The 46,973-nt window shown below is 55.6% G+C and carries 43 protein-coding genes and 6 tRNA genes; 31 read left to right on the top strand and 18 right to left on the bottom strand.

Features of this window, described 5'->3' with window-relative positions; translation table 11 throughout:
• The coding region (locus FJW00_RS00405) for a helix-hairpin-helix domain-containing protein (RefSeq protein ID WP_258317000.1) at nucleotides 1-582 on the top strand (582 nt) is incomplete at its 5' end.
• 1 nt (nucleotide 583) lies between these two features.
• On the top strand, nucleotides 584-802 hold the full coding sequence (locus FJW00_RS00400) for a DUF3820 family protein (RefSeq protein WP_009088854.1): 219 nt from the start codon (nucleotides 584-586) through the stop codon (nucleotides 800-802).
• A 28-nt stretch (nucleotides 803-830) separates the two neighbouring features.
• Here the strand turns inward: FJW00_RS00400 and FJW00_RS00395 are convergent, their stop codons facing one another.
• Entirely contained in the window at nucleotides 831-1,841 is a 1,011-nt protein-coding gene (locus tag FJW00_RS00395; RefSeq protein ID WP_009088858.1) for a bile acid:sodium symporter family protein, read from the bottom strand.
• 95 nt (nucleotides 1,842-1,936) lie between these two features.
• Between FJW00_RS00395 and FJW00_RS00390 the strand changes: the two genes are divergently transcribed.
• Nucleotides 1,937-2,857, top strand: a complete 921-nt coding sequence (locus FJW00_RS00390; RefSeq protein ID WP_058957427.1) for a LysR family transcriptional regulator — start codon at nucleotides 1,937-1,939, stop codon at nucleotides 2,855-2,857.
• On the opposite strand, the gene FJW00_RS00385 is transcribed toward FJW00_RS00390, so the two are convergent.
• The 5 genes from FJW00_RS00385 to FJW00_RS00365 form a co-directional block, all read right to left on the bottom strand.
• Nucleotides 2,854-3,207: a FlxA-like family protein gene (locus FJW00_RS00385; RefSeq protein WP_140922719.1), complete on the bottom strand. Its 354-nt coding sequence runs from the start codon at nucleotides 3,205-3,207 to the stop codon at nucleotides 2,854-2,856. The genes FJW00_RS00390 and FJW00_RS00385 overlap by 4 nt on opposite strands.
• A gap of 262 nt (nucleotides 3,208-3,469) precedes the next feature.
• Nucleotides 3,470-3,545, bottom strand: a tRNA-Lys gene (locus FJW00_RS00380).
• 4 nt (nucleotides 3,546-3,549) lie between these two features.
• A tRNA-Val gene (locus FJW00_RS00375) sits at nucleotides 3,550-3,625 on the bottom strand.
• 34 nt (nucleotides 3,626-3,659) lie between these two features.
• Nucleotides 3,660-3,735 (bottom strand) — tRNA-Val (locus tag FJW00_RS00370).
• 40 nt (nucleotides 3,736-3,775) lie between these two features.
• A tRNA-Val gene (locus FJW00_RS00365) sits at nucleotides 3,776-3,851 on the bottom strand.
• 271 nt (nucleotides 3,852-4,122) lie between these two features.
• Here FJW00_RS00365 and gltX point away from each other — a divergent pair.
• Nucleotides 4,123-5,538, top strand: a complete 1,416-nt coding sequence (gene gltX, locus FJW00_RS00360; protein ID WP_140922717.1) for a glutamate--tRNA ligase — start codon at nucleotides 4,123-4,125, stop codon at nucleotides 5,536-5,538.
• Between the two features lie 35 nt (nucleotides 5,539-5,573).
• On the opposite strand, the gene FJW00_RS00355 is transcribed toward gltX, so the two are convergent.
• The gene (locus FJW00_RS00355; protein ID WP_009088863.1) at nucleotides 5,574-5,927 is read right to left on the bottom strand and encodes a YfeC-like transcriptional regulator; all 354 of its coding nucleotides are present in this window, start codon (nucleotides 5,925-5,927) and stop codon (nucleotides 5,574-5,576) included.
• Between the two features lie 111 nt (nucleotides 5,928-6,038).
• A complete protein-coding gene (locus tag FJW00_RS00350) occupies nucleotides 6,039-6,827 on the bottom strand; it encodes a formate/nitrite transporter family protein (RefSeq protein ID WP_009088865.1) in 789 nt (262 codons plus the stop codon).
• 360 nt (nucleotides 6,828-7,187) lie between these two features.
• Here FJW00_RS00350 and FJW00_RS00345 point away from each other — a divergent pair.
• Nucleotides 7,188-7,263 (top strand) — tRNA-Ala (locus tag FJW00_RS00345).
• 44 nt (nucleotides 7,264-7,307) lie between these two features.
• Nucleotides 7,308-7,383 (top strand) — tRNA-Ala (locus tag FJW00_RS00340).
• A 281-nt stretch (nucleotides 7,384-7,664) separates the two neighbouring features.
• Here FJW00_RS00340 and FJW00_RS00335 read toward each other — a convergent pair.
• Nucleotides 7,665-8,855 carry a NupC/NupG family nucleoside CNT transporter gene (locus FJW00_RS00335; protein ID WP_009088868.1) on the bottom strand — a complete coding sequence of 397 codons (1,191 nt, stop codon included), beginning with the start codon at nucleotides 8,853-8,855 and terminating at the stop codon, nucleotides 7,665-7,667.
• 369 nt (nucleotides 8,856-9,224) lie between these two features.
• Between FJW00_RS00335 and FJW00_RS00330 the strand changes: the two genes are divergently transcribed.
• Complete coding sequence (locus FJW00_RS00330) at nucleotides 9,225-10,466, top strand: Nramp family divalent metal transporter (RefSeq protein WP_009088870.1); 1,242 nt, start codon at nucleotides 9,225-9,227, stop codon at nucleotides 10,464-10,466.
• A gap of 44 nt (nucleotides 10,467-10,510) precedes the next feature.
• On the opposite strand, the gene FJW00_RS00325 is transcribed toward FJW00_RS00330, so the two are convergent.
• Both FJW00_RS00325 and mgrA read right to left on the bottom strand, forming a co-directional pair.
• On the bottom strand, nucleotides 10,511-10,915 hold the full coding sequence (locus FJW00_RS00325) for a DUF2502 domain-containing protein (RefSeq protein ID WP_009088875.1): 405 nt from the start codon (nucleotides 10,913-10,915) through the stop codon (nucleotides 10,511-10,513).
• Nucleotides 10,916-11,085: 170 nt separating this feature from the next.
• Nucleotides 11,086-12,075: an L-glyceraldehyde 3-phosphate reductase gene (gene mgrA / locus FJW00_RS00320; RefSeq protein ID WP_140922715.1), complete on the bottom strand. Its 990-nt coding sequence runs from the start codon at nucleotides 12,073-12,075 to the stop codon at nucleotides 11,086-11,088.
• Between the two features lie 219 nt (nucleotides 12,076-12,294).
• Between mgrA and ipdC the strand changes: the two genes are divergently transcribed.
• Together ipdC and glk are read left to right on the top strand one after the other, a co-directional pair.
• Nucleotides 12,295-13,947, top strand: coding sequence for an indolepyruvate decarboxylase (ipdC, locus tag FJW00_RS00315; protein ID WP_140922713.1), 1,653 nt, complete (start codon nucleotides 12,295-12,297; stop codon nucleotides 13,945-13,947).
• A 160-nt stretch (nucleotides 13,948-14,107) separates the two neighbouring features.
• Nucleotides 14,108-15,073 (top strand): glucokinase, encoded by a 966-nt coding sequence (gene glk, locus FJW00_RS00310; protein ID WP_009088878.1) that lies wholly within the window; start codon nucleotides 14,108-14,110, stop codon nucleotides 15,071-15,073.
• 121 nt (nucleotides 15,074-15,194) lie between these two features.
• Here glk and FJW00_RS00305 read toward each other — a convergent pair whose 3' ends face one another.
• A complete protein-coding gene (locus tag FJW00_RS00305; protein ID WP_009088880.1) occupies nucleotides 15,195-15,923 on the bottom strand; it encodes a LytR/AlgR family response regulator transcription factor in 729 nt (242 codons plus the stop codon).
• A complete protein-coding gene (locus tag FJW00_RS00300; protein ID WP_140922723.1) occupies nucleotides 15,920-17,590 on the bottom strand; it encodes a sensor histidine kinase in 1,671 nt (556 codons plus the stop codon). Before FJW00_RS00300 ends, FJW00_RS00305 begins: the two co-directional genes overlap by 4 nt.
• Before the next feature lie 278 nt (nucleotides 17,591-17,868).
• Here FJW00_RS00300 and FJW00_RS00295 point away from each other — a divergent pair, with 278 nt between their 5' ends.
• Both FJW00_RS00295 and alaC read left to right on the top strand, forming a co-directional pair.
• The gene (locus FJW00_RS00295) at nucleotides 17,869-18,393 is read left to right on the top strand and encodes a GNAT family N-acetyltransferase (protein ID WP_140922711.1); all 525 of its coding nucleotides are present in this window, start codon (nucleotides 17,869-17,871) and stop codon (nucleotides 18,391-18,393) included.
• 117 nt (nucleotides 18,394-18,510) lie between these two features.
• Complete coding sequence (alaC, locus tag FJW00_RS00290; RefSeq protein WP_140922709.1) at nucleotides 18,511-19,746, top strand: alanine transaminase; 1,236 nt, start codon at nucleotides 18,511-18,513, stop codon at nucleotides 19,744-19,746.
• A gap of 51 nt (nucleotides 19,747-19,797) precedes the next feature.
• Here alaC and ypdK read toward each other — a convergent pair whose 3' ends face one another.
• From ypdK to FJW00_RS00275, 3 genes are all read right to left on the bottom strand, one after another.
• Nucleotides 19,798-19,872, bottom strand: coding sequence for a membrane protein YpdK (gene ypdK, locus FJW00_RS00285; protein ID WP_099257831.1), 75 nt, complete (start codon nucleotides 19,870-19,872; stop codon nucleotides 19,798-19,800).
• A gap of 201 nt (nucleotides 19,873-20,073) precedes the next feature.
• Entirely contained in the window at nucleotides 20,074-21,102 is a 1,029-nt protein-coding gene (locus FJW00_RS00280; protein WP_140922708.1) for an HlyD family secretion protein, read from the bottom strand.
• Nucleotides 21,103-21,104: 2 nt separating this feature from the next.
• Nucleotides 21,105-22,703 carry an MFS transporter gene (locus FJW00_RS00275; RefSeq protein ID WP_140922707.1) on the bottom strand — a complete coding sequence of 533 codons (1,599 nt, stop codon included), beginning with the start codon at nucleotides 22,701-22,703 and terminating at the stop codon, nucleotides 21,105-21,107.
• A gap of 149 nt (nucleotides 22,704-22,852) precedes the next feature.
• On the opposite strand from FJW00_RS00275, the gene FJW00_RS00270 reads away from it, so the two are divergent.
• From FJW00_RS00270 to FJW00_RS00250, 5 genes are all read left to right on the top strand, one after another.
• Nucleotides 22,853-23,638, top strand: a complete 786-nt coding sequence (locus FJW00_RS00270; RefSeq protein ID WP_009088889.1) for an IclR family transcriptional regulator — start codon at nucleotides 22,853-22,855, stop codon at nucleotides 23,636-23,638.
• A gap of 7 nt (nucleotides 23,639-23,645) precedes the next feature.
• Nucleotides 23,646-24,098: a universal stress protein gene (locus FJW00_RS00265; protein ID WP_140922706.1), complete on the top strand. Its 453-nt coding sequence runs from the start codon at nucleotides 23,646-23,648 to the stop codon at nucleotides 24,096-24,098.
• A gap of 9 nt (nucleotides 24,099-24,107) precedes the next feature.
• Nucleotides 24,108-24,914: a hypothetical protein gene (locus FJW00_RS00260; protein ID WP_009088891.1), complete on the top strand. Its 807-nt coding sequence runs from the start codon at nucleotides 24,108-24,110 to the stop codon at nucleotides 24,912-24,914.
• 266 nt (nucleotides 24,915-25,180) lie between these two features.
• Nucleotides 25,181-25,462 carry a putative periplasmic lipoprotein gene (locus tag FJW00_RS00255; protein WP_009088892.1) on the top strand — a complete coding sequence of 94 codons (282 nt, stop codon included), beginning with the start codon at nucleotides 25,181-25,183 and terminating at the stop codon, nucleotides 25,460-25,462.
• A gap of 510 nt (nucleotides 25,463-25,972) precedes the next feature.
• On the top strand, nucleotides 25,973-26,848 hold the full coding sequence (locus tag FJW00_RS00250; protein WP_009088893.1) for an SMP-30/gluconolactonase/LRE family protein: 876 nt from the start codon (nucleotides 25,973-25,975) through the stop codon (nucleotides 26,846-26,848).
• Between the two features lie 35 nt (nucleotides 26,849-26,883).
• Here the strand turns inward: FJW00_RS00250 and FJW00_RS00245 are convergent, their stop codons facing one another.
• The gene (locus tag FJW00_RS00245) at nucleotides 26,884-28,110 is read right to left on the bottom strand and encodes an L-lactate MFS transporter (RefSeq protein WP_140922721.1); all 1,227 of its coding nucleotides are present in this window, start codon (nucleotides 28,108-28,110) and stop codon (nucleotides 26,884-26,886) included.
• 285 nt (nucleotides 28,111-28,395) lie between these two features.
• Between FJW00_RS00245 and FJW00_RS00240 the strand changes: the two genes are divergently transcribed.
• On the top strand, nucleotides 28,396-28,629 hold the full coding sequence (locus FJW00_RS00240; protein ID WP_058958160.1) for a hypothetical protein: 234 nt from the start codon (nucleotides 28,396-28,398) through the stop codon (nucleotides 28,627-28,629).
• Nucleotides 28,630-28,665: 36 nt separating this feature from the next.
• On the opposite strand, the gene FJW00_RS00235 is transcribed toward FJW00_RS00240, so the two are convergent.
• Nucleotides 28,666-29,565, bottom strand: a complete 900-nt coding sequence (locus FJW00_RS00235) for a DMT family transporter (RefSeq protein WP_140922705.1) — start codon at nucleotides 29,563-29,565, stop codon at nucleotides 28,666-28,668.
• Between the two features lie 178 nt (nucleotides 29,566-29,743).
• Between FJW00_RS00235 and FJW00_RS00230 the strand changes: the two genes are divergently transcribed.
• The 14 genes from FJW00_RS00230 to FJW00_RS00160 form a co-directional block, all read left to right on the top strand.
• Nucleotides 29,744-30,613 (top strand): helix-turn-helix domain-containing protein, encoded by an 870-nt coding sequence (locus tag FJW00_RS00230; protein ID WP_140922704.1) that lies wholly within the window; start codon nucleotides 29,744-29,746, stop codon nucleotides 30,611-30,613.
• A 604-nt stretch (nucleotides 30,614-31,217) separates the two neighbouring features.
• The gene (gene tssB, locus FJW00_RS00225; protein ID WP_140922703.1) at nucleotides 31,218-31,715 is read left to right on the top strand and encodes a type VI secretion system contractile sheath small subunit; all 498 of its coding nucleotides are present in this window, start codon (nucleotides 31,218-31,220) and stop codon (nucleotides 31,713-31,715) included.
• A gap of 33 nt (nucleotides 31,716-31,748) precedes the next feature.
• Nucleotides 31,749-33,296 (top strand): type VI secretion system contractile sheath large subunit, encoded by a 1,548-nt coding sequence (tssC, locus tag FJW00_RS00220; RefSeq protein ID WP_140922702.1) that lies wholly within the window; start codon nucleotides 31,749-31,751, stop codon nucleotides 33,294-33,296.
• Between the two features lie 17 nt (nucleotides 33,297-33,313).
• Nucleotides 33,314-34,654, top strand: a complete 1,341-nt coding sequence (gene tssK / locus FJW00_RS00215) for a type VI secretion system baseplate subunit TssK (protein WP_140922701.1) — start codon at nucleotides 33,314-33,316, stop codon at nucleotides 34,652-34,654.
• Entirely contained in the window at nucleotides 34,651-35,340 is a 690-nt protein-coding gene (tssL, locus tag FJW00_RS00210; RefSeq protein ID WP_140922700.1) for a type VI secretion system protein TssL, short form, read from the top strand. Before tssK ends, tssL begins: the two co-directional genes overlap by 4 nt.
• Nucleotides 35,337-37,049 (top strand): OmpA family protein, encoded by a 1,713-nt coding sequence (locus FJW00_RS00205; RefSeq protein WP_140922699.1) that lies wholly within the window; start codon nucleotides 35,337-35,339, stop codon nucleotides 37,047-37,049. The genes tssL and FJW00_RS00205 overlap by 4 nt, the downstream gene beginning before the upstream one ends.
• A gap of 4 nt (nucleotides 37,050-37,053) precedes the next feature.
• The gene (gene hcp / locus FJW00_RS00200) at nucleotides 37,054-37,545 is read left to right on the top strand and encodes a type VI secretion system effector Hcp (protein ID WP_046102419.1); all 492 of its coding nucleotides are present in this window, start codon (nucleotides 37,054-37,056) and stop codon (nucleotides 37,543-37,545) included.
• A 162-nt stretch (nucleotides 37,546-37,707) separates the two neighbouring features.
• Nucleotides 37,708-40,362, top strand: coding sequence for a type VI secretion system ATPase TssH (gene tssH, locus FJW00_RS00195; protein ID WP_140922698.1), 2,655 nt, complete (start codon nucleotides 37,708-37,710; stop codon nucleotides 40,360-40,362).
• A complete protein-coding gene (locus tag FJW00_RS00190; RefSeq protein ID WP_140922697.1) occupies nucleotides 40,359-42,854 on the top strand; it encodes a type VI secretion system Vgr family protein in 2,496 nt (831 codons plus the stop codon). Before tssH ends, FJW00_RS00190 begins: the two co-directional genes overlap by 4 nt.
• Nucleotides 42,855-43,682, top strand: a complete 828-nt coding sequence (locus FJW00_RS00185) for a T6SS immunity protein Tli3 family protein (RefSeq protein ID WP_140922696.1) — start codon at nucleotides 42,855-42,857, stop codon at nucleotides 43,680-43,682.
• Nucleotides 43,682-45,604: an alpha/beta hydrolase gene (locus FJW00_RS00180; protein WP_181405327.1), complete on the top strand. Its 1,923-nt coding sequence runs from the start codon at nucleotides 43,682-43,684 to the stop codon at nucleotides 45,602-45,604. The genes FJW00_RS00185 and FJW00_RS00180 overlap by 1 nt, the downstream gene beginning before the upstream one ends.
• 14 nt (nucleotides 45,605-45,618) lie before the next feature.
• Complete coding sequence (locus FJW00_RS00175; RefSeq protein WP_140922694.1) at nucleotides 45,619-45,882, top strand: PAAR domain-containing protein; 264 nt, start codon at nucleotides 45,619-45,621, stop codon at nucleotides 45,880-45,882.
• A 310-nt stretch (nucleotides 45,883-46,192) separates the two neighbouring features.
• A complete protein-coding gene (locus FJW00_RS00165; protein WP_140922692.1) occupies nucleotides 46,193-46,399 on the top strand; it encodes a hypothetical protein in 207 nt (68 codons plus the stop codon).
• Between the two features lie 2 nt (nucleotides 46,400-46,401).
• The coding region (locus FJW00_RS00160; protein ID WP_444939627.1) for a T6SS immunity protein Tli3 family protein at nucleotides 46,402-46,973 on the top strand (572 nt) is incomplete at its 3' end.

Raw genomic sequence — 46,973 nt, 5'->3', positions numbered from 1 at the left:
GGTAAGCTGACCGGGCTGGATCGCATGGGGCCAAAATCGGCGCAGAACGTGGTGGATGCGCTGGAAAAAGCGAAGTCGACGACGCTGGCGCGTTTCCTCTATGCGCTGGGGATCCGTGAAGTGGGCGAAGCCACCGCCGCCAATCTGGCAAACCACTTTGGTGAGCTGCAGAAGGTGATGGATGCCGATCTGGAGGCACTGATTGCCGTGCCGGATGTGGGTAAGGTCGTCGCCGCGCACGTTCGCAACTTTATGGAAGAGGAGAGCAACCGCGAGGTCATCCGCCAGCTGACGGACGATATTGGTGTTCACTGGCCGGCTGTTGTGGTGGTGAAAGCCGAAGAGATTGACAGTCCGTTTGCCGGGAAAACCGTGGTGCTGACCGGTTCGCTGTCGCAGATGAACCGCGACGATGCCAAAGCACAGCTGATCGCGCTGGGAGCTAAAGTCAGCGGCAGCGTGTCGAAGAAAACGGATCTGCTGATTGCCGGTGAAGCGGCGGGTTCCAAGCTGGCGAAAGCGCAGGAGCTGGGCATCGAGGTGATCGATGAAGCTGAAATGATCCGTCTGCTGGGTGCCTGAGATGGATAAGCATCAGCTGGTGGCGATAGCGAACACGGCGATGCCGTTTGGGAAATATAAAGGGCGGATGCTGATCGATCTGCCTGAACCCTACCTGCTGTGGTTTGCCCGCAGTGGCGACTTTCCCTCCGGCCAACTGGGTGACCTGATGCAGCTCACGCTGACGATAAAAATCGAAGGTCTGGAGGGGCTGGTGAAGCCGCTTCAGACCCGGAAATAACGTGGCCCGCACAGGCGGGCCATGCAGACTATTTCTGCGACTCCATCACGGAGGTTTTCACCTCTGAAGCCTGCTTTTTCTCACCGCTCTTCTTGTAGCGTCCGGCGATGAACGAACAGACCATCAGCTGAACCTGATGGAAGATCATCAGAGGCAGCACGATAATCCCCACGGTACTGGCCGGGAACAGGATATTTGCCATCGGTACCCCATTCGCCAGACTCTTCTTCGATCCACAAAACAGCACCACAATCTCATCGGCGCGTTTAAAGCGGAACAGGCGCGAAGCCAGCAGGTTGATAATCAGCACGGTGGCCAGCAGCAGAATGGAGCCTGCCACAATCCAGAGCAGGGTAATCACGCCCACGCGATGCCAGATGCCGTTCACCACCGCCTCACTGAAGGCACTGTAGACCACCAGCAGAATCGAGGTCTGGTCAGTTTTGCCAATCAGGCTGCGGTGCTTTTCAACCCAGCCGCCGATCCAGCGGCGTGAAAGATGGCCCAGTATGAACGGCACCATTAGTTGCAGCATAATCTTACCGATCTGCTCCAGACCGTCAGTCGGCGCGCTGCTGTGGATATCCATCACCACATTCACCAGCAACGGGGAGATGAAGACCCCCAGCAGGCTGGATGCCGAGGCGCTGCACACGGCGGCGGCGACGTTACCGCCGGCCATCGAGGTAAATGCGATGGCGGACTGCACGGTGGCAGGCAGGATACAGAGATAGATAAAGCCGGTATAAATTTCCGGACCGACATCAACCGGATGCCACCAGACCAGCAGCATGCCCAGCGCCGGAAAGAGCACAAAGGTGCTGAACATGATCCAGAGATGCAGCTGCCAGTGGCTGCTTCCCGCAATGATCTTCTCCCGCGACAGCTTGGCACCGTGCATAAAGAACAGCAGTGCGATAGCCGCGGTGGCAAGGTAGCTGAAGATATCGACGTAGATCCCTCTGGCAGGCAGGAAGGTGGCCAGCAGCACAGTGATGATGAGCTTAACCATCATCGGATCAAGTTTTAAAAATCCCATTGTTAAAATCCGGTAAATTTTTCAATAGGCCGATTGTGCGGGAATCATTTTTAGAAATAAAATTGATTTATTGCATTAATCTATGAGCGTAATCGATGAATTATACCCTGCGGCAATTGCGGACTTTCATTGCGGTGGCACATTACGGTGGTTTCAGTCAGGCGGGGCAGGCGATAGGCCTGAGCCAGTCGGCGGTGAGTCACAGCATTAAAGAGCTGGAGGCGGAAACCGGCGTGCGGCTGCTGGATCGCACCACGCGCGAGGTGATGCTGACCGAGGCAGGAAAACAGCTGGCATCCCGCATGGAACGTCTGCTGGAGGAGATTAATACCACGCTGCTGGATATCCGCAGTTTTGGCGAACAGCGCAGCGGCACCGTGCGGGTGGCAGCCAGCCAGACGATTTCCGCGCATCTGATGCCTCAGTGTCTGGCGGCCAGCCAGCAGCACTTCCCCGACATTAAAGTGATACTGCACGACCGTGCACAGCAGTGGGTGCTGCAAAGTGTGCGAAACGCCGAAGTCGATTTTGGCATCGTAATCGGGCCGCTGCGCGACAGCGATTTTGACACGATTGCCATTCTGGATGAGCCTTTCTTACTGTTGTGCCGGGATGATGATCCGCTGGCGCGGGTGGACAGGGCGGAATGGTCGATGCTGGATGGGCGCACGCTGGTGTTGCAGGATTATGCATCCGGCAGCCGGGTACTGATTGATGCAGCCATGCAGCAGCAGAATATTCAGGCAGAGGTAGTGCAGGAGATTGGTCATCCTGCCACGCTGTTTCCGATGGTGCAGGTAGGGATTGGTATCAGCATTCTGCCCGCACTGGCATTACCTCTGCCGGCGGATCGCGCGCTCACCGTGCGGCGGCTTTATCCCGAGATCAATCGAAGTCTGACCCTCATTAAACGCAAAAACCGCTCACTGACGCCCGCCGCCGAAGCCATCTGGCAGGAGGTGCGCCAGCAGGCGGCGCTGCTGGCGCAACAGCGGGCCATTACACCCGCGTTTTAGATATAGACATCGACATTATTTTTGTCAGTCGGGCGGTTAATCCCGTTCGCCTTGCTTTCACCGACCGGGTTAACACTGTCGCTTTTCTGCTGCGCCTTTTCGGCCTGCTCAGCCTGCTTCTTTTGCAGCTGTGCAATCTGCGCTTCCAGCATGGTGATCTGCGACTGGTACATCTGCGCTATTTTAGATTTCTGGTCTTCGTCAAGATCGTGGTTGTCGGCCAGCTCTTTGACTTTTTTCATCACGCTCTGAATCTGTTTATTCAGTGCGGCGATCTGGGAGGCGATACTGCCGCCGCCGCTGTCACCGCCACCTGACATAACTTTTAAAACTCCGGCTATCGAGGACATCATTTTCTCCCTGTAGTTCGTCTATAAGGTTATCGGCGCAGGCAGGAATAACTGAAGTGTCAAAAAGAGCAGGGGAGTAAAAAAGCAGATTCTTCTTCTGAAAGCCCCTTTCTGAGGGGAGTCGTCATTCAGGCTGAGCCTGGCGCAGTAAAATAAACGTGGCACTCAGGCAGCCAGAATAAGTGAAGGGGGGGGACTGAAACGCATAAGCGGCTAAAGCACAGAAACGAAAAAAGCGCCTTAAAGGCGCTTTTCTCTGAATTGGTGGGTCGTGCAGGATTCGAACCTGCGACCAATTGATTAAAAGTCAACTGCTCTACCAACTGAGCTAACGACCCGAAGTGGTGGGTGATGACGGGTTCGAACCGCCGACCCCCTCCTTGTAAGGGAGATGCTCTACCAACTGAGCTAATCACCCACTTCGTACTTCAGTAGTGCTAACAGGCAAGATATGGTGGGTGATGACGGGTTCGAACCGCCGACCCCCTCCTTGTAAGGGAGATGCTCTACCAACTGAGCTAATCACCCATATCTTCATACCTGTTCACTGCGGGCACCCTGTTAAGAGTGGTGGGTGATGACGGGTTCGAACCGCCGACCCCCTCCTTGTAAGGGAGATGCTCTACCAACTGAGCTAATCACCCCCGCTGTGTGGAGTCGCATTATAGGGATAGTTGATTTTGAGTCAACGCTTTTTAAAACATAAATGTTCGTTCGGTTTATTTTTAAACATCCTGTCGCGCTTTTAGCCAATATGCTGGTTTTACTGGCAGAAAAGCGCCTTTTCACGGCCGGCAACCGGCCGGCATCCATTGAGGATTCATGGGCAGATGCTAGAATGTGGCCACTGTTTTTCGCGTCTAACCTGTTTTTTGTCATCCAGACAACGAACCCGCGCATCTAAGGCAATACTCAATGAAAATCAAAACACGCTTCGCGCCCAGCCCGACCGGCTACTTACATGTCGGTGGCGCTCGTACCGCACTTTACTCCTGGCTTTTTGCCCGTCACAACCAGGGCGAGTTTGTGCTGCGCATCGAAGACACCGATCTGGAGCGCTCCACGCCGGAAGCCATTGAAGCCATCATGGATGGGATGAACTGGCTGAGCCTCGACTGGAATGAAGGCCCTTACTACCAGACTAAACGTTTTGATCGCTACAACGCGGTCATTGATGAAATGCTGGAAGCGGGCACCGCCTATAAATGCTACTGCTCTAAAGAGCGTCTGGAAGCGCTGCGTGAAGCGCAGATGGCCAATAATGAAAAGCCGCGTTATGACGGCCGCTGCCGTGACAGCCATGAACATCATGCCGATGATGAGCCCTGCGTCGTGCGCTTCCGCAATCCGCAGGAAGGCTCGGTCATCTTTGACGACCAGATCCGTGGCCCGATTGAGTTCAGCAACCAGGAGCTGGATGACCTGATCATCCGTCGTACCGACGGGTCGCCAACCTACAACTTCTGCGTCGTCGTGGATGACTGGGATATGGGTATCACCCACGTTATTCGCGGTGAAGACCACATCAACAACACGCCACGCCAGATCAATATCCTTAAAGCGATTGGTGCACAGGTTCCGGTCTATGCGCACGTTTCGATGATCCTGGGCGATGACGGTAAAAAACTCTCTAAACGTCACGGTGCGGTAGGGGTTATGCAGTATCGTGATGATGGCTACCTGCCGGAAGCGCTGCTGAACTACCTGGTGCGTCTTGGCTGGTCACACGGCGATCAGGAAATTTTCAGCGTAGCTGAAATGACCGAGCTGTTTACCCTGGATGCGGTCAGCAAGTCTGCCAGTGCGTTCAACACTGAGAAACTGCAGTGGCTGAATCATCACTATATTAACGCGCTGCCGCCTGAATATGTGGCGACCCATCTGCAGTGGCATATTGAACAGCAGAACATTGATACCCGCACCGGCCCGGAACTGGCGAAGCTGGTTGGCCTGCTGGGCGAACGCTGCAAGACGCTGAAAGAGATGGCGGAATCGTGCCGCTACTTCTATGAAGACTTTGCCGAATTTGATGCGGATGCCGCGAAGAAACATCTTCGTCCGGTGGCGCGTCAGCCGCTGGAAGTGGTGCGCAATAAGCTGGCCGCAATCGCTGAGTGGAACGCTGAAAACGTGCATCAGGCTATTCAGAGTACGGCAGATGAGCTGGAAGTCGGGATGGGCAAAGTCGGTATGCCGCTGCGTGTTGCGGTGACCGGTGCTGGTCAGTCTCCGGGTCTGGATGTCACCGTGGAGGCGATTGGCCGCAGCCGCAGCGTGGCGCGCATTGAGCAGGCTCTGGCCTTTATCAGTGAGCGGGAAGCGCAGGCTTAATTCACACAGCCGGAAGCTTCACGCTTCCGGTTTCTTTACTCCTGGCTGATGCCCAGTCGCTGCAGAACACCTTTTATCCCTTCACGTAAGATTAACGCAGTGAACTGATCCTGCTCTTCCTGACTCATTTGCTGGACGGAACTTATTAATAACGCAGGTAACGAATTGGCTGCGGCACCGTAGGTTGCCACCGGTTCGTGGAGATTGCGGGTAGACTGAATAAAACTTTTCACACGCTCATCAATATGGATGAGACGCGCTTTGCCGCCTTGCACACCGGGCTTCGGTGTCGTCGTCCAGTTCTCACGCTTAATCCATTTATTCACCGTTTGCCGACTGTAACCCGTTTCTGCAGCCAGCTCTTCGGGAGTAAGCCATTCCTTTTTCACGATGCTATCCCTGTTAAATACATTAGCGGTACATATTACAGCAAAACCTAACGCGTGAAAGTAACTGAAGCAGAAATTGCCTTTTGTCGCTCGACAAAAGGCAAAAGAGGATTATTGCGGGTTGCTGGCAGGTTCAGCAGCAGGACGGAAGGCAAGGAAGTAGGCCAGGCCGACGAAGACGGCGCCCCCTACGGCATTGCCTGCGAAGACGGCAACGAAGTTGGGGAAGTATTCCGCCCAGCTCAGCTGACCGGCAAAAATGGCGGCCGGAATAATGAACATGTTCGCGACGACGTGCTGGAAGCCGATGGCCACAAACGCCATGATCGGGAACCACATGCCAAAGATTTTGCCCACCACATCTTTACTGGCAAACGCCAGCCAGACCGCCAGGCAGACCAGCCAGTTGCAGCCGATGCCGGAAATAAAGGCGTGCAGGAAATCGGCGTGAACTTTTGCCGAGGCGATGGCTACGGTCTTCTTCAGATAATCGCCTTCGGTCATGCCCAGGATGTGGCCAAAGAACCAGGCGACAGCCACGCTGCCGAGGAAGTTAGCCAGGGTTACCCAGAACCAGTTGCGCGCCACGCTCATAAAGCTGATGCGACGGGCGAACCAGGCGACAGGCAGGGTCATCATATTACCGGTCAGCAGCTCACCACCGGCCAGTACCGTCAGAATCAACCCGACCGGGAAAACGGCTGCGCCGAGCAGGCCGCCAAAGGAGCCCCAGTCTGCAGGCAGGGAGTTAATGACATGAAGATCCAGCAGGAAGCCGGTCGCGATAAACGCGCCCGCCAAAAAGCCGAGAATCAGAAGGATGCTGACAGGCACACGGCTTTTAGCCACGCCTGCCTGGATCGCCAGTTGTGCGATTTCTTTAGGTGTATGCAGCGACATAGTATCTCAGTAGTTTTTTTATGAATAATGGGACGATAAACGCCTGGTGGACGCGCGGCGCGCGGGAGAGGGTCCCGGCATCCGCTAAATTAGCGGGCTAAGTTTTGCATGCGTAAAAGATGAAGACAAGAAAATTCCTATAACATATTTAACCATGAATTAACCTGACCTCAGGGTAAATAACAGCCGTTGTCCCCGTATGAGGTCAGCGTCACGGTTTTCCGCTGCGCCATGCTGCTGAAACTTCGCAGGTTGCCGCCTTTTTCAGCGATCAAACCGAGAATGTGATTTTGCCGTTGACACCCCGAGGGCGGTTTCATATTATGCCGTCCGTCGCTTAACACGACAGTTTTTCGGTTCGGGGCTATAGCTCAGCTGGGAGAGCGCCTGCATGGCATGCAGGAGGTCAGCGGTTCGATCCCGCTTAGCTCCACCAAACTTCTTCCCAAAAGTTTGGTACTGAAAAATGATTCCAGATGTGGGGGTATAGCTCAGCTGGGAGAGCGCTTGCATGGCATGCAAGAGGTCAGCGGTTCGATCCCGCTTATCTCCACCATTTTCTGACACATCGCTGTCAACATCCTTTCTGTAGTACGTATTCTTCGCCTTTTCTGCGAGTCTCACTTTCTGTTGCTGTTTCTCCCGCTTTGCCCTCGTTAACGCTTTCCGCCATCAGGGTTGTTCTGCGCCATGCTGCTGCCTCTGCACGGCGGTTAAACGAAGAGAACAGGCCTGAGCAGGCAGGCGGAAGGGGAGCGAAGGGGATAAGTTAAAGCGATGCAGGGAAGAGAAGGGTAAAGCAGAAGAGAAGGGCGAGACCGGCTCGCCCTCTGAAACTTAAAACGCCAGCACCAGCCCGGCGATAGCGGCGGAGAGCACGCTGACCAGCGTAGAGCCGTACAGCAGCTTCAGGCCAAAGCGGGAGACCACGTTGCCCTGTTCTTCGTTCAGCCCTTTAATCGCACCGGCCACGATGCCGATGGATGAGAAGTTAGCAAACGACACCAGGAACACCGACAGGATACCTTCTGAGTTTGGCGACAGCTGACCCGCAATTTTCTGCAGATCCATCATGGCAACAAACTCATTGGAAACCAGCTTGGTCGCCATGATACTGCCAACCTGCAACGCTTCACCGGACGGCACGCCCATCATCCACGCAAACGGATAGAAGACAAAGCCAAGCACGCCCTGGAAGGTGACGCCGAAGATGAGGTCAAACAGCGCATTCAGGCCTGAAATCAGCGCGATAAAACCAATCAGCATGGCCGCAACGATAATCGCGACGCGGAAACCCGCCAGAATATATTCACCCAGCATCTCAAAGAAGCTCTGACCCTTGTGCAGATCCTGCAACTGGAGGTCTTCTTCGTTCTCAACGCGATAAGGGTTAATCAGCGACAGCACAATGAAGGTGCTGAACATGTTGAGCACCAGCGCCGCAACCACATACTTTGGCTGCAGCATGGTCATGTAGGCACCGACGATAGACATCGAGACGGTCGACATCGCGGTTGCTGCCATGGTGTACATGCGGCGGTTAGACATCTTGCCGAGGATATCTTTATAGGCGATGAAGTTTTCTGACTGTCCCAGAATCAGAGAACTCACGGCGTTGAAAGATTCCAGTTTTCCCATGCCGTTCACTTTCGACAGCACGGTGCCGATACCGCGAATCACCCACGGCAGGATACGGAAATGCTGCAGAATGCCGATCAGCGCAGAGATAAAGACGATAGGGCAGAGGACGTTCAGGAAGAAGAAGGCCAGACCTTTGTCGTTCATGTTGCCAAAGACAAAGTTGGTTCCCTGGGCAGCATACTTCAGCAGATGGTCAAAGAAGCCAGCGAAACCTTTAACGAAGCCCAGTCCCGCTTCTGAGTTCAGGAAGAACCAGGCGAGGACTATTTCAATCACAAGGAGCTGTATGATGTAGCGGATGCGAATGCTTTTACGATCGTGACTGACCAGCAGGGAGAGTATCCCGACCACCACCAGTGCTAAAATAAACTGCAAAATATGGGACATAGTTGCTCCAAATTTGAGGAGGATTGTATTTTGCTGCGTATTCTATGTAACGCGTTACTTAAAAACGAGATCTGAACCACAATATAAGTATTCGCTATCGCTATATTTTCCAGAAAAGTTTCCCTGATCACGTCCTGTTTACAAATCATTTACCTCTTATAACCACATAATTATTGTCTATATTTTACACAGAGCGTAAAGTGACATGCTTGCTCACATTTTTAGCAGTCACTTCCTTTGCTGTAATGTATAGCAATGGCTATACTTTATAGCAGTATCTATTACACCGATAACAATAAACGAATTTCACTTGCTCATGCCAACCCCTAAGCTGCCGGGGCAGGCACATGTTCAGACAGGGTACCGGATATGTTTGAAAGTCGTACCGCCGAGCGCGCCGCTCGCGGAGTCAGAAAAGTCAAACTCGCACTGCTGGGGCCCGCCTTTATCGCCGCTATCGGCTATATCGATCCGGGCAACTTTGCGACCAATATTCAGGCGGGTGCCGCTTACGGCTATAAGCTGCTGTGGGTCGTGGTGTGGGCAAACGTCATGGCCATGCTGATCCAGCTGATGTCCGCCAAGCTGGGGATCGCCACGGGTAAAAACCTCGCTGAACATATCCGCGATCGTTTTCCCCGGCCCGCCGTCTGGTTCTACTGGGTACAGGCGGAGATTATCGCGATGGCGACCGACCTCGCGGAGTTTATCGGGGCCGCGCTGGGATTCAAACTGCTGCTCGGCATCTCGCTGATGCAGGGCGCGGTGCTGACCGGTGTCGCCACGTTCCTGATCCTGATGCTGCAGAGCCGGGGGCAAAAGCCGCTGGAGCTGGTGATAGGAGGACTGCTGCTGTTTGTGGCGGCGGCCTATATCGTCGAACTCTTCTTCTCTCAGCCTGACGTCAAAGAGCTGGTGACCGGGATGGCACTGCCCGCGCTGCCGACATCTGATGCCGTCTTCCTGGCGGCCGGTGTGCTGGGCGCCACCATCATGCCGCACGTCATCTATCTGCACTCTGCCCTGACACAGGGTAAAAGTGAGGACAGTAAAAGTCAGCGTTACTCCTCGACCAAGCTGGACGTAGCGATTGCCATGACGATTGCCGGATTCGTCAATCTGGCGATGATGGCGACTGCGGCAGCCGCTTTTCACTTCAGCGGTCACAGTAAAATTGCGGAACTCGATCAGGCCTACCTGACGCTGCAACCGCTGCTGGGTCAGGCAGCGGCGACGGTCTTCGGTCTGAGTCTGGTCGCCGCGGGATTATCCTCGACCGTGGTGGGCACCCTGGCGGGCCAGGTGGTGATGCAGGGCTTTATCCGCTTCCATATTCCGCTCTGGTTACGCCGCACCATCACCATGCTGCCCTCGTTTATTGTCATCGCGGCAGGCTGGGACCCAACCCGGGTTCTGGTGATGAGTCAGGTGCTGCTGAGTTTCGGAATTGCACTGGCGCTGATCCCGCTGCTGGCTTTTACCGGCAATCGTGAGCTGATGGGGGAGGATATGGTTAACTCCCGCCTGATGCAGAACACCGGCCGCCTGATTGTGCTGCTGGTGATTACGCTGAACCTCTATTTGCTGGTGGGAGAGGCGCTGGGGCTGTAACGCGCCTGACTGACAAAAACGCCCGGTTATGCCGGGCGTTTTGTTTAGTGACGATCGTGGCCGTGCGGGCCCGGTCCGTGAGGCCCGAACCCATGCGGCCCCGGACCACGACGGTCATGATGATCCCAGTCACGATCGCGGCGATGCTGATGTTCCCAGCGACGCTCACGGTCGCGCTCATGCCAGCGACGTTCACGCTCCCACTGCTGATGACGACGCCACTCTTCGTGGCGCCACCAGCGGCGTTCATTATAAGAATAACGATCGTTCCACCAGCGCGGTTCACGCCAGCGACCGCCATCCCAGTAGTAGCCACGGCGATCGCGGTCACCCAGGTTCAGGGTTACGCCGGGGGCCAGTGTAATAGAGGCTCCAGAGGCCTGGGCGGTCTGGTGTGCCAGTGGCGACAACAGGGCCAGCAGGGCAGCAAATATCAGGGCTCTTTTCATTTTTTTCTCCTCATCAACAGTCTGATGCTGTTGCGGCGCAGTCTGTGCCTGCGGATTGCTGTTGTTACCCTACCATTGTGTCGGAAGATTGTGAGGAAATTGGGGAGAGAAAGGGGATTGAGACAATTCTGGCCCTGAAACTGCCCGGTGAGCACCGGGCAGGGCAGGGATCACATCAGGGCCGCGTCAATGGCTGCCAGCTCATCGTCGCTGAATTCACGGCGGGCCAGCATCGCCACGGCATCATCAATCTGCGCCGTTTTACTGGCACCAATCAGTACCGAGGTGACGCGCTCATCGCGCAGCACCCACGCCAGCGCCATCTGCGCCAGCTTCTGCCCGCGCTGCTGCGCCAGGGTATTCAGCCTGCGCACCCGCGCCATTTTCTCCTCCGTCAGCTGGTTCTCATCCAGGAAGCGGCTGTCGCTGGCCACACGTGAATCGGCCGGGATGCCCTGCAGATAGCGATCGGTGAGGACGCCACCCGCCAGCGGAGAAAAGGCGATACAGCCGACGCCCGCCTCGCCGAGCGTCTGAATAAGTCCCTGCTCCGGTGTGCGTTCAAACATCGAATAGCGCGGCTGGTGGATCAGACAGGGCGTGCCGAGATCGCGCAGGATCGCTATCGCGTCAGCCGCGATCCCGGCCGGATAGTTCGAGAGGGCGGCGTAAAGCGCTTTGCCCTGACGCACCACATGATCCAGCGCGCGCATCGTCTCCTCCAGCGGGGTGTCCGGATCGGGGCGGTGATGATAGAAAATATCTACATACTCCAGTCCCATTCGTTTCAGGCTCTGGTCCAGACTGGCGACCAGATACTTACGCGATCCCCAGTCGCCATAAGGCCCCTGCCACATGGTGTAACCCGCTTTGGTGGAGATAATCAGCTCATCGCGATGAGCCCGAAAATCTTCCCGCAGAAGCCGGCCGAAGTTCTCCTCTGCCGAGCCGGGCGGCGGACCATAGTTATTCGCTAAGTCGAAGTGCGTAATGCCACGGTCAAAGGCATGGCGCAGCAGTTCACGGCTGTTATCGACGCGGGTGCTGTCGCCAAAGTTATGCCACAGCCCCAGCGAAATGGCGGGCAGCTTAATGCCGCTGCGGCCGCTGCGCCGGTATTCCATCTGCTGATAACGGTCGGGATGGGGGAAAGAGGACATTCAGCGCTCCTGAGTGAAAACGGGAAGATGTGCCAAAAGTCTATCAGTGTATACGGTTACACTTAGTGGCAATGCGCACCAGTTCGCAATTTTACAGAATATTCCGCCAGCGTAACGCCCGCTTTCCGCACATTGCGGCGGCTGAAAGCCACCCCTTTTCTCGCTAATTTCAACGGCTGTCAGATACTTAAGCCGACTCTTCCCTGAAAGGAATGCGCGATGTCTACATTTACCGTTGGCGATTACCTGCTAAGCCGTCTGCAGGAGATTGGTATAGAGCATCTGTTTGGTGTGCCGGGCGACTATAACCTCCAGTTTCTTGATCGGGTCATTGCCCATCCCACCCTCAGCTGGGTGGGGTGCGCCAATGAACTTAACGCAGCCTATGCGGCGGATGGTTATGCGCGCTGCAACGGCGCAGGGGCACTACTGACCACCTTTGGTGTCGGCGAGCTGAGCGCAATCAACGGCGTCGCAGGCAGCTATGCTGAATATCTGCCGGTCATCCACATCGTGGGTGCGCCAGCGACAGGCGCACAGTCGCAGGGTGACTGCGTTCACCATTCGCTGGGCGATGGCGATTTTCAGCATTTTATTCGCATGGCCGGAGAGATCAGCGCCGCAACCGCCCGGCTTACCGCGGACAACGCCACGGCTGAGATTGACCGGGTGATAACCCATGCGCTGCAGGCTCGTCGTCCGGGTTATCTTTCGCTGGCGGTTGACGTCGCGGCGACGGAAGTCCCGCCACCCGCCCGGCCGCTGATTATCCGGCAAACCTCTTCGCCCGACGTCCGCCGTGCTTTCCGCGCTGCGGCGGAGCGGATGCTGGCTTCGGCGCAGCGCGTGTCACTGCTGGCGGATTTCCTTGCGCTGCGCTGGCAGCAGCAGGCAGCACTGGCCGCGCTGCGTGAACAGCGTGCGATACCCTGCGCCACGCTGCTGATGGGTAAAGGCGTACTGGATGAACAGCAGCCGGGTTACGTCGGCACCTATGCCGGTGAGGCGAGCGCCGGACAGGTGCGTGAACAGATTGAGCAGGTGGACGTGGCGATCTGCGTCGGCGTCCGTTTTACCGATACGATCACCGCGGGCTTCACGCAGCAGTTCGTCCCGGAGAAATGTATTGACCTGCAGCCGCACAGCGCCCGCGCAGGCTCGGAACAGTTTGCGCCGCTGTCGATGGCCGATGCGTTAAGCGAGCTCCAGTCGCTGTTCGCGCAATATGGGCAGCAGTGGCAGAGTGGTGACACGCCCACCGTCGCGCAGCCCGAAGCGCCAGCGGCGATCATCAGTCAGCAGGCGTTCTGGCAGGCCATGCAGTCATTCCTGCAACCCGGCGACCTGATTCTGGCCGAACAGGGGACGGCAGCCTTTGGTGCAGCAGCCCTGCGACTGCCTTCACAGGCACAGCTGGTGGTGCAGCCATTGTGGGGTTCAATCGGCTATACTCTCCCGGCAGCCTTTGGCGCGCAGACGGCCGCGCCGGATCGACGGGTTATCCTGATTATCGGTGACGGCTCGGCGCAGCTGACCATTCAGGAACTGGGCTCAATGCTGCGCGACCAGCAGTCGCTGATTATCTTTCTGCTGAATAATGAAGGTTATACCGTCGAAAGAGCGATTCACGGCGCAACTCAACGTTATAATGATATTGCACAATGGAACTGGACCGCCTTACCGCACGCTTTCAGCCTGCAGGGCCAGGCGCAGAGCTGGCGCATCAGTGAAACGGTGCAGTTAAACGAGGTGATGGCGCGGCTCTCACGGCCTCAATGGCTGTCGCTGGTTGAGGTGGTGATGCCCAAAGACGATCTGCCGCCGCTGTTACGAAAAGTCACGGCCTGCCTGAATCAACGCAACGGCGGCTAAGATTCAGATAGTTGCCGCTGTGCAGGGTTGACTATCGCGGTTAGGCTGTAGCACACCTGAGTAAGACGCTCACCAATCGCACCGGTGAGCGTTGTTGTTTTATGGGCAGAATTTTATAGTGTCCTCCAACTCTTAAGACCCCAAGCGGAGCAACAGAAGAATGACAACCTATGCCTTGGTCGGCGATGTCGGCGGGACTAACGCGCGCCTCGCCCTGTGTGAGGTGGAAAGCGGCAGCATCTCCCAGGCCAAAACATTCTCAACATCAGACTACGACAGCCTCGAAGCTGTCATCCGCCACTATCTTGATGAACAACAGCAGGATGTTAAAGATGGCTGTATTGCCATTGCCTGCCCGATTACCGATGACTGGGTTGAAATGACCAACCATGACTGGGCGTTTTCGACGCGCAAGCTCAAAGAGAACATCGGTTTTGAACACCTGGAAATCATTAACGACTTCACGGCCGTCTCAATGGCGATCCCGATGCTGACCGCTGACAACGTGATTCAGTTCGGCGGAACTGAACCGGTAAAAGATAAACCTATCGCGATTTATGGTGCCGGTACCGGGTTAGGCGTCAGCCATCTGGTGCATGTGGACAAGCGCTGGGTAAGCCTGCCGGGCGAGGGCGGCCATGTCGATCTGGCGGCCAACAGCGAAGAAGAAGATCAGATTCTGGAAGTGCTGCGCGAAGAGCTCGGCCATGTTTCCGCCGAGCGCGTGCTGTCGGGTGCCGGTCTGGTTAACCTCTATCGCGCGATTGTTAAAGTGGACAAGCGCGTGCCGGAGAACCTGAAGCCGAAAGATGTCAGCCAGCGTGCGCTGGATGACAGCTGCACCGACTGCCGTCGTGCGCTGTCGATGTTCTGCGTCATTATGGGCCGTTTTGGCGGCAATCTGGCGCTGAATCTCGGCACCTTCGGGGGCGTCTACATCGCAGGGGGCATCGTGCCTCGCTTCCTGGAGTTCTTTAAGGCGTCCGGGTTCCGGGCTGCCTTCGAAGACAAAGGGCGTTTCCGCGACTATGTGGCCAGCATCCCGGTCTATATGATTACGCACGATCAGCCTGGCCTGCTGGGCGCGGGCGCGCATCTGCGTCAGACCCTGGGTCGCGAAATCTGATCCGGCTTCCGCTCGTGTACGGCATCTGACTGGGCACGAGCGGATTCCCGGCTTGATCAGAGCGGGCCCGGGCACGCCTTATCCGCCTGACGACTCCCTTCCCGGACACGCTTCCCCGGCGTCAGAGCCGCATTAACTGTCGAAACAGCTTGACCTTGCTGCGACTGACCGGCACCTGAAACTCCAGATCGCGCAGTTTCAGCAGATAGGTATTGTTAAACCAGGGTTCGATTTCGCGAATTTTATTCAGGCTGACGCAGTAAGAGCGATGGCAGCGGAAAAACTGCTGTTCCGGCAGGCGGGAACAGAACTCGGTAATGTTCATCGACATCACATAGGATTCACGCCGGGTGTAGACGAACGTCAGCTTCTCATGTGCCTCAACGTAGTAAATATCATTCACGTCCGTGACGATGATGCGCTCATCTTTGACCAGATTGACCGTCTGCGGGGCGGGTGTGGCACTGAGGTGGCTGACCGCCTGCTGCGCCTGTGCCGTGGCTTCAAGCTTGTTCAGCATGGTGACAATCCGTGATTCCTGATAGGGCTTGAGAATGTAGTCAAACGCCTCCAGCTCAAACGCCTCCACCGCATGCTCTTTCCAGGCGGTAATGAAGACAATCAGCGGCTTGTGGGCAAACTGATGGATGTTCTGCGCCAGCAGCATGCCATCCAGTGAAGGAATGTTGATGTCGAGAAAGATCACATCCACCCGATGCTGTTGCAGATACTTCAGCACGTCGAGGCCGTCATCAAAGCAGGCTTCGATTTCGATTTTGCTGTGATGCTGGATCATCCAGCTCAGCTCCTGCTGCGCCAGGAATTCATCTTCCACAATAATGGCTTTCATAACAGATTCTCCGCCAGCCGCTGGCCATGTTTACTGAGCGTAAAAGAGATTTCCGTGCCCGGCTCATGCCTCACAATGCACAATCCCTGACCCGACAGCAGTTTCACCCGGTGATGCACGTTGAGCAGGCCGATTTTATTGCCGGGCATGTCGTTGCGCGCCACCCGGGCCATCACCTCCTGGCTGATCCCCTTGCCGGTATCCCGCACTGAAATCCGCACCTGGTCGCCCTGATCCCGCACGCTCAGCGTCACCACGCCTTTGCCTTTACAGGGCTGGATACCATGCACAATGGCATTCTCCACCAGCGGCTGAATCAGCAGGCTGGGCAGCAGAAAGTGCAGATCTTCATCGACGTCATAAATCATCGTCAGCTTGTCGCCAAACCGCGCCTGCTCTATGGCGATGTAATCTTTGACCTGCCACAGCTCTTTGCGGATGTCGATCAGCTCATCGTCGTTCAGCTCCAGGTTGTAGCGCAGATAGCGCGACAGGTTAATCACCAGCTGGCGGGCGGTATCGGGATTGAGCCGGATGGAGGAGGAGATCGCGTTCAGGGCATTAAACAGAAAATGGGGATTTATTTTGCTTTGCAGCGCGCGCAGTTCCGCTTTATTGGCCATTTCGCGCAGCTGCTCGGCGCGCGACACCTCCAGCTGCGTAGAGATAATCTGTGACAGACCAATCGCCATCTCTTTCAGCGAGCCGGTAATACGATGCGCACGACGGTAGTAGATTTTCAGCGTGCCGGTGACCTTGCCCTTTTCCCACAGCGGAATCACAATCATGGAGTGAATGTCTTTGGTGCGATGGGCTTCATCATTGTTTTTGATGATAATTTTACCGCTGGCGATCGACTGCGCGGTGGTAGGACTGATACCGTCATCCCCGTGCTGATAGTTATGTTCGCCATAGCCAACATAGGCCAGAATCTGCTTTTTATCGGTCATCGCCACCGCATCGGCTTTGATTTCCCGCCGGATAATGTCACAGATGTTGCGCAGTGAGTCGCTGTTAACCTGACGAAACAGCGGCAGCGTTTTATTGGCGATCTCCAGCGCCAGCTTGGCCTGACGCGCGGCAATCGCCTCTTTTTCCCCTTCAACGCTCTGCACCAGCAACACAATCAGGCCGATGCTGGAGGCGCCGAGGATCATCGGCAGGGCGATTTCGGACACTATCGCCAGGCCGAGCGATGTGGGGCGCGCCCACAAGACAATCAGCACCATCGTCAGGGCTTCACACAGCATCCCGCCGACGATACCGGCACGCCAGCGATGCTCTTTCAGGACCCGCCGGTTAATGCCACCCGCCACAATACCGGCAATGATGCTGGTAATCAGACAGGGAACTGAGGTCACGCCGTGGATATCGATCAGAAAACGGTGCAGGCCGGCGATGATGCCGGTGGCGATACCGACCCAGGGACCAAACAAAATGCCACCCGCCATCACGGCGATCACCCGCACGTTCAGCAGCGACCCATCCACATTGACCCCCGACCAGGTGCTGAACAGGGCAAACAGGGAGAAGATTGCGGTGACCGCTATCTTCTCTGCGCGGGTGTGTTCATCTTTCTGCAGCAGCTGACGAAATGGACGGGTGCGCGTCAGGAAAAACAGGCAGATCAGCATCAGGGCGGCGCGGTCAAAAACGGCCAGCAACATCGTGAAGTGGGAGGGCACAGGCGGCTCGTCGGCAAGGGAAAGTGACCCTATGATAAAAAATGTGATCGCGAACCGCCAGCCTCCTGGTGAATCGTGCCGGGCATTCCTGCTGCAGGTCAATTTTTAAGGGAATGCAGCTAAAAGAGGAAAGCCTGAGCGCAATAAAGGGGAACAGATTTCCCGCCGGTTAACGCTGGTCGCTGGAAGGCCGTTTTGCTATGTTGCGCGCTAACGCGTGCCAGCGATCGCCGGTAAACCGCATCACCCGGGAGCAGCAGATGCAACTTGTCACCACCCGTTTAACCCTCACCCGACTACAGCCAGAAGACTGGCAGCTGTTTCGCGCCGTCCATGAAGATCGCGACACCATGGCCTGGGTGAGTGAAATCCCTGATGAGGCGGATATCCGCCAGCGTTTCACGTCGCGTCTGGCCCCCTGGCAGCCCGGGAGCTTTCATATGCTCTGTCTGGTTGCGCGGCGGCGGGATAACGGGGAGCCGATTGGCCTGTTTGGCTGCAGCCCGGAGTGGGAGCCGCATCGGGAGGCAGAAGTGGGCTACATGCTGCTGCATCGCTACTGCGGTCAGGGATATGGCAGCGAGGCGCTGGCGGCCCTGTGCCAGTTTTTACTGGAGGCTGATTTCCATAAACTTAAGGCGCTGGTGGTGGAAGGTAACTGGGCCTCGCGCCGTATTCTGGAGAAGAACGGTTTTCAGCTGGAGGGGACGCTGCGGGATAATTATCTGCTGAACGGCTGTTGGGTGAACGACTGGCTGCTGGGACGACTGAATCCGCAGCAATAAAAATATTTTCTGCCATGCTCGACAAAATGATCCTCACCACGTTATGTTCATAACGGGTCACCGCAGTGACCCGCGTCGCTCGGACGGTCCGGGCGCTTACGTAATCCAGAGGACACTATGGCTGATAACAGCACACCCCGTCGTTTCTCGCGTATTGAACGTTTACCCCCTTACGTTTTTAATATCACCGCTGAACTGAAGATGGCTGCGCGCCGGCGCGGCGAAGATATCATCGACTTTTCAATGGGCAATCCCGATGGTCCGACCCCACCGCACATCGTCGAAAAGCTCTGCCAGGTGGCACAGCGTGATGACACCCACGGTTACTCGACTTCCCGCGGCATTCCGCGTCTCCGCCGGGCCATTTCCCGCTGGTACGCCGATCGCTACCAGGTCGAAATCGATCCGGAATCGGAGGCGATTGTCACTATCGGTTCTAAAGAGGGGCTGGCGCATCTGATGCTGGCAACGCTGGACCACGGCGACACCGTGCTGGTGCCGAACCCCAGCTATCCGATTCATATCTACGGCGCGGTAATTGCGGGTGCGCAGGTGCGGTCAGTGCCGCTGGTGGCGGGCGTTGACTTCTTCAACGAGCTGGAACGCGCCATCCGCGAAAGTTATCCCAAGCCAAAAATGATGATCCTCGGCTTCCCGTCCAATCCCACCGCCCAGTGTGTGGAACTCGACTTTTTCGAACGGGTCATTGCGCTGGCGAAACAGTACAACGTGCTGGTGATCCACGATCTGGCCTACGCCGACATCGTCTACGACGGCTGGAAAGCGCCGTCAATCATGCAGGTGCCGGGGGCGCGTGATGTCGCCGTGGAATTCTTTACCCTGTCGAAAAGCTACAACATGGCGGGCTGGCGCATTGGTTTCATGGTGGGCAACAAAGAGCTGGTTGCCGCACTGGCGCGTATCAAAAGCTACCACGACTACGGCACGTTCACACCGCTCCAGGTGGCGGCGATTGCTGCGCTCGAGGGCGATCAGCAGTGCGTGCGCGACATCGCCGAGCAGTACAAACGCCGTCGCGATGTGCTGGTAAAAGGCCTGCATGAAGCGGGCTGGATGGTGGAGAATCCGAAAGCGTCCATGTACGTCTGGGCAAAAATTCCGGACCACTATGCGCATCTGGGATCGCTGGAATTTGCCAAACATCTGCTGCAGGAGGCAAAAGTCTGTGTCTCACCTGGTATCGGATTTGGCGACTACGGTGATACGCACGTGCGTTTTGCGCTGATTGAAAACAGCGATCGCATACGTCAGGCGGTGCGGGGGATAAAAGCGATGTTTCGTGCCGACGGCGTGTTGCCGGGCAGCTTGAAACTGCAGGAAGAAGAACGCTGACAGCCAGCAAGGGCGACGTTATCGTCGCCCTCTGGCGGCACTGTCACGCCGTTACTTCAGCAGCAGAACGAAAGTTCCGAACCAAAGTAATGCGAAAAAAGAAATTCCCATCAAGGCATATTTCACAAAGCAACTCCTCTGAGCGGTTACGATGATGGCGATCCCAAACCAGTGCAACGCGAACAGATGTGGAAAAGAGAGCGCCATAAGCGGCAGGGTCTTCTCTTGTCCGGGTCGATCTGAATAACTCAGAACAGGATCGAGCGCTAATTTACGCGTAATCCCGCCCAAATGAAATAGGTCCGTTCTGAGATATTGCTCACAATATTACGGTACGTCGATGTCCGGGATCGCAGACATGCCGACACGCAACTGGGCCAGATTGGGTTGGTCACTATCCAGCACAATTTTGACCGGCAAACGCTGAACCACTTTAGTGTAGTTGCCGGTAGCGTTATCGGGAGAGATAGCGGAAAAAGTTGCGCCGGTTGCCGGTGCAATGCTGTCCACGTGGCCGGTGAACGTCCTGCCAGGCAGGGCATCTACCCGGATCTGCACCCGCTGACCGGGACGCACATCGCTGAGCTGCGTCTCAAGATAGTTCGCGGTCACGTAGGTTTGCTGCAGCGGGACCACCGCCAGCAGACGGGTTCCGGCGGAGACATAGGCGCCTGTCCGCACCGCACGCTGACCGACCATGCCGTCCACCGGGGCGACAATACGCGTGTAGGAGAGATTCAGCCGGGCCTGATCGACGCTGGCCTTCGCGGCAGCCACATCCGCTTCCGCCGACCGCACCGCTGCCTGGAGAACCCCCACCTGTTTAACGGCTGACGCCAGCGCGGCCTGACTCTGGTGAACCGCCGCCAGGGCTGAGCGCTGAGTTGAGCTCGCTTTTTGCTGATCGTCGGCTGCGACGGTGCCGCTCTTATAGAGGCGGTTGTAGCGTTCCGCGCTCTGACCGGCATACTGTGCTGACGCCTGACTGGCCGCTACGCTGGCTTTTTGCTGATCGATAACGGACTGCTGCTGTTCAAGCTGCGCCTGACTGCTGAGCAGCTTCGCCTGGCTCACCTGCAGGTCAGCGGTGGCGCTCTCCAGCGCCACGCGATAGTCACGATCGTCCAGCGTGGCCAGCAGCTGGCCTGCTTTAACCTGCTGATTATCCTGAGCCTGCACGCTGCTGACATAGCCCGAGACTTTCGGCGCCACCAGCGTGTAATCGGCATTGATGTAAGCATCGTTGGTGCGGTGATCGTTGCCGTTCATCAGTGACCAGACGACAAAGGCCATGACCAGCAAAATCACCAGCAGCAGAGTCAGCAGCAGGGTTCTTTTCATTTCAAAAGCACGCATATTCAGTTATTCCGGGAAGGGGGTTGAATCAGAGTCTGCGGCGGCCAGACCCGTTTTGGCAGGATGGCGGTCAGCACCAGCAGGCAGGCGGCAAAGCCTGTCAGCATCAGCCAGCTGTCGCTCAGGCCCAGCACCGTTGCCTGATGCCGCACCAGGGTGGCGAATCCACTCAGATTCGCGCTGGTACTGATGCTGCCGTCAGGCAACAGCGGCAGGCTGCTGCTGGCCTGAGCGGCGGTCGGTGCGGTCATCAGCCAGCTGCGGCTGGCCGCCTGGTCGATCAGTACGCTGGAGTGAAACTGCTCGCGGTGAGTCAGGAATACTTCAACCAGTGTGGAGGCTGCGATGCTGGAAAAGCCGCGCACCGTATTAAACATCGCCGAGGCAAAGGGGCCTTCGGGTGGCGCCACGACGCTGGTGGCGCTCATCAGAATCGGCAGAATGATCATGGGTTGTCCGAACGCCTGCAGGATCTGCAGCAGCCAGAAATTCTGTCGCGCCCAGTCGCTGGTGATCTGTGTCCCCAGCAGACATGCAACCACCAGCAGGCCGACGCCCGCTGTCAGCATCCAGCGGCAGTCGACCCGGCGAATATTCAGCAGGGCGGCAATCAGCGGCGCGATCAGCAGCTGCGGCAGACCGACCGTCAGCGCCAGCGGGGCAAACTCCAGGGTGCGAAATCCGCTGACCTGAGCAAAATAGGCGGAAGGCAGGGCAGAACCTGAGAGTCCCAGGATCAGCACGCAGGCCAGGCCCAGCAAGCCGTGCGCCAGATTGGGCCGCCGGAGCATCTGCAGCTTAAACAGCGGCAGCGGGTGAAACCACTCGTTAATCAGAAAGACCAGCAGCAGCGGCAGAGCCGTCAGCAGCATTCCGGTAATCAGCGGCGAATTGAGCCAGTCGAGGCGCTCCCCCTGGGTCAGCACCAGCACCAGCAGTGCCACCCCACTGCAGCCGGTCACCATGCCGAACAGATCGATCTGCTGAAAGCGTTCGGGACGCAGTGGGTCCTGCGGGATTCCCCGGCTGATCAACAGCATGGCAATCAGCATGCCGGGCACCACCTGCCAGAAGACCATCATCCAGCTGACGTGATCGGTCCACAACGCGGCGAGCGAGGCCGCCATGTTGGGACCGAACGTGGCGGTCAGGGCATAGCCCGCCAGGCCAAAGAGTTTAAACGGGGGCGGCAGAAAGCGCAGGGCGACAGTCATCAGCATCGGCGGTAATGCGCCGCCAAAAAGTCCCTGCAGAACGCGCAGGCTGATAAACAGCGTTGGGTCAGGCACCAGCGGCAGCAGAATGCCGGTCAGCATAAATCCCGCTGACACGCCGAGCGTGAAGCGTCGCAGCGACAGCGTGACGGCAAACCAGGGCGCAATCATCATGGCAGCGACTTCGGCTGCCTGATAACCGGAAATAATCCAGCTACCCTGATCGACACTGATACCGATTGCGGCACGAATATCGGCCAGCGCAATATCACTGACGCGATCATTCAGTCCGGAGGTCAGGGCGGCGATGAGGACACCGACTAAACCCAGCGCCAGACGCAGCGTAAAAGGGTGGGGGGCCGGCACAGCGGCGGACCTGGCGTTCATAGCAGGCGATCTCGTTATTATGATGCAGTGTATTGCGATGTGATACAGCCGGTAATATTACATCCCGGTATGCTGTATTGCAATGTGGTACAGGCTGTAAAAAGTGCGGCAATCGGGTTACAGTAAGGCAGCTCAAACAGGACGACGCTATGGCACATCACCCCTCCAGCCGCGAGGATGAAAAAACGGGCGGTATACAGGTCATCGCCCGTGCGGCAAAAATTCTTAATGCGCTGGGCCAGCAGCCGGGCGGCATGAGCCTCGGCGAGATCGCGCAGGCGGTCGAACTGCCGCGTTCAACGGTGCAGCGGATTGTCGCCGCGCTCGACAGCGCAGAGCTGGTGCGCAGCAGCGGGGCGGGCGGACTGCGGCTGGGGCCGGCACTGCTGAAACTCATCTCCAGCGTCCATACCGATGTCGTAGACCTGGTCAGCCCGCTGCTGGAAAAACTCTCCTCCGATACCAACGAAACCGTCTCACTGGCACGCGCCAGCGGCAGCCAGCTGGCGATTGTTCATCACGTGGTGGCATCGCGTGAGCTTCGTGTCGTTCCGCATATGGGGCTTAATCTGCCGCTTTACAGCACATCCGGGGGGCGGGCACTGCTGGCGCTCGAGTGTGACAAAGATGTGCGAACCATTGTCGGTGATGACTGGCAGGAGTTAACGGATATGACCGTGAAAACCCTGCCGCAGTTGCTGCAGCTGCTCGGGGAGGTTCGCGAAACCGGCATTGCCGTGGATCGGGGCGAAACGCTGGAAGGCGTCTCTACCATGGCGTTTGCGCTGGATACGCTGTTTGGTCGTTTTTCTGTCTCTTTGCTGGTGCCCTCTGCACGTTTTCTGCGACACGAAGCCCGCTTTCGTGACGAGATGCTGAAGTGTAAAGAGGCACTGGTACGTGAAATCGGCAAAGTTGCCGCGATAGAAGGATAAGCATCTGATGAAAACCCTGCTGATGGCCATTGATCACTCTCCGGTAGCGGAGAAAGTGGTCGCCTTAACCATTGAAGAAGCGCTGGCACATCGTGCGGAAGTGGTGGTGCTGTGCTGTATAGATCCTGCCTACTCCGCCTGCAATCAGCCGATGGAAATCGACGCGGGTGAAGATCCGGCCGATTTTGTGGCCGCGCAGGATGAGCAGAACACTGCCGAGCTGGTGGTGCGCCATGCGCTGGCACCGCTGCTGCGCGCCGGCATTACGGCCCGAGGCATGATTCTGGCCGGTGACGCGGCAGAGTCTATCGTTGTCCAGTCGCAGCAGCTCAAGGCCAGCATGATCATTATGGGGCGTCGCCATCTCTCCTCTTTTAACCGGTTATTGAAAGGCTCAGTCAGCGCGTCGGTCATTGAACGTGCGCACTGTCCGGTGCTGATCGATGTGCGTAAGGATTAATCCCGCCGCATGAATGGGCTGCTTTTTATTACGCTGGCGGCGTTTGCGCTGCTGGCGCTGATTATTATTGTTCTGATCAAAACGACCCGGCTGCGTTTGTGGCAGGGGCTGGTTCTCTTTCTGCTGCCGCTGATACTGGCGAATCTGGTCTGGTTCAGCTGGGTCGCCCCGCATCGGTTGCAGGCCAGCCAGCATGAGCAGGCGGTGAAGCAGCTGGCAACAATGCCGGGCTACCGGGTGCTGCAGACGCAGGAACCGGCGCTGTGGCTGCTGCTGACCCAGGAGCTGACCCGCCGCATCCGGGCCGGAGAACCGGCTGAGCAGGCGACGGGCGAACTGCGCGGCTGGCTGATCGAGGTGATTAATCAGCGGCTGATGCGCGGAACGGATCAGGCGGTTGTTAACTATATCCGCGTTTCAGTCGAAGAGATGAAGGCGCTGAACAGACTCGATCCGGGTCTCTGCTTCCGTTATCTCTATCCGCAGGTGAGCGGAGGCATCAATTTGCTGACCACGCTGCCACCTTCCCTGAATCGCAAGGAGGCGGATGCGATGGAACAGCTGCTGCTGAATAGTCCTCCGCCCGATCAGCCACTGGATAAGCCGCTGGCACAGGCGGATCTGCAGAACATCGTCGGTCGCCTCTATCAGCAGTGGGGCGAAAAGCTGCAGCAGCTGAATATGCCTGCCGACACGGCGGTAGACCGTTCATCGCTGTGTGCCATGTCTATCGATCTCTACAGTGCCATTCTGGCATTACCTGACAAGCGCGCCGCTAATCTGTTACGTAGAATGATTGCCCTGACCGGTCAGTAACGGATGGCTGGAAGCGGGCAAAAAAAAGCCCGCTAAGCGCGGGCAGGGAAGAGAGGAACAGATTCTTATTTTTGGCATTTCCTGGTGTGGTGCAGTCTTTCGTTGGGCCTGACTGCATCCTGACATGTCTGGTACGATAGCGATAGCCGTTTAATCGTATCGCATTAATTGGCAAAATCTTCTAAGGTTTCGATTTTTCGCGCATTAATCCTATGGATGCGTGACAGGCCGCGTCATACACTGCGCGGCAAAGTGAGGACAACGAAATGAAAAAATTAATTACCGGCGCACTGGCGCTTATTCTGCTGAGTGGATGTACCTCCAGCAAACCCGGGGCATTTGAACGTGTTGACGAAGATCCCAGCTCAAATACCGTTCAGTATCGGTTTGACCCGCTGAAGGTCAATCGTGATGCGATGGATATTGACCTGGCGAATTACTGCAGCAACAAAGGATTTGATAAAGTGGAGGCGCTGCCGGCACAGGAAAGTCATATTCCGGGTCTGAAGAAAGCGTGGTTCCAGTGTAATTACGCTATAAAAAGCTAAATAAAAAAGGGCGGGATAATTATCCCGCCCTGACGATTTTATAATTTTATTTTATGCTGTGTGACATCTTTGCCCGTTAATGGCGATGGTGACCGCCATGATACCCTCCGTGATGACCTCCATAATAGCCTCCGTGATACCCGCCACCTCCATGGTGCCAGCCGTTGTCGTGCCTCGGGCTGATGATACAACCGCTTAATAAGGTCATCAGCGTTACCACCGAAGCGACTTTAATTAATCTCTTCATCGGAAGCGTCTCCTCTTTTCCAATGACTATGACATTACGACGGAAAAGTGGAGTGAGAATGCAGGCTTTGTAGAGTTAGTTAAACAGATATGACGGAATATTTCAGCGCGTTCTTTTCTGCGGCGGCTGAAAATAAAGAAATCAGAATGGGCTGAATAATAAACACTATCAGAGAGAATCTTCTTAAAATCAAGCGAAAATAATTCTCATCTGACCGTTTTTATCACTACATTATTAGCAGGTCAGTTTAACGGGAGAAAAACATGGCACATGAAGTAAGACATATTCTGGCATTACAGGCTGAGCTGGGCGAATGTCCGCTCTGGTCAGTGGAAGAACAGGTGTTGTGGAGTGTCGATATTCTGGCACCGGCAATTCACCGTTTCGACCCGGCCAGCGGTGAACTGCAGACTTTTCCGCAGGCGGAAGAGGTAGGCTGCATTGGTCTGCGCGAGCAGGGTGGACTGATCGCCGCCTTGCGTAACGGTGTCTGGCTGCTGGACGCGCAGGGCCGGCCTGAGAAAAAGATTGCCGAAAATCCGGGTGACGCGCCGTTAAGCCGGTTCAATGATGGACGCGTCGATCCCTGGGGCAATTTCTGGTGTGGCAGCCTGTGGGAGCCGCAGGATAAAAATGGCGGCCTGCTTTGCCGCGTCACGCCCGACCTGACGCTGGAGGTGAAAGCGCGCGACATCAAAATCTCTAACGGGCTGGCTTTCTCCCCCGATCGGCGCTGGATGTATCACAGTGACACGCCGAACGAGACCCTCTATCGCTATCCTTTAGATGAGCAGGGTGAACCGGGCGAACGTACGGTATTCCGGCGCTTCGATGCGAAAGGGGGACTACCGGATGGTGCTGCGGTGGATAGCGAAGGATTTTACTGGTCAGCCCAGTTCGATGGCGGACGTGTGGTGCGTATCGACCCGCAGAGCAGTGAAATCGTCGATGAGATCCTGCTGCCGGTGAAGTGGCCAACCATGGTGGCCTTTGGCGGCGCCGACCTTAAAACGCTGTTTATCACCAGCTCACGGGAAGATCGAACGGAGGAGGAGCTGGCGCGCTATCCCCTGTCGGGCGATCTCTTTGCTGTGGACGTGGCCGTGGCGGGTGTGGCAGAGCCGCGTTTCCGCGGCTGAGGATGATTGGGCCGTGGCAACACGGCCCGACAGGATCAGTGGCGCTGCAATACCGGTGCTGGCGCAACCGTACGCTGTGGCAGACGGATAGTGAGTGACAGGAACAGGGAGATGACCAGCAGCGTCATAATCAGGCTGAATGTCACCGTGAAACCGCCAAACAGTGAGGCAACCAGTGAGCCCAGTACGCTGCCGATGCCAAAGCCGAGATAGAGCAGGCCATAGTTTTTGGTCAGGTTATTAAGGCCGAAGAAGTCACTGACCAGCGAAGGAAATACCGTGATGGTTCCGCCAAAGCTGAAGGCCACACAGGCGAGTGACAGGAAGAAAGTGCTCTCATTCATCCGGGTGAAAAGCAGCACGCTCATCCCAATCAGCGACACTATCTGCGCCAGCGAAATCACCCGGATGCGCATCATCCGGTCGGACAGCACGCCCAGCACCAGACGGCCGCTCAGGTTAGCGATGGCGATCACGGTGACGGCACTGGCGGCAGTCTGGGTGGTCAGATGCACCAGGCCTTCACCGATGTCTTTAGCCACCCCGATAACATAGAGACCACTCATGCAGGCGGTCAGGAACATCAGCGCCAGCATCCAGTACTGCGGCATACGCACCGATTGTGCCAGCGTATAATCACGCGCCTGTTGCTGACCTCGCTGGCTGCTGCTGTTTTCCTGCAGAGGCGCATCGCGCATCAGCAAAGCCCCCAGGATAATCATCGACATGGCCAGCACGCCCCAGATCATAAAGGTCTGCTCCAGACCCACCGAGGCCAGCAGAGCGCCGCAGATGAACTTGAATCCAAGACTGCCCAGGCCATATGCGCCAATGGCACAGGCAGAGATCATCCCTTTGCGCTCCGGGAACCACATCACGCAGTTTGACAGCGTCATCAGGTAACCCGCCCCATCGGCCAGACCCACCAGCAACCCGGCGCTGAAATAGAGCATCATCAGGTTATCAGCCTGCGCGGTCAGCCAGAAGCCGACCGCCATTAGCACACCGGCTCCGATCGTGACGCGGCGTACGCCAAAACGTTCCTGTAATTTACCGGCCAGTGACGAGGCAATTGCCAGCCCCAGACTCAGCAGGCCAAACGAAAAAGCCACCTGACTGATCGGTGCATTCAGCTTGTGGGAGAGCTGGCCGTTGAAAAGACTCCATGTGTAGACTGACCCCAGCGCGAACTGAGTGATTACGGTGCCGAACAATGTAAGCCAGCGGGAACGCTGGTATGAAGCCTGCTGCGTCTGGTTCATCATTTATCTCTCCCGTCCGGGAATCTGGAAACTGCGGTCAGAATAAAGCAGTAACGCGCGCGCAGGCGTAGCAAACGCATGAACGGAACGGATCAGGGAATGAAATGCCATCCAGCGGGTATGAATGGCATTGTGCACTCTCTTTGAGGTCGCGCTGAAGGTAACCAAAGCGGCAACCTGATGAGTAAGCGTAATGAGCGGTAAGATAATGTTTCACACTGCTGTTTCTGTAAGCAGGTTTCCGGATCTTTTGCCAGGATAGGGGTTCACTCAACAGGAGGAAATATGAAAGACCGGACATATGAATCCACTACCAGTGAAGACGAAGTCTGCTGCATCATCGGTCAGGCCGTGGTTGAACTCAGTACAGAACAGCAGCCTGTGACGAAATCGACGCTGGCACTCAAGCTGCTGTCGATGGCTGACCGTGACAGTGACGATGAGCGTGTTCTGCTCTACTGGATTGCGCGCAAAGCGATCAATCAGCCGCAGCAACTCCTCCCGCAGTCGTGGGCATAACAGCCAGCCCATGCGGGCGCTACGCCCGCATCTCTGTCAGACGGTCGCCCGGCTAACGCTGAGCGGCCAGCGGGCAAACATCACGACATTGCCCAGCAAAATCATGACAAGGCCAGGGATGGCACTGGCGTGCCACTCATATCCCTCATAGCGGGTTGACAGTGCCAGCGCGACCAGCGGAAACAGCACCGTCGTGTAGGCCGCCCGGCTGGCACCGATGCGACCCACCAGCGTAAAGTAGGCACCAAACCCCATCACCGATCCCACAATCGCCAGATAGCTTACCGCGCCTGTCCACTGCGCGTTCCATGTCGGCTGCAGGGATACCCCCTGAAGCAGTGAAACCAGCGCCATCATTAACGCGCCGTACAACATGCCATAGCTGTTGGTGGTCAGCACGTCACGATGCAGACGCTGATGCCGCTGACTGATCATATTGCCGAATGAGAATCCCAGCGTGCCCAGCGCACTTAATCCAATACCCCATAGCAGGCCCGCAGAGGTCTCTGTGTTGCGCAGATCGTGCCAGAACAGCGCCACAATGCCTGCCATCCCCAGTATCATAGCCGGAAGCAGTCGCGCGGAAGGGCGCTGACGGAAAAATATCCAGCTGTTAATGGCGTTATAGATCACCGCCATGGAGAAGATGACCGACTCCAGACCACTGCTGATATATCCCGAAGCGTAATAGAAACAGACAAAATTGAAGCCAAACACACAGCAGCCCTGCAGCAGACAGAAGAGATGATCGTGCAGGGTCAGCTTATCCAGCCGCTTGATCAGCTTAAGCAGAAGCAGCATCACCACCGAGGCCAGTAAAAAACGCCAGAAAACCGCGACGGTGACCGCGCTGGCACCCGCAGACTGTTGCGCATAAATCGCAATCCAGGTTGTGCCCCAGATCACCACCACAGAAAGATATAAAAACAGGTTCATGGCCTGAATCTCCACGTTAAAACGCGGAGTCTGCACCGGTACGGCAATCAGGTCTTACAGCGGATTGCGCGGAGTTTGCAAAATCTTGCGCATTTTTCTGTGTCGTCCCGATGTGACCTGTTTTCTGTCCCGCGTTGTCCGTAAACTGGCACTCTGTTTAACCTGAAATGCGACCCCGATGCCTGTTTATCAGACTTTTGAAATGCTGCAGCGCCAGAAAGCCCAACTGCGTGATCAGGTGCAGCTTCACAGCGGCATTCAGCTGGCCGCCTGGTTTAACAGTGGCGATCGTGTCACCAACTTCAGCGATCACCACACGCTGAGCCTCTATGTCGCGGGGGGATATGACACCTGGCACAAAACTGCGCATGGCTGGCGCAACGGTGGGGCACCGGATCGCTTCTGTCTGATGCCTGCCGGCACCGAGTCGACCTGGGACCTGCGGGCCGATCTCGCCTTTGTCCATCTCTACTGCAGTGAGACGCAGCTGCGACAACTGGCTGAGCGGGTATGGGATCGCAGCCCGGCACAGTTAACCCTGTATGAGAAAATCTTTTCTGCTGACGACCGTATCACGCAGCTTTACCGGCACTTTCTGCTGAGCTGCGACTGGCAGCAGCCTGCCAGTCAGGTGATGCTGAGCAGCGCCTCCACCTTACTGCTGACCCACCTGTTGCAGCACTACAGCGATGTGCAGTGGCAGCTGCCTCAGGTGCGGGGCGGCCTGGCACCGGCGGTGTTACGGCGGGTGCTGGACTTTATTGAAACGCATCTCGACCAGCCTTTAACCCTGGCGGTGCTGGCACAGGAAGCGGCGCTCAGCGAGTTTCACTTTGCCCGCATGTTCCGCCACACCACCGGCGCAGCGCCACACCAGTTTGTGATGCAGCGTCGGATGGCACGCGCACACGCTTTGCTGGCACGTCCCGATCTGACACTGACTGAAATTGCCTTTCAGTGTGGTTTTCACTCTTCCGCGCATTTCAGCCATCGGTTCCGCCAGGTTTATGGCATGACGCCCTCCGCCTGCCGTCGGGCGCAGAGCTGAAGGCGGTTTTAAAAACGTTTTAAATGATCTCCGGCCACGTTTTAAAGAGTGCGTGAATCGGTATCTTCTGGTGGCGTAAATCACCGCGCTGGCTGGGTGTGGGGGAGGGTTTAAATCTATTCTCACCAGCGGTTCCTGCAATTATCGCATTAAATCAGGCACGCTTTGTCTTAATAAAAATTCGATGTCATTCTGGACATCTTTCTTAGGAATATTCCACAGTTTCTCCTGTCAGCCCGCGTTATAACGTCCGACGTTTCTTTCCGCCTTTATATCTTCTGTTCCAGAATGCTCCTTCAGTCAGTCAATGACTCTTTTTGGTGTAGCTGTATTGATGCAAATCAATGCCATAACCATTTACGCGTAATTTTTCGTTCGTTTTCACTGCAGCGACATAAATGTTTATTTAATTGCTCACTTCTGGCTCAAATCGCTGGTATGGCGACAATCACCGCTATTAAAATTCAGCAGAAAATTCTTAATATATCTAGCAAATAGCGTAATGATCTTAATATTTGATCTTATCTCGATCATTATTCTATTATCGTGCGTCTATAGCTTTAGTCTGAAAAATCCATGTAGCGATAATCTGAGGGATGATGAGATGTCGGATAGTTTCCAGAGTGAAGTGCCGAAGGCACGTATTAATTTGAAACTCGATTTGCATACGGGGGGCGCAAGCAAGAAAACGGAACTCCCCCTTAAATTACTGGTGGCGGGTGACTTCAGTCATGGTCAGGAATCTGCCCCCCTGTCTGAGCGTAAGAAAGTTAATCTCAACAAAAATAACTTTGACTCAGTGCTTTCCGAATATTCCCCAAACGTCAATCTGACCGTTAAAAACACACTTGCCGGTGATGGCAGTGAGGAAAATATCACGCTGACATTCCACAGCATGAAGGATTTCACCCCGGAACAGGTTTCACGGCAAATACCCCAGCTGAAAGCCATGCTTTCCATGCGCAATTTACTTCGCGATTTAAAAGCCAACCTGCTGGACAACCAGGCATTCCGAAAAGAGCTGGAAAAGATTCTGCTCGATCCGGCATTGAGCGCAGAACTCAGAGCCGAACTCTCCGCCCTGGCCCCGAAACAGCCATAACGATCACGATGCTTTAACGGATTAATAAGGAAGATGCTGATGTCTGTAAAAAATGAGAATGCCGCGGGTGGCGAGAGTGTCGTGCTGGAACGTCCTGCTGCCGGTGGGGTATATGCCTCCCTGTTTGAAAAAATCAACCTGAACCCGGTGTCTGAACTGAGTGCGCTGGACATCTGGCAGGACGCGCAGGCGATGTCAGATGCGACCGCGGATGAGCGTCTGACTGCCGGGATGCAGGTGTTTCTGGAATGCCTGACAAAGTCGGGCTCAAAAGTCGAAAAGCTCGACAAAAACCTGATTGACCACCATATCGCGGAACTGGACTATCAGATCAGCCGCCAGCTTGATGCCGTGATGCATAGCGAAGAATTCCAGGCAGTGGAAAGCCTGTGGCGCGGCGTGAAATCCCTGGTTGATAAAACCGATTTCCGTCAGAACGTAAAGGTTGAACTGCTGGATATGTCAAAAGAAGAGCTGCGTCAGGACTTCGAAGACAGCCCGGAAATCATCCAGAGCGGATTGTATAAGCAAACCTATATTGAAGAGTATGATACACCGGGTGGCGAACCGATTGCCGCGCTGATTTCCGCTTACGAGTTTGATGCGTCTGCGCAGGATGTCGCGCTGCTGCGCAACATCTCCAAAGTCTCTGCCGCAGCACATATGCCGTTTATCGGCTCGGCTGGCCCGAAATTTTTCCTGAAAGATTCGATGGAAGAAGTGGCTGCTATCAAGGATATCGGTAACTACTTTGACCGCGCGGAATACATCAAGTGGAAATCCTTTCGCGAGACGGACGACTCCCGTTACATCGGTCTGGTCATGCCGCGTGTGCTGGGTCGTCTGCCCTATGGCCCGGACACCGTGCCTGTTCGCAGCTTCAATTATGTTGAGGAAGTGAAAGGCCCGGATCACGACAAATATCTCTGGACCAACGCCTCCTTCGCCTTTGCGGCAAACATGATGCGCAGTTTTATCAATAACGGCTGGTGTGTACAGATTCGGGGCCCGCAGGCCGGTGGTGCGGTGCAGGATCTGCCTATTCATCTGTATGACCTTGGCACCGGCAATCAGGTGAAAATTCCGTCTGAGGTCATGATCCCGGAAACCCGCGAATTTGAATTTGCCAACCTGGGTTTCATTCCGCTGTCATATTACAAAAACCGCGACTATGCGTGCTTTTTCTCGGCGAACTCCACTCAAAAACCTGCGCTGTATGATACGGCAGATGCGACGGCCAATAGCCGTATTAATGCCCGTCTGCCCTACATCTTCCTGCTGTCGCGTATTGCCCACTATCTGAAGCTGATTCAGCGTGAAAACATCGGCACCACCAAAGACCGTCGTCTGCTGGAGCTGGAGCTGAATACCTGGGTGCGCAGTCTGGTCACGGAAATGACCGACCCGGGCGACGAGCTGCAGGCCTCTCACCCGCTGCGGGACGCCAGAGTGGTGGTGGAAGACATTGAGGATAACCCCGGCTTCTTCCGCGTGAAGCTCTATGCCGTGCCGCACTTCCAGGTGGAAGGGATGGACGTCAACCTCTCACTGGTTTCTCAGATGCCTAAGGCCAAATCGTAAGCTAAGGCAGGAAGCCAATGAAAACGGAACAGCCGTTATGGGGCCGGGGGCAGATGATCTCACCCCAGCATTTCCAGCAGCAGGCCGTGTATGCGGCCTGGTCAGCGGAATGCATCGCCCGACTGGGGCTCTCCCATCCCTGGGGGGTGATTGAGGCAACTTTTGAACCTGACGCATTAAAACTGGGCCGCCTGCAGGCCAGTCATCTGCACATCCGCTTTCCCGACGGCACGCTGGTCGACACGAATAGGGGGGATGACCTGCCACCGGTGCTGGCGCTTGAAGGGGAGTCCCGGGATGTCGGGGTGGTTCTGGCGCTTCCGCTGATGCGGGCAAATGGGGGCAACTGTCTTAAGCCTGATGAGGTAGCCGATCGCCCGGTTCGATATCGTCAGTGTTGGCGGGATGTTCGCAACCTCTTTGGGGAAGATACCCGTCAGATTGCGGTGATGCAGCCCGCGCTGACGCTGCGTTTTGCTCATCAGAACAACAGTGATTACCTGACCTGCCCGGTCGCCCGCCTGCAGCAGGATTCGCAGGGCCGCTGGACACGCGATGATGCATGGCTGCCCCCGTTGCTCGCTCTGCAGGGCAGCCGCTGGCTGGTGAATCAGCTGGAGCAGCTGATGACACAGCTCCGCGCCCGTCTGAGTCGCCTGATGGCGATGCGCCGGGAAAGTAACGAGCGCATGGCGGATTTTGCCGTAGCCGACGTGTCACTCTTCTGGCTGCTCAATGCCCTGAACAGCGCCGAGCCAGTACTGGGTCAGTTTCAGCGCCACCCGCAAAGCCCGCCGGAGCGTCTGTACCCGGAACTGGCGCGGCTGGCGGGCAGCCTGCTGACCTTCTCGCTGGAGCATCAGGTGAGCGCGATTCCGATCTGGCAGCATGAGCAACTGAACCACGTATTCCCGCCGCTGTTTGATTTGCTGGGTGATCTGCTGGAAGCCAGCCTGCCGTCACGGGTGGTGGCAATTGATCTTGAACAGGATCCCCGGCTTCACGTCTGGCAGGCTCGTCTGCATGACCCACGTCTGCGTGAAGGGGCGGATTACTACCTCTCCGTGCGTTCACCGATACCGGTGGCACAACTGCAGGAACAGTTCCCGCGCCAGTGTAAGGTCGGCACGCCTGATCATGTCAGAAGTATCGTCAATTCTTCGCGGGTAGGTATTCCTCTGACGCCCTTGCGTCATGTGCCAGCCGCCATTCCGCTGCGTCTGGAAAATCAGTATTTCAGCCTTGATGTTTCTCATCCTCTGGCCACTGAAATGCTTCAGAGCGGTACCTGTATGTTTTACGTGCCGGGCATGCTCGGCGAGCCTGAACTTGAACTCTTTGCGGTACTGAGAACATGAGTAAGCCTGAACGCGGTGTTGCCACATCTATCGATATTGATGCTCTCCTGCAGAATACCTGGCTACAGGTGATCAGTCTGCGTTACGGCCCGATATTTCAGGAGGGAGAAGGGCGCATGTTATGGGAGCACTGCATTGCGGATGTCGAACGGGTCCAGCGCGAACTTAAAGCGAGCGACCTTGATGAAGCCAGCTGTCAGCATATTCTCACGGCACAGTGTGCGCTGCTTGATGAGGCGGTCAAAGGTCGCGGTGTGGAGGATGATGCCTGTGTGCAGTGGTATGGCATTCCCCTGCAGGGGTACTTCCTTGGCACCATGGACGCGGGTGACACGCTGTGCGATCGGATGCGCGCAGTGCTGCGTGACCCATCGCCCGATCGGGCCGTCCTGACCTGCTTCCAGCGGGTCATGATGCTGGGATTCCTGGGCAGCTTTCGCGCTCTGAACGATCCGGAGCGTCAGAAACTTGTCAGCGCACTGAGTGAACGGGTCTCACCTTTCAGCTATCCCAATACGCTTCCGGTTCTGGCAGAAAGTGGTGCCGGACGGGGGATAGGGCGCTGGCTGGACTCATGGCCCGTGCGTATCGGCCTGAGCGTCGTGGTGGTGGCCGCACTCTGGTGGGGGCTGGATCACTGGCTGGATCAGATGCTGCAGAGCCTGTTACCGGGAGCCGTGAAATGAGTCCTGCACAACAGCGCGTGCTTGCACTGTGGGCCGCCCTGCTGAGTGCCGTGGTCTGCCTGGATTTCCTGCCGGTATCCCGACTGGTTTCTGTGCTCCTTCTGCTTATCGTTCTGGGGGGTATCCTGGCGTTCCGGACGGTCGCCAGTCGTCGTGCGGAGCATGACGTTACCCTGCGTCTGGATGACCTCCCGGAAGCTTCCTGGCGTCAGCCTGTGGTGCTGTTCTGTGGCGATCTGCCGCTGACATGCCGACAGCCGTCACCAGTGTTCACTGTCACGCAGGGATGCTGGATCCGCGTGACGGATCATCAGGATCTGGTTCAGGTCGCTCAACAGGTTCTGTCGCTGCGGCCTGACTGGGGTCGCCAGCTATCGGTGATGGTCAGCGTCTGTCCGCAGAAACATGCCGACAGCGAAGCGCTGACCCGTCGTCTGCTGGCCCTGCGCTGGCAAATCAGCCAGTTGCGTAAAAAAACGGGTCATTGTGTGCCACTGGTTCTGAAGGGGCAGATTGGCAGCGCGATGACGGATGATCTGCTCTGGCAGGCGGCTATCCCGGGTGAAGGCGTGAGGGTCTGGCGGGCGTCTTCAGCGCCGGGTTCAATCGCTGAATGGATCACCACCGGTGGGTCGCCAGCGATGCAGCAGCAGGTGCTGATAAACAGCCTGATAGCGTGGTTTCAGCAGCATGTCACTGCGCGCTTTATGGATGAACATCCCGATGTTCCGGTCATCGCACCTGTTGCGGTGTTGTGGGGAATGGGACCGATCCTTGCCGGCAGTCTGGCCACATCTGCCTGGACTGCATGGCTAGCCCGTCACACTGCGATCCAGCAGGTTGCGGGCTGGCAGCCGGTGGGAACGGATAGCACGGTGGTTTCCCCCTTCCCGGATTTTATTCTGCCGCTGCTCCCTGAAGGACGCGGCCTGACGCCACGTGGGCGAGCCTGGCGTTATGCGCTCGGGATTTTCACGCTGGCTGCCATTGCTGCCCTGCTCAGCAGTAGCTGGAACAATCGCCAGCTGCTGCGGCGTGTGAGCTTCGATATTGCCCGCTATGACCGTATCCCGATGCAGGATTTCGGCCCCAAAGCCGATGCCGTGGCTGTCCTGCGTAACGATGCGACAGAACTGGATGACCAGGCGCGCAATGGTGTACCGGCTCGGATGAGCCTGGGTCTCTATCAGGGAGAGCGTCTGCGAATGCCGGTGCTGGATGCGATCCGTTCGTATGTGCCGCCACCGCCGCCGCCTGAACCGCAGCCGGAACCTGAACCGGTACCCAAAATTATCCGTCTCGACAGCATGTCGCTGTTTGATTCCGGCAAATCTGCGCTGAAAGCGGGCTCCACCAGAATGCTGGTGAACTCACTGGTCGGCATCAAAGCGAAGCCGGGCTGGCTGATTGTCGTGTCCGGCCATACAGACAACACCGGTAACCCAAAACTGAATCAGACGCTGTCACTCGAGCGTGCCGCAGCGGTACGCGACTGGATGCGTGACACCGGTGACGTACCGGAAAGCTGTTTTGCGGTGCAGGGCTATGGCGCAAGCCGTCCGATCGCAACCAATGACACCCCGGAGGGGCGTGCGCTCAACCGCCGTGTCGAAATCAGTCTGGTACCGCAGGCCAGTGCCTGTCAGATACCGGGCCACACCCAGGCGTCATCGCAGGATGATGACGCATCACTACACAATGGAGAGTAATTTCATGGCAATTCCTGTTTATCTCTGGCTGAAAGACGACGGCGGCGCGGACATCAAAGGGTCCGTGGACGTTCAGGATCGAGACGGCAGCATCGAAGTGGTGGCACAGCAGCATAACCTCTACATCCCGACCGACAACAACACCGGCAAGCTGACCGGCACCCGTATTCACACCCCGTTCCTGTTTACCAAGGAGATCGACTCCTCCAGCCCCTACCTGTACAAGGCAGTGACCACCGGGCAGACCCTCAAATCTGCTGAATTCAAATGGTACAGGATCAACGACGCGGGCCAGGAAGTGGAGTACTTCAACACCAGACTGGAAAACGTGAAGGTGGTGAAAGTGAACCCGGTGATGCACGACATCAAAAATCCGGCTTTCGAGAAGCATAATCATCTTGAGCAGATTGAACTGCGCTACGAAAAAATCACCTGGACCTACAAAGACGGCAACATCATTCATTCCGACTCCTGGAACGAACGCGCCACCGCATAAGTCACGAGCGGGCAGAGCTTCTCTGTCCGCTCTTTTTGCTGAGTGTCTGCCTGTGCGGGCGCTCAGCAAAAACATCACATCCCGGAAACAGACCTTATGGGCCTCGGTAACGGCCAGGGGCGGTAGCGTGCCTGAACGGTCCTCAACAGTGAGCAAGCAAATATGGAAAACCCGGCAATCCTTCTTCGACGTCTCAACCCTTACTGCGCCCGTGCGATGGAAGGGGCAGCCTCCCTGTGTCAGATTCGCGCCCATGCTGAAATCCTGCCGGAGCACTGGCTGCTGAAACTGCTGGAGCAGGGTGAAGGCGATCTCACCGTGCTGGCCCGCCGCTATGAGTGGGATATGGATGCCATCTGGCAGGATTTGCTTGCCTGGCTGGATAAACAGCCGCGTTCAGTACGCCAGCGTCCTCAACTGTCTGACACCATTCAGACATTGCTGCAGCAAGCCTGGCTGATTGCTTCTCTGAACGGTGAGGAACAAATCCGCAGCGTCCATCTGCTAATGGCGCTGGCAGATAAACAGAAACTGGTGCGCTGTGACGGGCTGTGGCCACTCCTGACGCTGGGCCAGAGTCAGCTGGAACGTCTGCGTCCGCTGCTCGATGCACAGTCGGACGAACGCCTGGAACTGCAGCAGGAAGCGGAACTTGCGCAGAGCCACAGCGGCGGGATGGAATTTGTCGGCCGTCCGGTGGATGCCGAGCTGAAAGAAGGCGAGCTTAGCCCGGCGCTGCAGAACGCGCTGGATAAATTCACCCTTGATGTCACTGCGAAAGCGAAAGAGGGCAAAATCGACCCGGTGTTTGGCCGTGAGACGGAAATCCGCCAGATGGTGGATATTCTCTCGCGCCGTCGCAAGAACAACCCGATTCTGGTGGGCGAACCGGGCGTGGGGAAAACCGCGCTGGTGGAAGGGCTGGCGCTGCGTATAGCCGAAGGCAACGTGCCGGAATCTCTCAGGCCGGTTGTTCTGCGTACCCTGGATTTGGGGCTGCTGCAGGCTGGCGCGGGCGTGAAAGGCGAGTTCGAACAGCGTCTGAAAAACGTCATCGACGCGGTGCAGCAGTCTCCGCTACCGATTCTGCTGTTTATTGATGAAGCCCACACCATTATCGGTGCGGGCAATCAGGCGGGTGGCGCGGATGCCGCCAACCTGCTGAAACCGGCGCTGGCGCGCGGCGAACTGCGCACTATCGCCGCGACCACGTGGAGCGAGTACAAACAGTACTTCGAACGCGATGCCGCGCTGGAGCGTCGCTTTCAGATGGTGAAGGTCGACGAGCCGGACGATGAGACCGCCTGCCTGATGCTGCGCGGTCTCAAATCCCGCTATGCCGAGCACCATAACGTGCATATCACCGATGATGCGGTGCGCGCTGCGGTCACGCTCTCCCGCCGTTATCTGACCGGTCGCCAGCTGCCGGACAAAGCGGTCGATTTGCTCGACACCGCCGCCGCCCGCGTGCGCATGAGCCTTGATACCGTTCCGGAACAGCTGACCCGCATTCGCGCGCAGATAACCTCGCTTGAAATGGAGAAGCAGGCACTGCTGGAAGATATTGCTTTTGGCAGTCAGAGCCACAGCGAGCGTCTGACTCTTATCGGTCAGGAAGAAGTACAACTGATCCTCAAACTTGATGAGCTGGAAACCCGGCACGGTCAGGAGCTGAAAGTCGCAGAGCAGTTGCTGCAAAGCCGCCAGGACCTCTCCCGTCAGGGCGAAACTCACGCGCTGCAACAGCAACTGAACGGAATGCAGCACAGCAATCCACTGCTCTCGATCGATGTGGACGTGCGCACCGTTGCCACCGTCATTGCCGACTGGACAGGCGTGCCGCTCTCTTCGCTGATGAAAGACGAACAGACCGAACTCCTAAGCCTGGAGAAGGAAATCGGCAAACGCGTGGTTGGCCAGGATGTGGCGCTGACTGCCATCGCCCGGCGTCTGCGAGCGGCGAAAACCGGCCTTACGTCCGGGGACGGTCCGCAGGGCGTATTTCTGCTGGTTGGCCCGAGTGGCGTCGGTAAGACTGAAACCGCGCTGGCGCTGGCGGATGTGCTGTACGGCGGCGAGAAGTCACTCATCACCATTAACCTGTCCGAGTACCAGGAGCCGCACACGGTGTCGCAGCTGAAAGGCTCACCGCCGGGCTACGTCGGCTACGGCCAGGGTGGCATCCTCACCGAAGCAGTACGCAAGCGTCCCTACAGCGTGGTGCTGCTCGACGAAGTGGAAAAGGCACACCGTGAGGTGATGAATCTGTTCTATCAGGTGTTCGACCGCGGCTTTATGCGCGACGGCGAAGGCCGCGAAATCGACTTCCGTAATACCGTTATCCTGATGACCTCGAACCTCGGCAGCGACCCTTTGATGCAGCTGCTGGATGAGCAGCCGGAGGCCACCGAAAGCGACCTGCACGAACTGCTGCGCCCGATCCTGCGTGACCACTTCCAGCCGGCGCTGCTGGCCCGCTTCCAGACCGTGATCTATCGACCGCTGGCCGAAGCGGCCATGCGTATCATCGTGGAAATGAAGCTCGACCAGGTCAGCAAGCGCCTGAACCGTCACTACGGCCTGACCACCCATATTGATGTGAGCCTGTACGACGCACTGACCGCTGCCTGCCTGCTGCCGGATACCGGCGCACGCAATGTCGACAGCCTGCTTAATCAGCAGATTCTGCCGGTGCTGAGCCAGCAACTGCTGACCCACATGGCCGCGAAGCAGAAACCACACACCCTGACGCTCGGCTGGAGCGACGAAGAAGGTATCTCGCTGGACTTTAACCGGACTGAGGGAGAGAACGTATGAGCAGTCATCCCCCGATCAGATTCAGTCATAACCACCACATGCTGGCAGTGAAAGGCTGTACGGCGGAACCTGACGTGCTGGCCTTTGAGGGCGATGAGGCCTTAAGTAAACCGTTCAGCTACCGCATTGAATTCACAAGCTCTGACCATGCCATCAGCAAAGAGATGATGCTGATGAAAACCGGCTCGCTGACGCTGCAGGCCCCGGTGGACCAGGGTTACGGCATTAAAGTGCAGCAGGCCGTGCGCACCCTTCAGGGGGTAGTGACCGGCTTTGAACGCCTCAGCACATCAAAAGATGAAACCCATTATGCCCTGACGCTCCGGCCACGCCTGGCGCTGCTTGACCGTTCGCACCAGAACGCCATCTATCAGGACATGTCGGTCCCGCAGATTGTGGAAAAAATCCTGCGCGAGCGTCACAACATGCGCGGCCAGGATTTTCTGTTCTCGCTGTCAAAAGAGTACCCGCGCCGTGAGCAGGTGATGCAGTACGGTGAGGATGACCTGCACTTTATCACCCGCCTGCTGGGTGAGGTGGGTATCTGGTTTCGCTTCACCACCGACACGCGCCTGAACATCGATGTGGTCGAGTTTTACGACAGCCAGCAGGGGTATGAGAAAGGCCTGACCCTGCCGTCAGTCCCGCCGTCGGGTCAGCATTCAAAAGGCGTGGATTCGGTCTGGGGCATGGCGTGCCACCACAACGTGGTGCAGAAGCAGGTCAGCACCCGTGACTACAACTACCGTCAGGCCACGGAAGACATGAACAGCCAGGTTGACGCGACTCAGGGCGACAGCACCACCTGTGGCGATGCCTACCACTGGGGGGACAACTACCTTACCCGGGGTAATGCATACGACCGCAATCCGGCCCCGGAGTCCGGGGCGTTTTATGCCCGCATTCGTCATGAGCGCTACCTGAATGGCCAGACCCGGACGCAGGGCATTACCAGCTGTCCGACGCTCTTTCCGGGCCAGGTGCTGAAAGTCACCGGCGGGTACGAAGTGGCAGAGGTGTTCAGCGCGGGTGTGGTCATCACGGCGATGCGTACGCATGCCCGCCGTGATAAGGACTTTGCCGTTAATTTTGACGGCATTCCTGATAACACCGATTTTGGTTTCCGTCCTGAACCTGGCTCACGTCCTGTGATGGCCGGGACGCTGCCGGCCCGCGTCACCAGTACCACTGAAAATGACACCTACGGCCACATCGACAAAGACGGTCGTTACCGCGTCAATATGCTGTTTGACCGTGACAGCTGGGAGACCGGATTCGAAAGCCTTTGGGTGCGCCAGTCCCGCCCGTACGCAGGGGATACGTATGGCCTTCACCTGCCGTTGCTGGCGGGCACCGAAGTGGCGATTGGCTTTGAGGACGGTAACCCGGACCGGCCGTACATTGCCGGAGTGCTGCACGACTCGGCGCACGGCGACCACGTCACCATCCGCAACTACAGACGTAACGTCCTGCGGACGCCTGCGAACAATAAAATCCGCCTCGATGACGAGCGCGGAAAAGAGCATATCAAGGTGTCGACGGAGTATGGCGGCAAGAGTCAGCTGAATCTCGGGCACCTGGTCGACAGTGAGAAACAGCAGCGCGGCGAGGGGTTTGAGCTCAGGACGGACAGCTGGGGGGCGATACGGGCGCAGAAAGGGATTTTTATCAGCGCAGACGGGCAGGCCAGAGCGCAGGGGCAGGTGCTGGAGATGGAGCCTGCGCTCGCGCGGCTGTCAGCGGCATTAGTGGAGATGGAATCCCTTGCCGCCAGCGCACAGCAGGCGTTGGCGCTGGCCGCTGACGTGGGCCGTCAGCAAAAACTCCTGAAGCAGAAAATCGAGCAGCTGCATCAGGAAGTGATTCTGGGCAGTGCGCCAAAGGGTATGGCGCTGGTGAGCGGAGAAGATATGCAGCTATCGGCCAGCGATAACCTGACGCTGACTGCGGGTAAACAGCTGGATGTCGGTGCACAGAAGGACTTCACGCTGGCGGCCGGTAAACGACTCAGCCTGTACAGCCGGGAAGGGGCAAAACTGTACAGTTCGCAACACGATATAGATATCCAGGCTCAGGGCGGAAATATCACGACCTGGTCCACAGAGGACACGCATATCTCGAGCGGCAGGAAGATGGTCGTGACGGCACAGGACGAGCTGACGCTGATATCCGGAGGCGGTTATATCAAAATCAAGGGCGGAAATGTTGAGATTGGTGGGCCTGGCAGGCTGCTTATAAAGAACAGCGGAATCAGGAAAGCGGGCTCCGGCAGTATGCATGGGGTGATGAAGTCGTTTGAGCCAGAATGTTTTGATGAGAAATTCAAATTAACGCATAGCTTGACACAAGAACCATTATCTAATCAGCGATACCGCATTAAGTTGCCAGACGGGAAATTAATCGAAGGCGTTACATCGGAGTCAGGTGAAACATCTTTAACGCAATCGCAAGCCGTTGATGATATGGAAATTACCTGGCTGGAGAGTTATTAAATGAAAAATAAAACATTAATCATCATTGCTGGTACTTGCTCGTTATTTGTTGCTGGGTTGATAATATTATCCAATTTGCCAACCGTCGGTGGGAGTTTTGGGTATGGAATGGCTCGTCCGGCTAAAGCGGATAATGATGACAGAATTGTGGTGACAAACGCACCCCCGCAGGAGGTGTTCAGAATTGACGATCACCGTTTCCTGACACTGGAGAACTATATCGCCTGCGATAAAAGCGGACAAATTTATTACCATGATACGAAGTTAGGGATTAAAACAAGGATTGATACTGTAAATCGTGATTATCGAAAGGATGATGGGACCCTTATTAAGAACTACCTTGTCGGTGATGAGCAGATTCAGTTAAAAAATGTAGAAAATGGCATTATGGCCTATGGCGGCATATTGCTGTATGACGCCACAAATGGTGCATTGGCATTCCCATATGTTAATAATACATGGAGTGGGTGTGATAATAATAGAGGGTGCTATCAGGGGGCTATGGTCTCAACGGACAATGGTAGGACGTTTTATGACCGTATTTATGAGAAATCATCGAACCACCCTAATAGTGGGACTGTTTTTACTGTCGATAATAGTGTTTTTTACAGAGGTAACGATTACGGTTATGGAGTGAAAATAGTTCCTTTTGATTATGGTGAGCTTAATGGTGGCGGGAGTTTGACCCAAAATGTTACTGAAAACAGAGATGTCAAATTTGACAAAGAAACCTTAAAAAATAGGAAGTATGATATTCGTTTTCATTGCGATAGTACTGTTAAAGCAACAAAAGTTCGGTTTGTAAAATTTAAAAGGGCAGTGGAATAATGAATGAGTATAACTCTGAACCAACCCGGATACTGGACACCTGCATCGATGATAATGGACGCCCCTCCTGGAAAAGCTTTACTTCGCCTAAATCGGTGAAGGTGCGAGGAGAATGTCAGATACCACCACATTTACCGGGTATTATTATTTTTGTTCATGGAGTTAACTCTACTGGTGAATGGTATGAGATTGCGGAAAAAAATATTTGCATGGGATTAAATGCTCGGCTGGGGCTTAATGACACCAACTTTAAGTTACAAGAAAATGTGTATAGCTGCGATAATGATTCTGCCGACAAAGGGTTTAGACGGCTTGAGCATGAAGGGCGATCTCCGGTGATACGATTTTATTGGGGATATCGTGCTGCGGATGGGGAAGAAGGTAAATATAAAATTCCACTAGTCAATATCCGTAATGAAGATTATCACCAGCTGCTTGCAGAGGGGGCATCAGAGGCTGATGTCCGCAAAAAGGGGCCTTTCTTCTGGGGCGGTGGACCATTCCAGAATGGAACGACCCAGTTGGTGTCACTATGGAGTAAAGAAGGGTTTAAATCAAAAGTACTGGGCGTTGTGCCTGTGCAAAAATTTGCCCCTGACCTGGATCGCCTGCTGACTGATGCTCCACCCAGAGAGTACTACGCTCACGCAGCGAAACGCCTTGCTGATTTAGTGGATTTAATTCGTGAAGAATACCCCCACGATACGGTGAGCATCATTTCCCACAGTCAGGGAACGATGATTGCTATGGCGGCAACAACGCTGGCTAAAAAAGCACCTGATGCGTTATTTATCCTTAACTCTCCGTATGCTATGGAAGCTAAAACAACGGATAGTCTGGCTTTGCCCGCAGAGGAAGTTTCCTCCGATAATGCCCGTAGCCAAACGCTATCCGCTATCATAGATAAGATTGCAGAACAGGCCGGAATGTTAAAAGCTGAAGAGTATAATGCACTATGCGTGGGGAAAACGGACGATAAAAAACGCTGGACACCGAATGTAACATTACCGTCTTCAGATAGTGAAACAAGAATCCCGGAACGTGATAACCATGGACGGTTTTATATTTACTGCAATCCTCATGACAGGGTAATGGGGGCCAGTCCACTCCTGAGTCTTGGCTGGCAGGGGTTGAAAAACAACCCAGACGGCAGTCCTCACCCGATGCTCGAAAAGCATAAAGGGCATTTGTATCAACGTATTCTGGCGCGCTGGTTACCTTGTGGTGACACGCCGAATCCCAGAACTTCCTTTACGCCAACGGATGGTAAACCGTTCTGGGATGATGATGGCGACTGGTTAACCTACAATAATCCGGGGTATTGGACTTTGGACATTAATAGTGAAAAAGTTCCTGCGCCTATTTCTGCTGATAAACTTACCGAGCTTGATGAAACTCGTAATAACAAGGATGAAAGACCTGGTGAAGTATACGGTTATGGCTGGGGGCAGTTAAATAAAGAAGAGCATGATAAATCCGATCTCAATATTCCTAATGATGACACCTATAAAAACTATATTAACCTGTATCCATTTGAACAAATTTTAACAGGGTATGAACAGTCGGGCTTCACTCGGATCCCTCGTTATCGCCGTGAAACGGTAGAAGAGCGAAATGTCAGGGTGGGAAAATATATCTCCCAGCCAACAGATCACAGCACTTTGCCCAAGAACGAAATGTTTATGAGCCGGGTTGTTGCTTATGATATTCCGATCGGTTTTTGTGATGCCAGCCGTAATAAAGCATTCATGGCAAAACTAAGAGCAATGGCTGACTGGACGCAAGGATACGATAGTTATATGGAAAAGGGAATTTTGGATATTCCAAAAAAGCCTGACATCATAAATGGTGAGTCAACCGCTGATGCAACCGAGATAAACAATCGCGATATGGGTAGACTGACAACGAAAAATAAATGGTAAAGGGAGTTGATCTAATGGGTAAATATGCCGTTGTTTTAGGGGATGCCACTACGCACGGAGGCAAAGTCACTTCTGCCTCATCCAGTTTTGATATATACGGTAAAAATGCCGCACTTTTGAATAATACCGTCAGTTGTCCGATGCACGGCACAAACAAAATTATTGAATGCGATGTTTCTGCGTATGAAGAAAACGGGAGCGGGATCGTTTTGCATAACTGTAAAACACAGTGTGGAGCGAACATCATCGCAAATATGCGGGATATGAAGGCGGGCTGATGGACATGGCCTCAGCACTGACAGACAGAAATCACACACCCTGACGCTCGGCCGGAGCGATGAAGAAGGTATCTCGCTGGTCTTCAGCCGGTCTGAAGGAGAGAACGTATGAGCAGTCATCCCCCGATCAGAATCAGCCATAACCACCACCTGCTGGCAGTGAAAGGCTGTACGGCGGAACCTGAAGCTTATATGCGGCGGCGGCTACATCAGAATCAGCGGCGGAAACGTTGAGATAGGCGGCCCGGGCAGGCTACTTATAAAGAACAGCGGAATCAGGAAAGCGGGCTCCGGCAGTATGCAGGGGGTGATGAAGTCGTTCGAGCCAGATAATTTCGATGAAAGTTTTACATTACTACATCCTGTTAGTGGGGAACCCATCGCCAGTCAACGGTTTCGCCTCACACTGCCGGATGGTTCTGTACAGGAAGGTGTGACAGATGCTCAGGGAAAAACGCCGTTGATTCAGGGAAAAATACTGAACGATATTATTTTTGAATTAATTAAAGGAAATTAAGGATGCGTTATTTTAAAGATGCATTTCTTCGGATTGCAGGAGTGTCTGGGATAATATTTTCATGCCTTTCTCTCTCCGGTTGTATCCCCACATCTGGTGCTGCGTTTGGCGCTGCCTCGGGGGCTATGGCGGCAAAAGGGGTTGGCAATAAATTTAAGTATTACCTTTTTGATGTGCCGCCACAGGTCATTTACCGTATTGACGATCATCGGTTTTTCACCCTGGAAAACTATAAGGACTGCGATCATGGCGGTATTGTTTATTACAATGATACGCAAAAAAATATTAAAGAGTATATCAGTGGTGGTTCGAACAGTAATTCAATATTGAAAGCGAACCCGATGATGTCGTGGAAGGGTAAATTTATTTATGCTGCTTCCGATAAGGTTCTGGCATTTATGAGTCGGTATCCGCTTATGAGTGACAGAGACACACATAGCGGGGTGTTTGTTACATATCGTATTGATAATAAATACGGACAGATCTTTGTGGCTGGTGATACAGATCCAGGATTTGATGTAACGTTAATAATTACAGATGAAAATATTTATGTTACGTCGAAGACTATTGATAG

Source organism: Pantoea anthophila, from assembly GCF_006494375.1.
Lineage (GTDB): Bacteria > Pseudomonadota > Gammaproteobacteria > Enterobacterales > Enterobacteriaceae > Pantoea > Pantoea anthophila.
Note: the sequence above shows the minus strand (reverse complement) of the source record. Positions and strands in the feature narration are given on the sequence as shown.

Bases quoted from the DNA above. Each gene is read 5' to 3' on its own strand.
- FJW00_RS00400 (WP_009088854.1), top strand. From the start codon at position 584: ATGGATAAGCATCAGCTGGTGGCGATAGCGAACACGGCGATGCCGTTT.
- FJW00_RS00395 (WP_009088858.1), bottom strand. From the start codon at position 1,841: ATGGGATTTTTAAAACTTGATCCGATGATGGTTAAGCTCATCATCACT.
- FJW00_RS00390 (WP_058957427.1), top strand. From the start codon at position 1,937: ATGAATTATACCCTGCGGCAATTGCGGACTTTCATTGCGGTGGCACAT.
- FJW00_RS00385 (WP_140922719.1), bottom strand. From the start codon at position 3,207: ATGTCCTCGATAGCCGGAGTTTTAAAAGTTATGTCAGGTGGCGGTGAC.
- gltX (WP_140922717.1), top strand. From the start codon at position 4,123: ATGAAAATCAAAACACGCTTCGCGCCCAGCCCGACCGGCTACTTACAT.
- FJW00_RS00350 (WP_009088865.1), bottom strand. From the start codon at position 6,827: ATGTCGCTGCATACACCTAAAGAAATCGCACAACTGGCGATCCAGGCA.
- FJW00_RS00335 (WP_009088868.1), bottom strand. From the start codon at position 8,855: ATGTCCCATATTTTGCAGTTTATTTTAGCACTGGTGGTGGTCGGGATA.
- FJW00_RS00330 (WP_009088870.1), top strand. From the start codon at position 9,225: ATGTTTGAAAGTCGTACCGCCGAGCGCGCCGCTCGCGGAGTCAGAAAA.
- FJW00_RS00325 (WP_009088875.1), bottom strand. From the start codon at position 10,915: ATGAAAAGAGCCCTGATATTTGCTGCCCTGCTGGCCCTGTTGTCGCCA.
- mgrA (WP_140922715.1), bottom strand. From the start codon at position 12,075: ATGTCCTCTTTCCCCCATCCCGACCGTTATCAGCAGATGGAATACCGG.
- ipdC (WP_140922713.1), top strand. From the start codon at position 12,295: ATGTCTACATTTACCGTTGGCGATTACCTGCTAAGCCGTCTGCAGGAG.
- glk (WP_009088878.1), top strand. From the start codon at position 14,108: ATGACAACCTATGCCTTGGTCGGCGATGTCGGCGGGACTAACGCGCGC.
- FJW00_RS00305 (WP_009088880.1), bottom strand. From the start codon at position 15,923: ATGAAAGCCATTATTGTGGAAGATGAATTCCTGGCGCAGCAGGAGCTG.
- FJW00_RS00300 (WP_140922723.1), bottom strand. From the start codon at position 17,590: ATGTTGCTGGCCGTTTTTGACCGCGCCGCCCTGATGCTGATCTGCCTG.
- FJW00_RS00295 (WP_140922711.1), top strand. From the start codon at position 17,869: ATGCAACTTGTCACCACCCGTTTAACCCTCACCCGACTACAGCCAGAA.
- alaC (WP_140922709.1), top strand. From the start codon at position 18,511: ATGGCTGATAACAGCACACCCCGTCGTTTCTCGCGTATTGAACGTTTA.
- FJW00_RS00280 (WP_140922708.1), bottom strand. From the start codon at position 21,102: ATGCGTGCTTTTGAAATGAAAAGAACCCTGCTGCTGACTCTGCTGCTG.
- FJW00_RS00275 (WP_140922707.1), bottom strand. From the start codon at position 22,703: ATGAACGCCAGGTCCGCCGCTGTGCCGGCCCCCCACCCTTTTACGCTG.
- FJW00_RS00270 (WP_009088889.1), top strand. From the start codon at position 22,853: ATGGCACATCACCCCTCCAGCCGCGAGGATGAAAAAACGGGCGGTATA.
- FJW00_RS00265 (WP_140922706.1), top strand. From the start codon at position 23,646: ATGAAAACCCTGCTGATGGCCATTGATCACTCTCCGGTAGCGGAGAAA.
- FJW00_RS00260 (WP_009088891.1), top strand. From the start codon at position 24,108: ATGAATGGGCTGCTTTTTATTACGCTGGCGGCGTTTGCGCTGCTGGCG.
- FJW00_RS00255 (WP_009088892.1), top strand. From the start codon at position 25,181: ATGAAAAAATTAATTACCGGCGCACTGGCGCTTATTCTGCTGAGTGGA.
- FJW00_RS00250 (WP_009088893.1), top strand. From the start codon at position 25,973: ATGGCACATGAAGTAAGACATATTCTGGCATTACAGGCTGAGCTGGGC.
- FJW00_RS00245 (WP_140922721.1), bottom strand. From the start codon at position 28,110: ATGAACCAGACGCAGCAGGCTTCATACCAGCGTTCCCGCTGGCTTACA.
- FJW00_RS00240 (WP_058958160.1), top strand. From the start codon at position 28,396: ATGAAAGACCGGACATATGAATCCACTACCAGTGAAGACGAAGTCTGC.
- FJW00_RS00235 (WP_140922705.1), bottom strand. From the start codon at position 29,565: ATGAACCTGTTTTTATATCTTTCTGTGGTGGTGATCTGGGGCACAACC.
- FJW00_RS00230 (WP_140922704.1), top strand. From the start codon at position 29,744: ATGCCTGTTTATCAGACTTTTGAAATGCTGCAGCGCCAGAAAGCCCAA.
- tssB (WP_140922703.1), top strand. From the start codon at position 31,218: ATGTCGGATAGTTTCCAGAGTGAAGTGCCGAAGGCACGTATTAATTTG.
- tssC (WP_140922702.1), top strand. From the start codon at position 31,749: ATGCTGATGTCTGTAAAAAATGAGAATGCCGCGGGTGGCGAGAGTGTC.
- tssK (WP_140922701.1), top strand. From the start codon at position 33,314: ATGAAAACGGAACAGCCGTTATGGGGCCGGGGGCAGATGATCTCACCC.
- tssL (WP_140922700.1), top strand. From the start codon at position 34,651: ATGAGTAAGCCTGAACGCGGTGTTGCCACATCTATCGATATTGATGCT.
- FJW00_RS00205 (WP_140922699.1), top strand. From the start codon at position 35,337: ATGAGTCCTGCACAACAGCGCGTGCTTGCACTGTGGGCCGCCCTGCTG.
- hcp (WP_046102419.1), top strand. From the start codon at position 37,054: ATGGCAATTCCTGTTTATCTCTGGCTGAAAGACGACGGCGGCGCGGAC.
- tssH (WP_140922698.1), top strand. From the start codon at position 37,708: ATGGAAAACCCGGCAATCCTTCTTCGACGTCTCAACCCTTACTGCGCC.
- FJW00_RS00190 (WP_140922697.1), top strand. From the start codon at position 40,359: ATGAGCAGTCATCCCCCGATCAGATTCAGTCATAACCACCACATGCTG.
- FJW00_RS00185 (WP_140922696.1), top strand. From the start codon at position 42,855: ATGAAAAATAAAACATTAATCATCATTGCTGGTACTTGCTCGTTATTT.
- FJW00_RS00180 (WP_181405327.1), top strand. From the start codon at position 43,682: ATGAATGAGTATAACTCTGAACCAACCCGGATACTGGACACCTGCATC.
- FJW00_RS00175 (WP_140922694.1), top strand. From the start codon at position 45,619: ATGGGTAAATATGCCGTTGTTTTAGGGGATGCCACTACGCACGGAGGC.
- FJW00_RS00165 (WP_140922692.1), top strand. From the start codon at position 46,193: ATGAAGTCGTTCGAGCCAGATAATTTCGATGAAAGTTTTACATTACTA.